We start from the raw sequence: 57,671 nt of genomic DNA on the forward strand, positions 1-57,671 counted from the left end.
GGAGCCGTACTCCTTGCCGCCGATGACGACGAGTGGGGTGCCCGCTTCCTGGTAGTTCCGTGACGCGTCGAAGATGAACGACTGCGGTCCACCCTCTTGCGTGAAGTCGCGGGTGTATCCGCCACTGACGTCGTCGAGCAGCTGATTCTTCAGACGGATGTTCGCGAAGGTTCCGCGGATCATCACCTCGTGGTTACCACGCCGCGACCCCAACGAGTTGTAGTCCTTGCGCTCGACACCGTGCTCGTCGAGATACTGGGCTGCGGGGGTGCCGGGCTTGATGGCGCCGGCGGGGGAGATGTGGTCGGTGGTGACCGAATCGCCCAGCGCGGCGAGCACACGAGCGCCGGTGATGTCGGTGACCGGCTCGGGATCCTTCGACATACCGTCGAAGTACGGCGCCTTGCGGACGTAGGTGGAGTTCTCGTCCCACTCGAAGATGTCACCCTCGGGTGTGGGCAGATTGCGCCAGCGCTCGTCACCCTTGAAGACGTCGGCGTAGGACTTGGTGAACATCTCCTGGCTGATCGCCTGGGCGATGGTGTCCTCGATCTCCTTGGTGGAGGGCCAGATGTCCTTGAGGAAGACGTCCTTGCCATCGGTGCTCGTGCCGAGGGAATCGTTCTCGAAGTCGAAGTCCATCGTGCCGGCGATGCCGTACGCGATCACCAGCGGCGGCGATGCGAGGTAGTTCATCTTCACGTCGGGGGAGATACGTCCCTCGAAGTTGCGGTTGCCCGACAGCACCGCGGTGGCGGTGAGGTCGTTGTCGTTGATCGCCTTGGACACCTCTTCCGGCAGCGGGCCGGTGTTGCCGATGCAGGTGGTGCAGCCGTAGCCGCCGAGGTAGTAACCGAGCTTCTCGAGATACGGCCACAGACCGGCCTTCTCGTAGTAGTCGGTGACGACCTGCGAACCCGGCGCCATGTTGGTCTTCACCCACGGCTTGGTGGTCAAGCCCAGGTCGACGGCCTTCTTGGCCAGCAGCGCAGCGCCGATCATGACGGTCGGGTTCGACGTATTCGTGCACGAGGTGATGCCTGCGACGACGACCGCGCCGTGATCGAGGACGAACTCGCCACGCTCGTCGGAGACACACTTGACGGGCTTGCTCGGACGACCCTCGGCTCCGTTGGCTGCCGACTGCACGTTGACCGCGCCGTCATCGGCGAACGAGAGTGTCGCCGGATCGCTGGCCGGGAACGACTCCTCGATGGCCTCGTCGAGCTGGGTGTGGTCGGTCGGGTGGTTCTCACCGACGTACTGGTGGATGTCCTTGCGGAAGGCGGTCTTCGCCTCCGACAGCAGGATTCGGTCCTGCGGGCGCTTGGGACCTGCGATGGACGGGACGACGGTGCCCAGGTCGAGTTCGAGGTACTCGGAGAACACCGGCTCCTTGGACGGGTCGTGCCACATGCCCTGCTCCTTGGCGTAGGCCTCGACGAGAGCGAGCTGCTCCTCGTTCCGACCCGTCAGGCGCAGGTAGTCGACGGTGACCTCGTCGATGGGGAACATCGCCGCGGTGGAGCCGAACTCGGGGCTCATGTTTCCGAGGGTCGCTCGGTTGGCGAGTGGGACCTCGGCGACACCGTCGCCGTAGAACTCCACGAATTTTCCGACCACTCCGTGATTACGCAGCATCTCGGTGACCGTCAGCACAACGTCGGTCGCTGTGACGCCCGGCTTGATCGCTCCGGAGAGCTTGAACCCGACGACGCGGGGGATCAGCATCGAGATCGGCTGTCCGAGCATGGCGGCCTCGGCCTCGATACCACCGACGCCCCAACCCAGAACGCCCAATCCGTTTTCCATGGTGGTGTGCGAGTCGGTGCCGACGCAGGTGTCCGGGTAGGCCTGACCATTACGCACCATGATCGACCGGGCGAGGTGCTCGATGTTGACCTGGTGGACGATGCCGGTGCCCGGGGGAACGACCTTGAAGTCGTCGAACGCGCCTTGGCCCCAGCGCAGGAACTGGTAACGCTCACCGTTGCGCTGGTATTCGAGGTCGACGTTGCGCTCGAAGGCGTCGGCGCGACCGAAGACGTCGATGATCACCGAGTGGTCGATCACCATCTCTGCGGGGGCCAGCGGGTTGACCTTGGTGGGATCTCCGCCCAGCGCTGTGACCGCCTCGCGCATGGTCGACAGGTCGACGATGCAGGGCACACCGGTGAAGTCCTGCATGAGGACGCGGGCGGGGGTGAACTGGATCTCGATGCTCGGATCTGCAGAGGGGTCCCACTGCGCGATCGCCTTGATGTGATCCTCGGTGATGTTCGCGCCGTCTTCGGTGCGCAGCAGGTTCTCTGCCAGCACCTTCAGGGAATAGGGGAGTTTTTCTGTTCCCTCGACCGCGTTGAGTCGGAAGATCTCATATGAGTTGTCTCCAACGGTCAACGTGCCGCGGGCGCCAAAAGAATCGATACTCATCGCTTGCGTCAGCTCCACTCTTCGTGTTGTCGGCCGGCGGGGCTGCGCCGGTCTGTGTTTGTCGGCGTTGTCATCGGTTGTGTCGCCGATGTCATCGCCTTGTCGCATCGACGGGCTGCCTCGATGCGTACTGCTCTCGATTCTAGCAGTACAAGCGTACTGGTAGAAACTCAGGCGTCCCCGGCATGTCCCGGTTGGGTGGACAGGCGAGGCGGTACGTCGAGCCATCTCGATTCTGTCGTATTGTGCTGCCATAGGTTGGCTACGCGATCAAAAAGTTCGAACGGAGATCTGACGGACCCATGGCACCGACGCCTCTCATGACGATCATTCCGCCGGACGTCAACATCGCCGACCTACAGGCCGGCCTCGCGGACGACGGCGTGGTGGCACCGCCGGAGATGACGCCGCAAATTCTGCAGGTCGTTGCCGAGGGTCGCGACAAAGGCTATGACCTGCACTTCGTGGTGACCGACAAGGTTTATCCGCGCATCACGTACTACCGGGATATCGCCACAGAGCTGCAGCAGGAAACGGGCGGCACCGTCATTGTCCTGGGTGGCAATTACATCGGGTCTGCGAGCGACGAGTTCAGTCGTGTCCAATTGGAACAGACGACCGACAACCTGGCCATCTCCAATCCGCCTCTGGCGGCGCACCAGATGCTCGACCGGATGACGGAGCAGACCCAGGTCCCGTGGACCGTGGTGACCCTCGTTCTCATCCTCGTGGTTGCAGTGGGAGCGGCCATCGCTCGCAAGCTGCAGCTGCGCAAGGGAACTGCCGCACGCCGAGCAGGTTCACCCGCTGCCGGCACTGCCGCGGAGGCCGCCGTACCGGAGCGCACAGAAGTCGATTCCTCGCAGGGCGACAATCGCGGTTGAATTACAAATGTGTAGTTCTTCTATAACCAATTTGTGACCTTCGCCATTTGTCGAGTTCACAGCGTTTCCGCAGGTAATGACCTCAATGTAATTTGTGACTCATGTTTCTTTCGGGGTTGCAGTGACGTACGGTTCGTATGTCATCGATGGTGCCAATGGGGAAGTTGATCACTGTCGTGGCGATGGCCGTAGGAGCGACCGGAAGGTTACCGTCGGCGCAATGCCAGATCTGCGAGGGAGTCATTTGTGAGTCGAGGAATGGCATTCATGCCGCGTCGACGTGGCGTTCGGTTGTCCTCCGCTGTTGCTCTGCTCGCCGCCCTTGCGGTGGCCGGCGCGCAACTCTCGGCGGGTATGGCAGTCGCCGAACCTCCGAGCAGTGCTGACAAGATCGCCACACTGATCAATCAGATCGCCGATACCAACCAGAACATGGCCAATCTCGACGGCGACGTGGCCGTGAAGCGCGAGGCCGTCAACCGCGCCCTCGTCGATCTCCAGAACGCCAGGGAATCGGAGCGGCTCGCCGCTGTCGCCGTCCGGGGCGCTCAGGAGTCGCTCAAGCTGGCGACCGGCGCGATTGCGCTTGCCGAGAAAGATTTCGACGCGTTCATCCGCAGTCTGTACACGCAGGGCAACAGCCAGGACTCGATGGGAAGCTATCTCTCGGGTGAGCCCGGGGCGGTACTGGACCGGGCTTCGGTCATCGATCAGCTCAGCAAAGATCAGCAGGCGACCATCACCCGTCTGCAGCAGGCCCGCAATGAGGAGGCCAACCGCGCCTCGACCACGCAGGCCACACAGCAGCAGGCCGCCTTCGCAACCGCGACCGCGGAAACGCGGCAGGCCGACGCGCAGACGGCCATAGCCGAGGCGACAGCGGCAGTCAAAGCGGAGCAGTCCCGCCGGGCGATGCTCGAAAAGGACCGCGCCGCCGCGCAAGAGGAGCTGAACAAGCTGCGTGGCCAGCCGGCCCCCGCGCCAGCCCCCGAAGCGGGTGGTCAGGTACCGATACTGCCGGAACAACAAGCTGCCATCGAACAGCAGGCGCACGAAGACGCGCTGCGCGCCGCCGGTGACGCGGCCGGAAAGCTCGCACTGAACACCGCGCAGCAGACTCTCGCAGCCATCGTCGGTTCACTGACTGCGCCGCATACCGACATCGACGGCAACACACCTCCGCCGACCACGACACCGACCGATCCGGCCACGCCGTCCGGCCCGACCGTTCCCGCCGAGCCGTTCGACCCCACCCTGCCCACCGAGCCCACCACGCCGGCGCCGGGGACCGTCGATCCAGGGCTCTCCGGGTCGGCTGCGGTGGAGGTCGTGGTCAATCGCGCACTCTCTCAACTCGGGGTCACCTATTCGTGGGGCGGTGGCGACGCCAACGGCCCGACGCTGGGTATCAGGGACGGCGGCGTCGCGGACTCGTACGGTGACTACAACAAGGTCGGTTTCGACTGCTCCGGCCTGATGATCTACGCCTTCGCCGGTATCGGTGTCTCGCTGCCGCACTACACCGGATATCAGTACACGTCCGGACCGCAGGTTCCGCTGTCCCAGATGCAGCGCGGCGACATGATCTTCTACGGCCCGAACGCCAGCGAGCACGTTGCGCTGTACCTCGGTGACAACACGATGGTGGAGGCACCGCAGTCCGGCGACGTCGTCAAGATCTCCCCGTTGCGTACCAGCGGTGCGATGCCGTACGTGGTTCGACTGACCTGACGTCGGGCCGGTACGACGCCGCGGAGATGTCGATCGATCGGCGGTTCACCGACGCGGCCGTCGCCGTCTCCCTCCAGGGGCCAGTACCCTCGGTGCAGTCAGTACAACGATCGAACAGACCCCGGAGGGTATCGGTGACCTCAGCGACCGACGACAGCAAGGCCTCAGCAGAGGAATTCAAGCTCACCCAGGCCGATGTCGCCTTGCTCGAGAAGGCAATGTTCGAGGTCAAGCGAGTGATCGTCGGACAGGATCGGCTCGTAGAGCGGATCCTGGTCGGCCTCCTCGCCCGGGGACACATACTCCTGGAGGGCGTGCCCGGTGTTGCGAAGACCCTCGCGGTGGAGACCTACGCGACCGTGATCGGCGGTAGCTTCTCGCGCGTCCAGTTCACACCGGACCTCGTGCCGACAGATCTCATCGGCACCCGGATCTACCGTCAGGGCCAAGAGGCATTCGACACCGAGCTCGGTCCTGTGGTCGCCAACTTCCTGCTCGCGGACGAGATCAACCGTGCGCCCGCGAAGGTGCAGTCGGCGCTGCTGGAGGTGATGGCCGAGCGGCAGGTGTCGATCGGCGGTACCACGTATCCGATGCCGGATCCGTTTCTGGTCATGGCCACGCAGAACCCCATCGAGAACGAGGGCGTCTATCCGCTGCCGGAAGCGCAGCGCGACCGCTTCCTGTTCAAGGTCCTCGTCGACTACCCCGCGGTCGAAGAGGAGCGGGAGATCGTTTACCGCATGGGCAACAAGCCGCCCAAGGCGTCGCCGATCCTCGACCCGGTGACGATGGTCCGTCTGCAGAACACCGCCGCGAACGTCTTCGTACATCACGCACTCGTCGACTACGTCGTCCGCGTGATCAACGCGACACGTCGTCCCGCCGAACTCGGTATGCACGACGTCGCGGGCTGGCTGTCCTACGGTGCATCGCCGCGTGCGACCCTCGGCATCATCGCGGCCTCGCGCGCGCTCGCCCTGGTCCGCGGCCGTGATTACGTGATCCCGCAGGACGTGGTGGAGATCATCCCCGACGTCCTGCGCCATCGTCTGGTCCTGAGTTATGACGCGTTGGCAGACGAGGTCGACGCCGACGCCGTCATCACCCGGGTCCTGCAGACGGTCGGACTGCCGCAGGTCAGCGCACAGCCGTTGCCGACCCCTCCTGCTCCGCAGTCGCAGGGCGGATATCCGCAGCAGCCGAACGGTTTGACCAAACCTCCTGCGCCGCAGCAGAACCCGGCTCAGCCGCAGGGGTATCAGGCTGCTTCGCAGGCCAATCCGGCGCAGGGCAACCAGTCGCACTATGGCGGATAACGGCGCACTGCCGTCGTTCGGCGCGGGCACCCTGGAAGACCCCAAGCTGACCGCGGCCCTCAAGACGCTCGAGATCGTGGTGCGGCGCAAGCTCGACGGTGTCCTGCAGGGTGATCACCTCGGTCTGATCCCCGGCCCCGGCAGCGAACCGGGGGAGGCCCGCGAGTATCAGCCGGGCGACGATGTACGGCGGATGGACTGGTCGGTGACCGCGCGGACCACGCATCCCCACGTGCGCCAGATGGTCGCCGATCGCGAACTGGAGACCTGGCTGGTCGTCGACATGTCCGCGAGTCTGGATTTCGGCACGGTCAACACGACCAAACGCGATCTCGCGGTCGCCGCCTGTGCCGCCATCGCGCATCTGACGCTCGGTGGCGGCAACCGGATGGGCGCCGTGGTCTGTACGGGAGATCAGGTGGTCCGCATACCCGCCCGCAGCGGGCGTGCGCATGCACTCAACACGCTGAAGACGATCGCCACCACCACCCGCGCCACCGACGGTGTCCGCGGCGATCTCTTCGCAGGGATCGACGCATTGCGCAGGCCGGAGCGTCGCCGCGGTCTTGCGGTCGTGGTCAGCGATTTCCTGGGTCCGATCGATTGGGACCGACCCTTGCGTGCGGTCGGGGGTCATCACGATGTGCTCGGTGTCGAGGTGCTCGACCCCCGCGACATGGAGTTGCCCGATGTCGGCGAGGTCATGCTGCGGGATGCGGAATCGGGCCAGGTTCGGGAGCTGACCATCACCGACAAGGTCCGGGCCGACTTCGCGCGCGCCGCGGAGGCTCACCGGATGGAGGTGCAGCGGACCCTGCGTAAGTGCGGCGCTCCGACCCTTGCATTGCGCACGGATCGAGACTGGATTGCCGACGTGGTCCGGTTCATCGCCCAGCGCCGTCGCGGCATGAATGCGGGGGCCACTCGATGAGCTTCTTCGACCTGGCCTCCCCGTGGTGGCTGCTGGTGCTGCTCGGCGTCGCCGGGCTGGTCGGCGGCTACATATACATGCAGCGTCGGCGCAAGGAGCGGGCGCTCAAGTTCGCCAATCTCGATCTGCTCAACACTGTCGCGCCCCAGACCCGGAATCGCAGCCAGCACGTTCCGATCGCGCTGATGATCATCGCGTTGATCGTGTTGACGGTGGCGATGGCGGGACCGCAGGCCGATCGCAAGGTGCCGCGCAACAAGGCAACGGTGATGCTGGTGATCGATGTGTCCCGATCGATGGATGCCACCGATGTGGCGCCCTCGCGCCTCAAAGCCGCGCAGGAAGCCGGCAAGAAGTTCGCCGATGAGTTGACCGAGGGAATCAACCTCGGGCTGATCTCGTACGCGGGCACCGCGACGACACTGGTCTCGCCCACCCCCGACCGGGCGGCCACCAAGGCGGCGATCGACAAACTCCAACTCGACGACAAGACCGCCACCGGCGAGGGGATCCTGGCGGCGGTGTCGCAGATCAAGACGCTCAATGCCGTGCTGGGTGGGGATGCCGGTGCCCCGCCCGCACAGGTAGTACTGCTCTCGGACGGCAAGGAAACGGTTCCCGACGACCCGGACGATCCACGTGGTGCGTTCACGTCCGCCCGTAAGGCGAAGGAAGAGCAGATCCCGGTCAACACGATCTCTTTCGGAACCCGCGGCGGCACCGTGGACCTGGAGGGCGATCGCATCCCGGTCCCGGTCGATGACGACTCCTTGCGCCGGATCGCGCAGTTGTCCGGGGGTAAGTTCTTCACGGCGTCGAGTCTGGACGAACTCAACCAGGTCTACGAGAACCTGCAGAATCAGATCGGCTACGAGACCAGGCGGGGGGACGCGTCTCGGCCCTGGTTGATCGCCGGAACCCTGCTGGTGCTGCTCGCCGTCGTCAGTGCCGTGGCCATCAACAGGCGCCTGCCCTGATGGGACCGGGTACACGTCCGCCGACCGGAAAGCGATAGGTTGTCCGTCATGGCTGACAGCATCCCTAAGGCATCTCGCTCGGTCCTGGTCACCGGTGGCAACCGCGGAATCGGGCTCGCAATCGCGCAGCGACTCGCCGCCGACGGACACAAGGTGGCCGTCACACACCGTGGGTCGGGAGTTCCTGAGGGGCTGTTCGGCGTCGTGTGCGACGTGACGGACAACGACTCGATCGTCCGGGCTTTCAAGGAGATCGAAGAGCACCAGGGTCCGGTCGAGGTGTTGGTCTCCAACGCGGGTATCACCGACGACACGCTGCTCATGCGGATGACCGAGGAGCAGTTCGAAAAGGTCATCGACGCCAACCTCACGGGGTCGTTCCGGGTGGCGAAAGCAGCGTGCCGGTCGATGCTGCGGAAGCGATTCGGGCGTTTCATCTTCCTGGGCTCGGCGGTGGCGATGATGGGCACCCCGGGCCAGATCAACTATGCGTCGTCGAAGGCCGGCGTGATCGGCATGGCCCGGTCGCTCACCCGCGAACTCGGTTCGCGCTCGATCACCGCGAACGTGGTCGCGCCCGGTCTCATCGAGACCGACATGACCGCCGAATTGCCCGAAGAGTACCGAGACCAAGCTGTCAAACTGATCCCCGCAGCCCGGGTCGGCAGGCCCGATGAGGTTGCCGCTGTGGTCAGTTGGCTTGCCTCTGACGATTCGTCCTACGTCTCGGGGGCCGTGATCCCCGTCGACGGCGGGCTCGGAATGGGGCACTGACATCGGCGTTCTCGCCGGCAATGCACGCACAACGATTCGATCGACTGCTAGGAGCAGACATTGAGCGGGATTCTCGACGGTAAGACGGTTCTGGTCACCGGGATCATCACCGATTCGTCCATCGCTTTCCACGCCGCCGCCATGGCGCAGGAGCAGGGCGCCCGGGTGATCATCACCGGCTTCGATCGGTTGCGGCTGATCGACCGGATCGCCCAGCGGCTGCCCAAGGAGGTGCCACCCGCGCTGGAACTCGACATCACCAACGAGGACCACCTGGGCACTCTCGCCGACCGCCTCAAAGAGGTTGCGCCCGAAGGCATCGACGGCGTCCTTCATTCCATCGCCTTCGCGCCCCGCACCCTGATGGGCCCCGACGCCAAGCCGTTCCTGGAAGGCCCGGGTCCGGATGCGGCGCAGTCGTTCCAGGTGTCGGCGTGGAGCTACGCCGCGCTCGCGCGCGCAGTGCTCCCCGCGATGAACGAGGGCGGATCGATAGTCGGTATGGACTTCGATCCCCGTACCTCCATGCCGTTCTACAACTGGATGGGTGTGGCAAAGGCCGCACTCGAATCCGTCAACCGTTACGTGGCCCGTGAGGTCGGCGCGGCGAAGGGTATTCGGTCGAACCTCGTTGCGGCAGGGCCGATCAAGACGCTGGCGGCCAAAGCGATCGCGGGGACCGCAACCGGTGACGCGCACAAGCTGAATCAGCTCAACGAATACTGGGATGGTGCCTCGCCGATCGGCTGGAACGTCGACGATCCCACCGTGGTCGCCAAGTCGATCTGCGCGTTGCTCTCAGACTGGCTGCCGGGCACCACGGGTTCGATCGTCTACGTCGACGGCGGCGCGAGCCACAACACCTGGTTCCCGGAAGAGTTCTGACCGCCGTGACGCCGGTGGTAGGCGGATTCGATGCCGTCATGGTGTTGTCCTTCGGAGGGCCGGACAAGCCCGCTGACGTCCGTCCATTCCTGGAAAACGTGACGCGTGGGCGCGGGGTGCCGGCCGAGCGTCTGGACGAGGTGGCCGAGCATTATCACCACTTCGGCGGAGTATCGCCCATCAATGCGCTCAACAAGCAGATGATCGCTTCCGTCGAGGCGGAGCTCGAACGGACCGGAATCGACTTGCCGGTCTACTTCGGCAACCGGAACTGGCACCCGATGATCGAGGAGACGTTGGAGCAGATCCACGCCGACGGTCACAGGCGAGTTCTGGTGTTCCCGACCTCGGCGTGGGGTGGTTACTCGGGGTGCAGACAGTACGACGAAGACATCCGCCGTGGGCTGCAAGCCATCGGCGACAAGGCTGATTCGATGGTGCTGCGCAAACTGCCCCAGTACTGGGAGCATCCGGCGATGACCGCGTCGTGGGCGGATTCGATCAAGGTGGCGCGGGCGGAACTTCCGCCGCAGCTACGCGACGATGCCCGACTGATCTTCACGGCACACTCGATCCCGGATTCTGCCGACAGGGCCGCCGGACCGCCGGACGAGGGTGGACGGCTCTACAGCCGTCAGGTGGCGGAAGCGTCCCGTCTGGCCGCGGAGGCGGCCGGCTTCTCGTCCTTCGATCAGGTGTGGCAGTCCCGCTCGGGGCCCGCCCGCATCCCCTGGCTCGACCCCGACATCTGCGATCACCTCGATGCGGTTGCAGCACAAGGTGTTCGGGCGGTGATCGTGTGCCCGATCGGGTTCGTCTCCGACCATCTCGAGGTGGTCTGGGATCTCGACAACGAAGGTCTGGAGAAGGCTCAGGAGCTGGGGCTGGGTTACGCACGGGCCAAGACCGTGGGGACCGACCCGCGGTTCATCGAGATGATCCGGGAGTTGATCGCCGAGCAGCTCGAGGGAGGCGTCCCGTTCCGGCAGGGCATGACCGACAACGGCGCACCCTGCGCGCTCGGATGCTGCGAACCGGTGCGCAGACCGGCCTGAGGGTTCACCGGCGGCCGTGTTCAGACCTTGTTGCCGTGCAACAGTTCTGAGATCACCGCGTTCGTTGCACTCATCCGCGCCACCCGCACGGTTCTGCCGAGTTCGCGTAACGCCCCGTCGCCGGTGTGTTGTCCGGCCGCGTTGATCCCGAAGTCCGGTGCGGCGGCGGCCGCAACCGCAAGGATGGCCGCGACGTGGGCCGCCTGTTCGAGGATGCGTTCGGCACGTGTGTTGACATTCGGGGGCAATTGCGTGGCGGCCAGGCCGGTGAGTTCGGCAACTTTCGCCCGGGGGTCAGGAAGAGGCGTCGACCGCGGCAGTCGGAGATCGGCGAGAATCTCTGCTGCCGAGCGAATACTTTCGCGCAGTTCGTATTCGACCTCCCCGAGGGGCAGTGTGATGGGGGCTGTGGGCGCTTCCATGGTGTGGGCACTCCACCCCACCGTGTACCGATCCAGTCGGCGGGGGACCAGTGCGTGATGGCCCGGTACGACGAGGAGCTCGCCGGCATCGAGCGCTGCGGTGGTCACGGGACTTCGCGGTGGGAGACCGAGCATGTCGCCCGGAGCCACGAGCAGGGTCGCCAGGCCACGAGGTGATCCCTCACGGATCAGCCGCAGCAGTGCGTCGCTCTCTTCGCCGTTCGCCTCGAGCGAGAGCTCCTGTGCAGCAGCTCTGTCCGCAGGAATCACGCGGTGCCTCGGACTCCACCGACTCAGTACGTCGAGGACGTCGTCCGGTGAGCAACGGCCCGACTGCCAGGCGGCACCCCACGCACCCAGGGCGCCACTGAGGCCCTGGGCGTCGCTCGGATACTCGAAGTCCGTGTCAGTCATCCGTTCCCTTTGTTCCGTTTCTCGGGCCACTCTAGCGCCGAAAACCGATCCACGGCGTGGCAAGTACCGGGCCGGGCGGCAGAGCCCTACCGTGGTTGCGGTGAACAGCAATGGCTCCGATCGCTATGGCCGAGACGTGCTTTCCGGTCCTCGTCGCAGCACCCGACCGGCGACGCCCGAGGTCGTCGCCGAACGAGACCTGGTCGTCGAGGACGCAGCCTCAGGTTTCTGCGGCGCGGTGGTCGGCTTCGAGCGCAGCTACGACGGTGAGTTCGTCCGTCTGGAAGACCGCCGCGGTCTGACCAGGATCTTCGCGCTACGCCCCGCGGCGTTCCTGATCGACGGTGCGCCGGTGACCCTGACCAAGCCGGTCTCGAGGCCCCCTGCAGCGCCCGCCCGAACCGCATCCGGATCGCGGGCCGTGGCAGGACAGCGCGCCCGCGTCGCGCGGGCCAGTCGGCTCTTCGTGGAGGGCGTGCACGACGCCTCGCTCATGGAGCGGATCTGGGGCGACGACCTTCGGGTCGAGGGCGTGGTGGTCGCCAGTCTCGACGGACTCGACAATCTCGATGAGGCCCTCGCCGAGTTCGAGCCGGGCCCCACCCGTCGCGCCGGGGTTCTGGTCGATCACCTGGTTGCCGGATCCAAGGAGTCCCGGCTCACCGAACGGGTCGGGGAGCACGTGCTCGTCTGCGGGCATCCGTACATCGATGTCTGGGAAGCGGTGAAGCCTGCCGCGGTGGGGATCAAGGCCTGGCCGAAGATCCCTCGTGGCACCGACTGGAAGACGGGCGTGTGTGCGGAGTTGGGCTGGGGGACACCGCGGGAGGGTTGGCGCAGGGTCAACAATTCGGTCTCCAGCTTCCGCGACATCGAGGTCCCACTGATCAGGGCAGTGGAAGAGCTCATCGACTTCGTCGCAGCTGTCGATTGAGCAGACGTGGCAGACTCGAAGTATGGGAGCACTGTTATGGCTCGTAGCCGGGTTGGTCCTGATCGGCGCTGAAGCACTCAGCGGCGATCTGATTCTTCTCATGCTGGCCGGTGGCGCCCTGTCGGCAGCCGGCGTCAGTGCCGTATTCGATCCACCACTGTGGGTCGATGGTGTCGTGTTCGCCGTCGTGTCGCTGCTGTTGTTGTTCACGGTTCGACCGGTCGCGAAACGCCACATGTTCAGTCGCCCGCGTCTTGCGACCAACACCGAGGCCCTGGTGGGTCAGCACGGAGTGGTGGTCTCGGCGATCACCGAAGACGGTGGGCAGGTGAAGTTCAGCGGTGGGATCTGGTCGGCCCGAGCCGCGCATCCCGGTGATCGATTCGACGAAGGTGAAGCAGTGACCGTATTGGAGATCGACGGCGCCACCGCCGTCGTGTGGAAAGGATGAGCAACGCAATGTTGGTCGGTCTGATTGTCATCATCGTGCTGGTTCTGCTGGTGGCGGTGATCCTGGCGAAGTCAGTGGCTCTGATCCCGCAGGCCGAGGCGGCGGTGATCGAAAGGCTCGGCCGGTACACCAAGACCGTGTCGGGTCAACTGACGTTGCTCGTTCCGTTCGTCGATCGCATCCGGGCGCGCATCGACCTACGAGAGCGGGTTGTCTCGTTCGCTCCGCAACCGGTGATCACCGAGGACAATCTCACCGTGCTCATCGACACCGTTGTGTACTTCCAGGTGACCACGCCACACTTCGCGGTGTATGAGATCAACGATTACATCGTCGGTGTCGAGCAGCTGGCCACGACCACACTGCGTAACGTCGTCGGCGGTATGACCCTCGAAGAGACGCTGACCTCGCGCGATTCGATCAACGCCCAGCTTCGCGGGGTGCTCGACGAGGCGACTGGTCGCTGGGGTCTGCGCGTTGCGCGGGTCGAGTTGAAGAGCATCCTGCCACCACCGTCGATCCAGGAATCGATGGAAAAGCAGATGAAGGCCGACCGAGAGAAGCGGGCCACCATCCTGACTGCGGAAGGGCAGCGCGAGTCCGCGATCAAGACCGCGGAGGGCAACAAGCAGAGCCAGATCCTCTACGCCGAAGGCGCCAAGCAAGCTGCCATCCTCAACGCAGAGGGCGATCGGCAGTCGCGCATCCTGCAGGCGCAGGGTGACCGCGCAGCACAGTACCTGCGAGCGCAGGGTGAGGCGAAGTCGATCCAGAAGGTCTTCGCTGCGATCAAGTCGGCCAAACCGACCCCGGAACTCCTTGCCTATCAGTACCTCCAGCAGTTGCCGGAGATGGCAAAGGGCGAGGCCAGCAAAGTGTGGGTCGTTCCGAGTGACTTCGGTTCGGCGCTGCAGGGTTTCGCGAAGTCGTTCGGCGTCCAGTCCGACGACGGTGTCTTCAGATATGAGGCCCCTGCCGACGACGGTACCACCGAGGTCGACGAATCCGACATCGCGGACTGGTTCGAGACAGCAGCGGATCCGAAGGTGGCCCAGGCGGTGGCGGATGCGGAAGCCGTTGCCCGGACGCCGGTGTCGGATCAACCTCCGTTGTCGTCACGGCGGGCCGATGCCGCATTGGAGAGCGAACCGTACAACTCGCCGGCGACCCCCGGCTGGCAGGCCCCGACCTCGGGCTAGTGCACCAGCCCGGTGGTGGCCTCAGTGCAGTAGTAGGTGGCCCACTCCGGCGACCGCTGCGGCCCAGACCACGGACGCCAGGGTGCCGATGATGAACTGTTCGGCCGCCCCCGGCTCTCTCAGCTCCGGGTATCGCCCGAGGCCTTTGACCGCCAACACGATTGCGATCGCCTCGGGCCAGTGCAGGCCGAGAGCTGCGACCACCACGAGTCGCTCGAGATAGCCGATGACCCGGCCGCCCCGCAGCGGGGTGGGGACCGGTTGTCCGGCTGCCGGGTCGGCAGGATCAGGTGCAGGCGCAGGGGTATCGAGCTGCCAGGGCTCGATACCTCCGATGAGGAGCGAGCCCCGGACCATGGCGGTGCCGCCGGTGATCGCCGCAGCGGCCACCAGCAGGTGGGTGAACACGACCGCGGTGCCTCTTGCCGGGGTGCTGAGCAGCGCCAATATGGCCACGACGCCGAGCAGTGTCAACACCACTCCCGCGGCCACGTATGTTCTCCATGCCTGATGGCCGTGCACGAATCGGGCCAGTGGTACCGGCGCTGCGGCGGCCGCGCCGAGCACTATGAGCGAGGCGACGATCATCGCGCCGCCGCCAGCAGTCGGGTGGCGAGCATCCGGGTGTCCTCCTCGAGATACCAGTTGGCTGCGCGAAGTCGTTGCGACATCGCCTGGGGTGTGACGCCGAGTGTGGCAGCCGCCTCCGACTGTGTTCGGTGTCGTCGCATCTCGCGCACCGCGGCGTGGCCTGCCTCGGAGCGTTCCCCGACCACGAGCGCGAGCAGCCGCTGTGCGGTCTGGGCCGCTGACACTGTGTCCGGGTCCGTTCCGACCACGGCGACAGGGTGGGGGATCCGTTTGGCTTCGGTGACCGCGGTACGGGCTCGCTCGAAGGCGGTGCCCCGCCCGGCCCGGGTCTGATCGGGCAGCGGTCGTTCGACATCGCCGATTCCTATCCCGATGCTCCAGTGGCCGAGTTCGGCAAGGATGATCACTGCGGCGGTGACCGCTTCTGCGGAGTCGAGGACGGCCTGGAACTCGTCGCCGGCGGTGCGGTCGAACGAGCGGATCGTCGGAACGTGGCTCAGGGCGTCGAAGGCCTCGGGCAGCCGGTCGATGTTTCGTCTGCTCTGTTGCTGATCGGTGGTCATCACGTACATCAGAACCCCCCTGGACGCTCAAGTTTTAAACCTTGATAAGAAGATATCAAGTCATAGGGCTTGAATTCAAGATATCTAGCTCATGGACTTGATGGAGATGACCAATCACAGTGCTTCCATCCCTGTTCGGCCTTCCCCGACGCACCTACGCTTGCACGGGCGGCAGTCGTACCTTCTCGTCGGTCACCGCCGGATGGCGACCTCTCCTCGGCCGCCGGGAAGGGACACGTGACAGACGACATCGGGATCAGGCGGTGGGGATCGGGCAATCGCGACGCGGTGCTGATCCACGGACTCGGCAACTCATCGGAGTCATGGTGGGAGGTCGGGCCGGCGCTGGCCGAGCGTGGTTACGCTGTGCACGCCGTCGACCTGCCAGGTCACGGCGACAGCATCGCGCTGCCGAGTTACTCGGTAGAGGAGATGGTCTCTGCCGTGGTGGCTGCCGTACCGGAGGCTCCCGCATGGACCCTGTCACTCGATCCTCGAGTGTTCGACTCCTTCCGGGCCCAGAAGCAGTGGGCGATCTCTGATCTCGAGCGCAACCATCCACGATGGAGCGACGGGAGCCGCGCTCGCAAGCTCGCAGCTCTGGCCCGGTGGGATACCGCGATCCTCGACGACCTGCCCGACTTCACACCCGCGCCGATCGGTGCCCCCGAAGTACCTTCGGCGGTGATCCTTGCCGATCCGAGCGCGCTGGTACCGGTTGAACGTGCGAAGCAGTTGCGCGAACTCGGATACACCGTGCAATCGGTGGAAGGCGCGGGTCACGTCGTACATTTCGACGACTTCTCCGGCTACCTCCGAGCCCTCGACGAGGTGATCGATCGATGACCTCCCGATGATCGGGTATCAGGTGGCGTGCGGAGAGAATTCATCAGTCGGTTCGTCGGTGTCGACCGCACCGTCATCGGCAGTTTTCGGAACACCCAGCCGGGCATCGAGGATCAGACCGATCACCCCGAGGCTGAACAGCGACGCCGACAGCGCGAGCGCCCCCACACTGCCCTCTCCGGCGAGGGCGTTTCCGAGGATGACGATCGCCGCGGTCCCGGGCATGACACCGATGACGGTGGCCAGCGCGTAGGGAACGAACTTGATCGACGACAGGGCGGCGACATAGTTGGTCACCGAGAACGGGAACGCCGCGATCAGACGCAGGGAGCCGACCGCGAGCCAGCCCCGGTGCTCCATGCGCAACTCGACCGCCCGCGCCGCCGGGTGCTTCAGATAGGGCCGTGCGATCTTCCTCCCGTAGCGGCGGACCAGCAGGAACGCCATCACGGCCGCGAAGGTGGTCGCCAGCATCGCGCCGATGAATCCGACAACGGGACCGAAGAGCACGCCGGAGGCGACCGTGAACGCGGACCGGGGGACCGGGAAGATCGCGATGACGGCGTAACCGATGAAGAAGACCCACACGAAGCCCGGCCCGAACGAGTCCGCCCAGTCCCTGAGCCGCGCAACTGACGGGACCGGGATCAGATAGGCGCACAACAGGACGGCCAGCACCACCACGAGTCCGACCAACGCCCGGATCACCGCCGTACGCCGGGTGAGTCGGCCGCCTCTTTTCACGGTCCCAACCTTACGGGCGATCAGGTCGTCCAGCGTGTGCCCGAGGTGTGCCCGATCCCACTCCGCGAACCACCGGCCTCCCCGTTTGGCCCGAGCGATTGATCGGCTACTGTCGATCCACGTCCAGATGCGACAGACATCACGACGTCACCAGCTGATCGAAGGGCTCACGACGAATGCCGGATACCGGACCAGACTTCCAAGACCTGGAGGCGAACTACGAACAGTGGTCCGCCGCCGCTGCGCAGGTACTCGCGAAGTCCAAGCGGGTCGACGTCGCGGATCTTCGCGACACCCCTGAGGCGTTGCTCTCGACGATCACGCCCGACGAGCTCGTCATCAAACCGCTGTACACGCGCCGAGACGAAATAGACGAGCCGGGACTGCCGGGTACGTATCCGTTCGTCCGCGGAAGCGATCCCACTCGCGATGTGAACATGGGTTGGCGGGTCACCGAGCGTTTCGGTGACCCGGGAGACGTAGCGAAGCGGAGCTCGACCAGTAGTCCAGGAGACGTGGCGAAGCGGAGCTCGACCGATGAGCCACTGAGCGAGCCGCAGGATCCGGCGGCGTTGAATGCGGCCATTCTGGACGCGTTGAACAACGGTGCCAGTGGCCTGTGGCTGACCGTCGGACCGGACGCGATCGGCGTCGATCAGCTGGCGGCAGTTCTCGACGGTGTCCTGTTGGACCTGATCCCGGTGACGATCGATGCGGGTGCTGCGGGCATCGAAGCCGCACGAGTCCTCGCGCCGCTGCTACCTGATACCGCGAGCGTCGGTACTGCCTCGTCCTTTGGATTGGCCCCGCTGACCGCTGCGTATTCCGGCCGTCCCGCCGTGGACCTCGACGCCGCTGTGCGCGTTGCCGCAGAAGCCGGTCCCGGGGTTCGTGCCATCCGCGTCGACGGCACCGACTTCGCACTGGGGGGCGCCACCGATGTGCAGGAACTGGCCTTGGTCACCGCAGCGGGTGTCGATTACCTGCGTGCCCTGACCGCAGCGGGTGTGGCTGTGGACAGCGCGCTGTCGCAGTTGACGTTTGCGCTGTCCGCCACCGACGACCAGTTCGGCACGATGGCGAAGTTCCGCGCCATTCGGCGGTTGTGGGGCCGCGTCGCCGAGGCCTCCGGGGCGCCCGAGGCGGGCGCGGCGGTGACCCATGGGGTCACGGCGCTGGGAATGATGAGCCAGCGCGATCCCTGGGTGAACATGCTGCGGGTCACCACGGCGACGTTCGGTGCCGGGGTGGGCGGTGCCGATCAGATCACCGTGCTGCCCTTCGATGCCGCATTGGCCCCCGCCGATCGCACGACCAACCCGAGCTTCTCGCGGCGCATGGCGCGCAACACACAGTTGCTGCTCCTCGAGGAGTCCAACGTCGCGAAGGTCGTCGATCCGGCAGGCGGCGCGTGGTTCGTCGAATCCCTCACCGACAACCTGGCGTCGGCCGCGTGGGCATTGTTCCAGGACATCGAATCGAAGGGCGGCTACCGGCAGGCGCTGGCCGACGGCTGGATCGGCGAACAGATCGCCACCGCGCTGACCGCCAGGGAGAAGGCCGTCGCGCACCGCACCACCGCGCTCACCGGGATCAACGAGTTCCCGAACCTCGGCGAGAAGCCGTTGCGCACACCGGAGTCGGCGGATTTTGCCGATCTGCCGTCGGCGGCGCCCGTCCTCGCTCGCATTGCTCGGCCATTCGAACGACTGCGGGATCGCTCCGATGCCCATCTGGCCGCGCACGGCCATCGGCCGACCGCGATCATGTTGCCGTTGGGTTCGGTCGCCGAGCACAACGGCCGGACCACGTTTGTCGCGAACCTACTGGCGGCCGGCGGAATCGAAACCGTCAACCCCGGTCCACTGGACGGTGCTTCTGTGGCCGGGGCCATCGAAGCCGCCGGGACCCCGACGGTCGCAGTGCTGTGCGCTGCCAACCCGCGGTATGCATCGGACGGCCCTCCGGCGCTCGCCGCAGCGCGGGCCGCAGGTGTGTCGACTGTGTTGCTCGCCGGACCACCCAAGGCATGGACCGATGAGTCGGACAAGCCGGATGGTTATCTGCAGATCGGGATCGATGCGATCTCGGTGTTGACCGAATTACTCGACACGATCGAGGCGAAGAGCTGATATGACCAGTACCCAGAACAAGTCCATTCCGGCGAGTTTCTCTGATGTTCCCCTCGAGAGCCCCGCGGTCGTCCCGGCGGCAGGGGAGAGCGACAAGCTGATCTCGGACATGGCCGGTGCGCACGGCTATTCGACCGAGCAGGTCACCTGGAACACCCCCGAACAGATCGACGTCAAGCCGCTGTACACCCGGGCCGATCGGGACGCGGTGACCACCGGCGGTGAGCATCCTTACCCGCTCGACACAATCCCCGGGTCGGTGCCGTATCTGCGTGGGCCGTATCCGACGATGTACGTGAATCAGCCGTGGACGATTCGTCAGTACGCCGGGTTCTCCACCGCGGCGGAGTCGAACGCCTTCTACCGCCGCAACCTCGCCGCCGGTCAGAAAGGGCTGTCGGTGGCGTTCGATCTCGCGACCCACCGCGGCTACGACTCCGATCACCCGCGTGTGGCGGGCGACGTCGGCATGGCCGGGGTGGCCATCGACTCGATCCTCGACATGCGTCAGCTGTTCGACGGCATCGATCTCGGGTCGGTATCGGTGTCGATGACGATGAACGGTGCCGTGCTCCCGATCCTCGCGTTGTACGTGGTGGCGGCTGAGGAGCAAGGGGTGCCGCCGGAGAAGCTTGCCGGGACCATTCAGAACGACATCCTCAAGGAGTTCATGGTCCGCAACACCTACATCTATCCGCCGAAGCCGTCGATGCGGATCATCTCGAACATCTTCGAGTACACCAGTCTCAAGATGCCCAAGTTCAACTCGATCTCGATTTCGGGCTACCACATCCAAGAGGCCGGGGCCACAGCCGATTTGGAGCTGGCTTACACCCTCGCCGACGGGATCGAATATCTGCGGGCAGGCGTGGACGTCGGCTTGGATGTCGACAAGTTCGCGCCGCGGTTGTCTTTCTTCTGGGCGATCGGGATGAACTTCTTCATGGAGGTCGCGAAATTGCGTGCGGCGCGGTTGATCTGGAGTGATCTCGTCGCCAAGTTCGAACCGAAGAACGTGAAATCCTTGTCGCTGCGGACCCACTCGCAGACGTCGGGGTGGTCGTTGACCGCGCAGGATCCGTTCAACAACGTCGCGCGCACGTGTATCGAGGCGATGGCCGCAACGCAGGGTCATACCCAGTCGTTGCACACCAACGCGCTCGACGAGGCGCTGGCGTTGCCGACGGACTTCTCTGCGCGTATCGCCCGCAACACTCAGTTGCTGCTGCAGCAGGAGTCGGGGACCACCCGCCCGATCGATCCGTGGGCGGGCTCGAACTACGTCGAATGGCTGACCCACGAGCTGGCCACCAAGGCGCGCGCACACATCGCCGAGGTCGAAGAGGCCGGCGGCATGGCTCAGGCCATCAACGAGGGCATTCCGAAGCTGCGCATCGAGGAGGCTGCAGCGCGGACACAGGCCCGCATCGACTCGGGGCAGCAGCCGGTCATCGGCATCAACAAGTATCAGGTCGACGAGGACCAGGAGATCGAGGTCCTCAAGGTCGAGAACTCCAAGGTGCGCGTCGAGCAGCTCGAAAAGCTCGAACGTTTGCGTGCCAACCGGGACACCGAAGCCGTCGAGGCGGCGCTGGCGAATCTGACCCGGGCGGCCGCGGCCACCGAGGGCGGACTGGAGAACAACCTGATGGCACTGGCGATCGAAGCGGCCCGTCACCAGGCCACCGTCGGTGAGATCTCTGAGGCCCTGGAGAAGGTCTACGGTCGCCATCAGGCAGAGATCCGCACGATCAGCGGGGTGTATCGACATGAGGCGGGTCAGGTGAAGAACATCGACGCAGCGATCGACATCGTGAACAAGTTCGCCGACGCCGAGGGTCGTCGGCCCCGCGTGTTGGTCGCCAAGATGGGCCAGGACGGGCACGACCGCGGCCAGAAGGTGATCGCGACCGCGTTCGCCGACCTCGGCTTCGACGTCGATGTGGGCCCGCTGTTCCAGACCCCTGACGAGGTGGCGTTGCAGGCGGCGGACAACGACGTACACGTGGTCGGTGTCTCCTCGCTGGCGGCAGGTCACCTCACCCTGGTCCCCGCGTTGCGAGACGCACTGGCCAAGGTCGGTCGTGGGGACATCATGATCGTGGTCGGCGGCGTGATCCCACCCGGCGACTTCGACGAACTGTACGAGGCCGGAGCCGCTGCGATCTTCCCGCCCGGCACCGTCATCGCTGATTCGGCCGTGGAGCTGATCAACAAGTTGGCAGCCGAACTGGGGCACGAGCTCGCGTCGTGACCGACTACGCACATGCCTAGGCCCCCACTGGATCTGGCGGCGATGGCCGATGCCGTCCGGGCCGACAAACGCGCTGATCTGGCGCGTGCGATCACCCTGGTCGAGTCGACGCGGGCCGATCATCGCGACCAGGCCCAGGAACTGCTCCTGTCGCTCGGTACCGACACCGGCAACTCATACCGGGTAGGGATCACCGGTGTCCCCGGGGTGGGCAAGTCGACGACCATCGAGGCCCTCGGCATGTACCTCATCGAACAGGGTCACAAGGTGGCCGTGCTGGCCGTCGACCCGTCCTCGACTCGCACCGGCGGCTCGATCCTCGGCGACAAGACCAGGATGGGGCAGCTCTCCGTACATCCTCGGGCCTACATCCGGCCCTCACCCACCTCGGGCACGCTGGGCGGGGTGGCCAAGGCCACCCGCGAGACCATGGTGCTGCTCGAGGCAGCCGGGTTCGACGTGGTCCTGGTGGAGACCGTCGGTGTGGGTCAGTCCGAGGTGACTGTCGCGAACATGGTCGACGTCTTCTGTTTCCTCACCCTTGCCCGCACCGGAGACTCGTTGCAGGGCATCAAGAAAGGCGTCCTCGAACTGGCCGACATCGTCGTGGTCAACAAGGCCGACGGTAAGTACCAGCGCGAAGCCCAGAACGCGGCTCGGGAACTCCAGGGAGCGCTCAAGCTGCTCACGCCACACGAAGCGATCTGGCGCCCGCCGGTGCTGACCATGAGCGCCCTGGAGAACACCGGCGTCGCGGAGTTCTGGCAGACAGTCCTCAAACACAAAGAGGTCTTGCGCGAGGCGGGCGAGTTCGAGGCCCGTCGCAACCGCCAACAGGTCAACTGGACCTGGGCCATGGTCACCGACCAACTGCTACGTCGTCTCGACGCGAATCCGGAAGTGCGCGCGATCAGAGACCGTGTCGAGGACGAGGTGCGCGCTGGCACCCTCACACCCGCCTTGGCCGCCGCCGAAATAGTCGAGGCATTCGACTCGTAACATTTGTTCGCTCCGTCGTGGGTGTTCTACAACTGAGGCCCACCCACCCGTTTTCGCCTCGCCCACCGGCAGTTGTGGGTGGGTGGCGCGATTTTGGGTGGGTGGTGGTGTGGGGGTGGCTCGCTCGCCCACCCGTTTTTGCGTCGCCCACCGGTAGTTGTGGGTGGGTGGCGCGATTTTGGGTGGGTGGTGGTGTGGGGGTGGCTCGCTCGCCCACCCGTTTTTGCGTCGCCCACCGGTAGTTGTGGGTGGGTGGCGCGAATTCAGGTGGGGGAGGGCGCGGCGACAACCATCGCGAAGGCGGCGACACGTTCGATCAGGTCGTCGAAGAACAGATCGGCGTCGGTCGTGGTCGCTATCTCGGCGTTGACCGGGCGCCCCCAGAATGCCCGCTCGTCGGCGACCGTCGTTCCGCGCGTGAGCGATCCGGTCGTCTCCACATCCACGCACGCTGAGCGTGTCTGCGTGATCGACGGGTCCAGCGCGACCGCGGCGGCAAAGGGATCATGCATGTGCGCGATGTAGCCCTCGGATTGCGCCTCGTGGAACTCGAAGTAGAAACGGACGGCGTCGACCAGATGCCGGATGAGCACATTGTCCGCGACCGAACGGGTTCCGGGTTCGTCGTCCGGACCGGGTTGCTCCACCGGACTCGATTCGGCGAGGGCCGCGAGCCGGCCCAGATGATCCGGGGTCATCCGGATGGTCTCCGTGAGATCGAGCGGACAGATGATGGGCCGCGGTGCGCCGTCGACGCCGAAGGCGGCGAACACCTCTTTGGCCGCTTCTGGATCCACCGCGATGTTCCATTCGCTCGTGGGGGTGGTGTTGCCACCGTGGTGGAACACTCCGCCCATGATGACGAGTCTGCGTAGCCGCGTCGGCAGCAATGGGTCCCTGCGGATGGCCAGCGCCAGATTGGTGAGCGGACCGGTCACCAAGCCCACCATCTCGCCCGGGTGGTCCGCGGTCAGGTCGATCCAGGCGTCCGCTGCGTCGCGGGACGATGTCGTCGAGGTGGGCACCGGCAGTTGGGCGTATCCGATACCGAGCGGGCCGTGGGTGTCCTCGGTGGTGATCAGCGGCGTCTCGAGTGGCGCCTCGGCACCCAGGCACACCTCGACGTCGTCGCGTCCGCACAGTTCCAGCCAGGCGAGGTTGTTGCCGCACACGACATCGGTCGGGACGTTGCCGCCGGTGGACAGGACCGCGCGCAGATCCGCAGCCGGATGGGCCAGCAGATAAACCAGCGCGAGAGAGTCGTCGATACCGGTGTCGCAATCGAAGATCAGGGGAACGGAAACCACCTGATGACCGTAGTTGAATCCGGGATCGAGGAGAACTCCACCCGAAACCCTGTCGTGGTGCGACGTCGACTGCTAATCTGAACACAACCGTTTCCTGATGAGAGGATCCACCATGACGATCACGGAACCGACACCCCGTCAGCGCACGTCCGCCCCGGGTGAGGGCGAAGATCGACTGATCAACAACAGCGACAGTGACATCGAGCTCGTACCGCCGGGTTCGATCACGGCCGAGCACACCGGTCGCTTCACATTTCTGCCCGTCAACGGGGCCGCGTTCGTCATGCAGGTGATGCACCCGGTGATCGGCGACGTCGTCGGCAAGTACTCGGTCTTCCGGACCGACCCGGGTGGGCGTGCGATCCGGTCGATCGACTCGGTGCTGCGCTGGGTGTACGGGGGCGAAGAGGCGCTGGCAGAGGGTAAGCGACTCCGGAAGATGCATCAGCCGTTGCAGATGAAGAACGCCCAGGGCAAGCACATCAGCGCGCTCAATCCCGAGGCCTACCAGTGGGTGATCGCGACGGCGTTCCCGACCACGCTGTCGGCGGGGCCGCTGCTCATCGGACGTGAGTTCAGCGACACGGAGAAACAAGAGATCTTCCGCGACAATCGACGCATCGCAAAGATCGTCCAGGTGCCGATGAAGGGGTACCCAGAGTCCATCGGGGAGTTCGATGAATACTTCGACGACTTCATCGAGAACAAACTGGTGGCTCACGAGGTCGCGCTGGAGCTGATCGCTCAGATGCGGCAGGCGCCGCCTCTTCCCGAGTCGGTGCCTGCGGCGCTTCGGCCCGCCGCGATCAAGGCGGCGAAGATCGCCACCTCACCGATCCAGAATCTGAACTACTTGACCACGGTGGGGGTGATGGATCCCCGGGTGCGTGAGATCCTCGGCCTGAGCTGGAGCGACCGTGAGCAGCGTGACCTCGAGCGGATGCACCGCGTCATCCGACGTTCCTACAAAGTGTTGCCGGATCGATTGACCTACTTCCCGCTGGCCTACCACGCCCGCCGCCACCATGCGGCGATCCTTGCGATGAAGAAGCGGGAGAACGCCGGCGCCGCCTACCACGTGCGCGAACGTCAGGCCTGAGTCAGGACATCCCGCGTCAGCTCCAGTTGGCCCAGGTGTTGGGCCAACTCGCGCTGGATGTGGAGCAGCACCCACTCCGGCGTCGCGGTCGCGGCGTTGCCGCGGGTGGACCCCTGTGCGGATCGGTCGCGGATCCCTTCGGACACAGCGATATCCACCCAGCTGGGCAGGCGCGACCGGACCTCGCCGACCCGGTGGATGAGCTCATCCACCGGTCCGGTGGCAATGAACTCCGCATCTCGGTCGCGTGGTATCCGCTCCCCACCGATCACTGATCCAGCCCAGTGCTCCAACATCCCCACACAGTGGAACACGATGGCGTACGGGCTGTTCGCGCCGTCGAGAGAAGGCCGGCGATTGGCCAGGTCGTCGCCGAGGTCGGCCAGGATCGACGTCATCGCCTCGAGCGATTCGCCGCCGATCTCGAGCATGGCCTCGGCCAGCGGCGACGAGACCTGATCCTTACCGTTCACCACGGGTAGGGCTCGAAGTCCTTGAGGAACACCCCGTACAGATCGACACCCGACTCGCCCTGGACGACGGGGTCGTATACGCGCGCCGCGCCATCGACGAGATCGAGAGGCGCCCGGAAGCCTTCCTCGGCCAGCCGCACCTTGCTGGTGTGCGGGCGCTCGTCGGTGATCCAGCCGGTATCCACCGCGGTGACCAGGATGCCGTCGTCGAAGAGGTCACCCGCGCTGGTACGCGTCAGCATGTTCAACGCGGCCTTGGCCATGTTCGTGTGCGGATGACCCGGCCCTTTGTACCCCCGAGAAAAGATGCCTTCCATCGCGGAGACGTTGACCACGTACTTCCGCCGTGCGGGTGATGCACGCAGCGCAGGGGTCAGCCTGGACAGCAGGATGAACGGGGCCACGCTGTTGCACAGCTGCACCTCGAGCAGTTCGAGCGGGTCGACCTGATCGACGGTCTCGACCCAGCTGTTGCTGTCGACGAGGTCCGGCAACAGTCCTCCGGCGTCGATGGCGGTGCCGTCTGCGATCCGTTCGACGGTCGCCGAACCCGCTGTCATGGCAAGGGCAGCGAGCGCCTTGGCAGCAGAATCGGAATCGCCGCCGGAAGCCAGGGCCTGTGGGTGTAACTCACTGCTGTCGCCCATCGTCAGCACCGGGACCGTCGCCGCGGCCCCGGTCAGTGGGGCGCGCTCGGCATCCGCGAGCGAACTGTACGCACCGGGGGACCGTCGCACCGTCTGCGCGGCGTTGTTGATGAGGATCTCCAACGGTCCCTTCGCCGCGATCGAATCGGCGAGATCGGTCACCTGGGCGGGATCGCGAAGATCGATACCGACGATGTGCAGCCGATGCAACCACTGGTCCGAGTCGGGCTGCCTGGCGAACCGGCGTGCGGCATCGCGTGGGAACCGGGTCGTGATGGTCAACTCGGCGCCATCACGCAGGAGCATCAAGGCGATGTACATCCCGATCTTCGCGCGGCCGCCGGTCAGCAGAGCGCGTCGTCCCGTGAGGTCGGCGTGCTGGGTTCGCTTCTCCCGGTTCTCGGCAGCGCACGCAGGGCAGAGTTGATGGTGGAATGCGTCGACCCGCGTGTACTCCTGCTTGCAGATGTAGCAGTTCTGCGGACGGATGAGGGTCCCGGCACTGGATCCGGGCGCGCCGGTCAGCGGCAACCCGGCTGTCTCGTCGTCGATGCGGTCGGGTGAACCGGTTGCCGTCGCGGCCAGCACTTTTCGGTCCGCGTCCAGGCGCACCTGGTGCTTTTGCTTCTTGCGGCGACGCTTGGCCTGTTTGAACATGTGCGCGACCGCGCGCTGGACCTGGATCGAATCCGGATGTCCGGCGTCGAGTTCCGCCGCCTGATCCAGGACCCGGCGGAACACCGCCATGTCGGCGACGTCGATGGAATCAGTGGGGGCTTCGTGCACGCATCGCATTGTAGTGACCGTTCGCGATCGTCAGATCCGCCTGCCCGGCGTTCACGTCGCGGGGGCCGGGGGCGGAACCGGTTGGGTTGCCTCGACAGCGCGGCGCGGCGTCATGGCCACGAACCACGCCTCCTGGACGCCGAGGATCACGATGATCGTCAGCAGCAGGCCCTCGACCTCTATGGGGGCCAGCGTGATATTCAGGGCGTCGACGAGAGCGGGCGAGAGTGCGACGACGAAAACCAGCACATACAGCGGTACTCCGAGACCGGCCAGGATCCACGGCATGACCTTGCTGTCGGTGTTGGCGCGGAACTGGATCGCCAGCATCACCACGCCGATGGCCCCGACGACACCTGCGAAGGCGAATCCGGTCCGCCAGATGGCGCCGATCTGCGGAGCGACTTGTGCGAAGAGGGAGACCGCTGCGGCGACGACGAACTGTAGGGAGACGAGGTAGGCCATCTGGCCGCCGTGGCCGTCCTTGCCGGTGAGATCGTCGCGATCCTTGATGGCCACCCACCACAGACCGAGCAAGGTGAAGTTCGTGGCTGCTACGACTCCGTAGAAAGCGGACTGGTCCATAGCGGAACCATAATCGCAGGTGAGAACACGCGGGTGGTGCTTACGCCGGGTAAAGAAAAACCGTGATCCGCATCTCTGCGAACCACGGTCTCCTTGGGTGTCCGAGGGGGGACTTGAACCCCCACGTCCGTTAATAGGACACTAGCACCTCAAGCTAGCGCGTCTGCCATTCCGCCACTCGGACCCGAGTCGCTGTCAGGACGTACCTGCCAGCGCCGGATAACATTAGCCGACTGGCCGCCTTCAACCCAAATCGCCAGCACAGCCCCGATATCGACGCCGTTTTGCTACCAATGATCCATGGATCGGTCGACGATGATCTGCCGCACGTGCGCGGTGGAACACAGCAAGGATCTGCCGGCGCGGTGCCGGATCTGCGAGGACGAGCGTCAGTACATGCCGCCGGAGGGTCAGCTGTGGGTGTCGCTGGCGCAGCTGGGCGCGGAGGGGCAGCGGATCGTCGTGGAGGAACTCGAACCGGGGCTTGTCGACATCCACACAATCCCGGGCGTCGGGATCGGCCAGCACAGCAAGTTGGTGTGCACGCCCTCCGGGAACCTGCTGTGGGACCCGCCCGGGTTCATCGATGACGCCGGCGTCGAGGCGGTGCGATCGTACGGCGCGGTGGTCGCGATCGTCGCCAGTCATCCGCATATGTTCGGCGTACAGGTGGAATGGAGTCGTGCGCTGGATGATGCACCCGTGCTGGTCGCCGAGCCGGATCTGGAGTGGGTGGCTCGCCGGGACCCGATCATCGAGACGTGGTCCGAAGATGTGGACGTGTTGCCGGGAGTGACCCTGACACAACCGGGCGGGCATTTCCCAGGGAGCGGGGTCGCCTTGTGGAGGGCGGGCGCGGGTGGGCGGGGAGTGCTCCTCACCGGCGACACCGTCCTTCCCAACCCGGATCGGTCCAGCCTCAGTTTCATGCGCAGCTATCCCAACCGGATACCGCTGTCAGCGGCAGTCGTCGAGCGGATTGCAACCCACCTCGACAGGTTCGACTACGACCGGATCTACGGAAACTTCGCCGACGTCATCGATTCGGATGCGCGGCGGATTCTCAGACGCTCGGCCGATCGCCACATGGGTTGGGTGCGGGGTGATTTCGACCACCTGACCTGACCGGACGCGCACGCTGCGAGCAGGATGCCCACCGCATTACCTGCCGTGGTGATAGGAATGTGCAGGTGAACGACAAAGCAAAGCGTGCCACCGACGAAGTCGTCGAGTTGGTCAGCAGGCTGATCCAATTCGACACCAGCAATACGGGCGAGCTCGCGACCACCAAAGGCGAGGCAGAGTGCGCCCGGTGGGTGCAACAGCGGCTCGACGAGGTCGGGTTCGAGACCGAGTACGTGGAGTCGGGTCAGCCCGGGCGCGGCAACGTGTTCGCTACGCTGCCCGGAGCCGATCGCGGTCGCGGCAAACTGCTGCTCCACACCCACCTCGACGTGGTTCCCGCGGAGCCCGCCGACTGGAGCGTGCACCCGTTCTCCGGCTCGGTGAAAGACGGATATATCTGGGGCCGTGGGGCCATCGACATGAAGGACATGGTCGGGATGGCGCTTGCGCTCGCCCGTCAATTCAAGCAACAGGGCACCGTGCCACCTCGCGACATCGTGTTCGCGTTCCTGGCGGACGAAGAGGCCGGCGGCAAGTGGGGCTCGCACTGGCTGGTCGCCAACCGCCCCGATCTCTTCGAGGGGGTCACCGAAGCCGTCGGAGAGGTGGGCGGGTTCTCGCTGACGGTCGACCGCCCCGACGGCACCCAGAAGCGGCTCTATCTCGTCGAGACGGCCGAGAAGGGCATCGCGTGGATGAAGCTGACCGCGACGGCCACCGCGGGCCACGGTTCGTTCCTGCACGAGGACAACGCCGTCACGATCCTCTCCGAAGCGGTTGCGAAGCTCGGCAGGCACCGTTTTCCGCTCGTGATGACCGAATCGGTGTCTCAGTTCCTTGCTGCGGTGTCCGAGGAAACCGGCCTGGACCTCGACCTTGACACCCCGGACCTGGAGACCGTGCTGTTCAAGATCGGCAGCATCGCGCGCATCATCGGGGCGACCTTGCGCGACACTGCCAACCCGACAATGCTGCAGGCCGGGTACAAGGCCAATGTCATCCCGCAGACCGCCACGGCTGTCGTCGACTGCCGAGTGCTGCCGGGCAGGCAGGCGGCGTTCGAAGCCGAGGTCGATGAACTCATCGGACCGGCTGTCACCCGGGAATGGGTGACAAAGCTGGACTCGTACGAGACGACGTTCGACGGCGACCTCGTCGACGCGATGAACAATGCAATTCTGGCCCACGATCCGCAAGGCCGGACCGTGCCGTACATGCTGTCGGGCGGCACCGACGCGAAAGCCTTTGCCCGACTGGGTATTCGATGCTTCGGTTTTGCGCCCCTGAAGTTGCCGACCGATCTCGACTTCGCCGCACTGTTTCACGGCGTCGACGAACGGGTACCGGTGGAATCGCTGCTGTTCGGGACCGAGGTGCTCGAACATTTCTTGTTGCACAGCTGAAACTGCGCACCTGTGTCGCCGCCTCACGCATGATGGAATGGCCACCTACGGAAAGGACGCGAACAACGATGTCGAGGTACAACCCGTACGACGCACTACCGAACTTGCCGGCTTTCACCCTGACCTCTGAGAGCATCACCGACGGATCGCCTCTGAGCACCCCTCAGGTATCGGGGATCATGGGCGCAGGCGGTGAGGACATCTCTCCTCAGCTGAGCTGGTCGGGATTTCCCTCGGACACCAAGAGCTTTGCGGTGACGGTCTACGACCCCGAGGCACCGACGGCATCAGGTTTCTGGCACTGGGCAGTCGCCGACATCCCCGCAGCCATCACCTCGTTGACCGCAGGCGCCGGTGATGGAGAGCCCGGGTCGTTGCCCGCAGGTGCGGTGGCCCTCAACAACGACGCATCCGTACCGCGTTTCATCGGGGCGGCGCCGCCTCCGGGTCATGGCGTGCACTACTACTACACGGTCGTCCACGCGGTCGACGTCGACAGCCTCGGTCTCCCGGACGGTGCGACACCGGCGTACCTGGGGTTCAACCTGTTCTCCCACGCGATCGCCCGGGCGATCATCACCAACACCTACGAGCGGCCTGACGGCGACTAGTAAAGACTGAACCCAAACCCCAGTCTGTTCCGGCATATCCACGTGTTGCAACACCTGGAAAGGCTTGGACAGGCTGGGTTTGTTCAAGCTGGGTGTGTGACTACCGTTTCGCTGCTGCGCTGCCCACGGCGTCGGCGATCGAACCGTAACCGGCTTCGCGTACCCGTTGGGCGAGCCCTCGATGAATCTGCTTGGTCCACAACGGACCTCCGTAGATGAAACCGGTGTAGCCCTGGATCAGCGAAGCGCCTGCGCAGATCCGCTCCCAGGCCTGCTCGGGTGTTTCGATGCCGCCGACGCTGACCAATGTCATGCGGGTACCGACGCGGGAGTACAAACGACGCAGCACCTCGAGTGAGCGATCGGCCAGTGGCGCACCGGACAATCCGCCTGCTCCGTATCGTTCGACGTCCGAGGGCGCCGTCGAGAGCCCGTCACGGCTGATGGTCGTGTTCGTGCAGACGATGCCGGCCAGACCCAACTCGACTGCGAGGTCGGCAATTTCGTCGATGTCCTCGTCAACGAGGTCCGGCGCGATCTTGACCAGTACAGGGATGTCGACGGCTTCCTGTACTGCTGCGAGCAACGGTCTCAACGATTCGACCGCCTGCAGGTCGCGAAGACCCGGGGTGTTGGGTGAGCTGACGTTCACCACGAGAAACTCGGCGAGGGGCGCCAGTAGACGTGCACTCACAAGGTAGTCGGCGACCGCGTCGCCCGCCGGGACGGCTTTTGTCTTTCCGATGTTGGCGCCGATCGGCACCATCGTGGTGGTCGCCTTGCGCTGCTTGAGCAGATTCGCCGCGGCGCCGGCGCCGTGGTTGTTGAACCCCATCCGGTTGATGAGAGCCCTGTCGTGCGGCAGTCGGAACAGACGCGGCGCCGGGTTCCCTGGCTGCGCCTCGCCCGTGACAGTGCCCACCTCGGCAAAACCGAAGCCAAGTGCGCCCCATGCGTCGACGGCCTCTGCGTTCTTGTCGAACCCGGCCGCGAGCCCGAGCGGGGCGGGGAAGTCGACACCGAAGACGCGGGTGCGCAGCACCGGATCGTCGACGACGAGCACGCGAGCCACGAGTGCTCGCAGCGGGTTGATGCGGCCCACCCAGGTGATCAGCCGCGCCATCGCCCGATGAATTCGTTCGGGTGGAATACGGAACATCAGCGCGAGTAGCGCGCCGTAGAGCCGCCGGTACAGCGGATCCATCATGCGCTCATCTCGGTATTCGGCTGGTCGGTCGACGCCAATCGCGGACGTCGCCGTCGGAGCAGTACTTTTCGGCTGCCATCGGCGTACAGGCGTACGCGGGACAGCTCCCAGCCGCCGAACTCCGCCTGGATCGAAAGCCGCATCGATGCCGAGACGCGGGTCACGTCCGGGGGTAGGCGCAGCGGGATGTACTCGTAGTCATCCGCTGACATATCCCATTCCCGTGGAAAACCCCGGGTTCGCTTATTCGTCACCATGACCACCCTTCACTGCCGCGACTGCCGCCTCACTGCTGATCAGGGGAGATGGCCTGCAGGCCCTCACCCCGGGCCGAGAGCAGATACACCGTCCCCTTGTCGGGATCCACCACCATGGAGTCGGCTTGACCGACCGTCGTGAACTGCCGCGTCTGGACCGGGGTCCCTGAGGCCAGCTCGTAGGCTGTCACCCTGTTGTCGCCGGTGGTCGCGACCCACGCCAGGTTGTGGGTGTCGTCATAGCCTACGGCGTAGGGGCCGAACGCCACCGGGTAGCGGAACTTGTTGACGAGCGGGTCGCCGCTGAACCCGAGGAACTCGCCGCCCTTGGTGTCCGTGCTCAGGAAACGCCCGTAGTGGTCGACTGTGAGGTTTGTCGCACCGTCGCCGGAACGCAGGGCGACACCCAGGTCGCCGTCGGCGACGTCGACCTGTGTCACCGACGACTGGGCCCGGTCGAGCGCGACGACCTGGCCGTCGTGTTCGGCGAGGGCGTCGACGCGAACGAGACCGGAGATGGTTCGCTGAACGCGCCCTTCCGCGTCGATGACGGCTATCTGGCCGAGGTCGTTGCCCACCAGGGTCTGCCCTTGGGAGGTGAGCACCGCCGACAGCGGTGTTCCCGGCAAATCGGTTCTGGCCACGTCGCCGGTGGCCGAGTCCACCGTGAGCAGCGCGTTGGGGATGAGAACCTGCAGCACGCCGTTCGCGAAGGTTCCGAACCCGGATGCCTTGTCGCTCAACCCGACAGAGCGGGTCGGCGTCGACAGTGCCGAGGTCTGGCGAAACTCCACCGACCGGCGGTCGGACGACAGGACGGCCAACTGCTCGGTACTGGGACAGTAGGCGAGCGCGGCGCCGGCCTCCGGCATGGGGACGACCTGTCCCGCGGGTACACCGGCCGCGACGGCAGGTGCTGCGATCGGTGTCTGCGGCGCGATCGTCGGGACGTCGGGAGTGTCTGCGGAATCGGAACATCCCGCCAGCAGAGTCACCACCGCAGCTGCCGCCGCCATCACCACGCCAGCTCTTCCGCGCACATTCATGGGACCCATCTTGCTGGTTCCCGTGCGCTGCGCCGAAATCCGGTGCGTCAGATGCGTCCGGCGGGGAGTGGACGGCCGACTCCAGTAGCATCTGCGCGGTGACCGACACGATGAGTTGGGCCCAGTCGATCGTCTTGGGGGCCGTTCAGGGACTGACCGAATTCTTGCCCGTATCGTCGTCCGGACATCTGCGGATCGTTTCCGAGATCTGGTTCGGGGAAGACGCCGGTGCATCGTTCACGGCGGTCACCCAGCTCGGAACCGAAGCAGCAGTCCTGGTGTTCTTCGCGAAAGACATCATCCGGATCGTCGCGGCGTGGTTCCGCGGCCTGTTCGACGCCTCCAGACGCGACCTCGATTATCGGATGGGGTGGTACGTGATCATCGCCACCATTCCGATCGGCGTCCTCGGATTCCTGTTCAAAGATCAGATCCGCACCGGTGCCAGGAATCTGTGGCTGGTCGCGGCCATGCTCATCTTCTTCTCGATTGTCATCGCCGCGGCCGAGCACTTCGGGCGCAAGAACCGGCCGATCGAGAAGCTGACCACACGGGACGGTCTTGTGATGGGCTTCGCGCAATGCCTGGCGCTGATCCCTGGTGTTTCTCGCTCGGGCGCCACTGCCAGCGCGGGTCTGTTCCTCGGCCTCGAACGCGAAGCAGCGGTCCGGTTCTCGTTCCTCCTGGCGATCCCAGCGGTGACCGCGTCCGGCTTGTTCAGCCTGCCCGATGCGTTCGATCCCAGCGGCGACGGCATGGAAGCGCCGGGACCTCAACTGCTCGTCGCCACGGCGATCGCGTTCGTGGTCGGTTATGCGGCCATCGCCTGGCTGCTGAAGTTCGTCGCAAACCACTCCCTGTACTGGTTTGTGGGGTATCGCGTGATTCTCGGCATCGTGGTCATGGGTCTGCTCGCGGGCGGAGTCATCAGCGCGACCTGACCGCACCGGCCGTCTGGCTCCCAGGGGCTGCCGGCGCCCTTCTGACCTGCGTCACCCCAGGCGGGTGCGCACTTCCGCATAAGGTGAAATACGTGACGGTCATATTGCTACGCCACGGTCGGTCGACAGCGAACACCTCGGGTGTGCTGGCCGGCCGGACTCCAGGGGTCGACCTCGACGAGCACGGTCGTGCCCAAGCAGCCGCGATCGTCGAGCGGATTGCCGCTGCGGGCACCCTGGCAGCCGTCGTCAGGTCGCCGCTACAACGCTGCGAGCAGACGGTGCTGCCGCTGGTCCAACACCTGGGTGTCGAGGAGATCGTCGAGGAGCGGCTCCTCGAGGTCGACTACGGGCAGTGGTCCGGCCGCCCCATCAAGGAATTGCTGTCCGAACCGCTCTGGCGGGTGGTGCAGCAGCAACCGTCCGCCGCGATCTTCCCCGGCGGTGAAGGCCTCGCGCAGGTGCAGGCACGAGCGGTTTCCGCGGTCCGTGAGCTCGACGCCCGGTTCTCGGGCGAAGACGGTGCAGGAGTCTGGGTGGCGTGCACGCATGGCGATGTCATCAAGGCGGTCCTCGCCGACGCGATGGGGATGCACCTCGACTCGTTCCAGCGGATCGTCGTGGAGCCCGCATCCATGAGTGTGGTCCGCTACAGCGTCGCGCGGCCCTATGTGCACGCGGTGAACTGCACGTCGACATTGCAGAAGTTGGGGTCGGCGCCGAAACACGAGGCCAAGACCGACGAGAAGCACGCCGACGAAGCCGTTGTCGGCGGTTCGACCGGGACCTGAACGACGATCAGGACCTGCGACGGCGCGCCGGTCGCCGAACGTCCATGGTGTGGGCGAACCCGCCCCGAATGGGGATAATCGATTTCGAAGAACGGAGGTGCCATGGCCAGAGCGATACACGTCTTCCGCAGTCCGGACCGTTTCATCGCCGGAACGGTCGGCCAGCCCGGTGACCGGACCTTCTACCTGCAGGCCGTCCACGAGACCCGCGTGATCAGCGTGATGCTCGAGAAGCAGCAGGTACAGATACTCGCCGATCGGATCGGAGCGCTGCTGGAGGAGGTGCACCGCCGGTTCGGTACGCCGCTGCCCGCGGAGCTGACGCGGGTGGAAGATCTCAACCCGCTGGTGATGCCCGTGGACGCCGAGTTCCGGGTCGGGACGATGGGCCTCGGGTGGGATTCGGAGTCCGAGGCCGTGGTGGTCGAACTGCTCGCCATCACCGAGGGCGAGTTCGACGAGAGCGTCGTCCTCGACGACACCGAGGACGGGCCAGATGCGGTCCGGGTGTTCTTGAGCACGGGTGCGGCTCGCGAGTTCGCGACGAGATCGTCCAGTGTCATCTCCGCCGGTCGTGAACCGTGCCCGCTGTGCGGTGACCCGCTTGATTCGGCCGGCCACATCTGCGTCCGCACGAACGGCTACCGGCGCGATGCCGAGTTCGGGCCGTCGCTCGAGTTCGTCGATCCCGACCTGTTCGATGACCCGGGCCTCGAAGGGGACGACGACACCGACGAGGGTCCGACCGCAGGGCCGGACAGGTAGCGACCACGTGAGTGCAACAGCGCCGGAGCGTGAACCGCTCGACGTGGCGCAGATTCTCGCCGAAGGCGACCTCGATCTGATCGGACAGATCCGTTCGGCCAGCAATGCCACCCTGGTGTGCGACGCCGTCCTCGGAGACGATCGAGTCAGATGCGTGTACAAACCCGTGCGGGGAGAGCAACCGTTGTGGGACTTCCCCGACGGAACCCTGGCCGGTCGTGAGGTTGCCTCTTTCCTGATTTCCGACGCACTCGGATGGTCGGTGGTGCCGGTGACGCTGCTGCGTGACGGGCAGTTCGGGCCCGGCATGGTGCAGCGGTGGATCGACACGCCCGAACCCACCGACGCGTTGCCTGCGCGACTGGATCTGGTCGACCTGTGTTCGCCGGACCTGATCCCCGAAGGATGGAAGCTGATCTTGTCCGCGATAGACGGTCGGGGTGAAGACGTGGCGCTGGTTCACGCGGACGATCCGCGGCTGCAGAGGATGGCGGTCCTGGACGTTCTCATCAACAATGCGGACCGCAAAGGCGGCCACGTCCTCGAGGGTCTCGACGGTCAGGTCTACGGCGTCGACCACGGCATCTGCCTGCATACCGAGGACAAGTTGCGAACCGTGCTGTGGGGCTGGGCGAACCAACCGATACCGGCACACCTCATCGACGATGTCGAAGGTTTGGTGCGCTCGCTGGAGCAGGCGTCGTCGCCGCTTCGCGAGCGATTGACGGACCTCATCACGCCCGCCGAGATCGACGCCCTGAGCGAGCGGGCGATGGTGATGGTGGCTGATCCGGTGATGCCCGACGCGAACCGGTCCCGGCCCATTCCCTGGCCCGCATTCTGATGGGTCCGAGATTCGGGCAGCCCTGACAGCGGTCGCTGCCGGCGTCGCCTTAAGGTGGTGTTCATGCAGTCGTGGTCTGACACCGTCGTTCCGCCCGTGCCCGGTCGGGGCCCGGCATTGAGGCTTTTCGACACCTCTGACAAGCAGGTCCGCCCCGTCGTTCCCGGCCCTACCGCAACCATGTATGTGTGCGGCATCACTCCCTACGACGCAACACATCTCGGCCACGCTGCGACGTATCTCGCGTTCGATCTCGTGAATCGGGTCTGGCGTGACCTGGGTCACGATGTCCATTACGTCCAGAACATCACCGACGTCGACGACCCGCTGTTCGAGCGTGCTGAACGGGACGGAATCGATTGGGTCGACCTGGGGCAGCGTGAGATACAACTGTTCCGCGAGGACATGGCCGCGTTGCGGGTGCTACCGCCACGCGACTACATCGGCGCGGTCGAATCGGTAGACGAGGTCGTGGAGGTGGTCGGGAAACTGGTTGCGTCCGGTGCCGCCTATATCGTCGACGACGCAGAGCACCCCGACATCTACTTCCGGACCGACGCAACCGAACAATTCGGCTACGAGTCGGGATATGACCTGCCGGAGATGCAGAAGTTCTTCGCCGAACGCGGCGGCGACCCGGACCGGCCGGGTAAGCGGGACCCGCTCGACGCCCTGGTCTGGCGAGCAGCTCGCGATGGTGAACCATCGTGGGACTCTCCGCATGGCCCCGGCCGGCCGGGCTGGCACATCGAATGCGCGGCAATAGCTTTGAATCGGATAGGTTCCGGTTTCGACGTGCAGGGCGGGGGCAGCGACCTGATCTTCCCGCACCACGAGTTCTCTGCAGCCCACGCCGAGGCGCTGACGGGTGACCGGCGGTTCGCCAAGCACTACGTGCACACGGGAATGATCGGACTCGATGGCGAGAAGATGTCGAAGTCTCGGGGAAATCTGGTGTTCGTCTCCGCACTGCGTGCGGCACAGGTCGACCCGGCCGCGATCCGGCTCGGGCTGTTCGCCGGGCACTACCGGCAGGACAGAGCGTGGACAGATGACGTCCTCGACGACGCCGTCAGCCGCCTCGACCGGTGGCGTCGTGCCGCGGCCCGGGACTCCGGACCTGCGTCCGCGGCGACGATCGAGCGTCTGCGTCAGCACCTGGCAGACGATCTCGACACTCCCAAAGCGATTGCCGCCATTGATGCCTGGGCCGGTGACGCGCTCGACGGATTGGGTTCGGACACCGATGCCCCCGGCGAGATCGCCGCGGCGGTCGACGCGTTGCTGGGCGTCCCGTTGACCGGGTCCCGGTAAGGTTTCCCAACGTGGCGAACGTTGAGGAGATCGACCCCGGTACGGCACAGGGCGTATGGACCGTGTTGACCCGCACGTCGACCTACCTGCTCGACTTCGGTGAGATGACGCTGCTGCGAGCCCCCGGAGTCGGTGGTACAGACGACGAGTCCTGGTCGGTGAGTCGACTCCGCCGAGACTCCGAGGACATCCCGCTGCTCGGCGTGAAGTCGTGCCGCGTAGGAGAGTCCGCCCAGTTCTGGGTGCGTGCCGCCGACGACCCTGATGTCCGGACGTGGCGAATCACCACCCCGGTGGTTTCGATCGAACGGATCTCCTGACCGTCGATCGGTTCGCATCAGGCCCAGACGTGGATCTCGCCATCGTGTACCTCGGCCTTGAAGACCGGTAACGGCTCGATGTCGCCGTTGGTACAGGCACCATCGGTGAACGAGAAGGTGTACTGGTGCAGCGGACACATCACCTTCGTCGCGTCGGTCTGTCCATCTGCGATGGGACCGCCCCGATGCGGGCACCGGGCACCGAGGGCTCGCAACGTCCCATCACCCAACAAGAAGACCGCGACCTGCTGACCGTCCACCACGTAGGTACGGCCCTCGCCCACCGTGAGGTCGGTGATCGACCCCACGACACTCGACGCCGGCGCGCTCATCGGACCGGCACCAATGGCAGCTTGATGAGGGGCAGAGACGGGCTGAACTGTGCCGGAGATTTCGGTTCGAGCCGTTCTTTCCAGGGGTCGGTGTAGGCGGCAGCCGAAGCGTTGATGCGCTCGGTCAAGCCGTCCACCAACCCGTCACGGTCGTCGATCAGAATCGCCTTCAGCTCGTCGATACCCACACGCGGAACCCACGCATAGGTGCGTTCGAGCCACTTCGCCTGCTCGCGGTAGTACTGGATGAACACGCCGCAGATCCGGATCACCTCCTCGGCGCCCTGGGCGGTTGCAAGCAGGTCGCCTTTGCGGATGTGGGCCCCGGCCGCGCCGCCGACGTAGATCTCCCACTTGCCATCGCCCACCGCGACCACCCCGAAGTCCTTGCACAGCGCTTCGGCGCAATTACGTGGACACCCGGTCACCGCGAGCTTCAGCTTCGCAGGCGACTCCAGGCCCTGGTATTTCTCCTCGATGGCGATACCGAGAGCAGTCGAGTCATCGAGGCCGAAACGGCAGAAGTCGAGTCCGACACAGGTCTTGACCGTGCGGAAGCTCTTCCCGTACGCATATCCCGACGGCATGTCGAGGTCGGCCCACACCTTCGGCAGATCTTCCTTCTTGATCCCGAGCAGGTCGATCCGCTGGCCGCCGGTGACCTTCACCATCGGAATGTCGTACTTCTCCGCGACATCGGCGATTCGTCGCAATTGGGCCGGGTTCGTCACGCCGCCCTTCATCTGCGGGACGACCGAGAACGTGCCGTCCCGCTGGATGTTCGCGTGTACCCGGTCGTTGATGAACAGAGCGCCGCGTTCGTCCTCCCAATCGGCGCCCCAGATGATGCGGAGCAGCGAGGCGATCGGCATCTTGGCCGTCACGTCGTCGCCCTCGGGCGCGAGTTCACCCAAGACCGCCGACACCGACCGCAGATTGCGGTCTCTGATCTGGGCCATCAGTTCCGGCTTGTCCATCGGGATCGCCGGGACATACCAGTCGGCCGAAGGATCGGCGGCGAGGTCGCCCCCGGCCGCGCACGCCACGATGTCACCGACGAGCCCTTTGCACGAGCCGCATCCCTTGCCGGCCCTGGTCGTGGCGACCACATCGCCGACCGTCTTCGCACCCGCGTGCACGCAGGCCACGATGTCGCCTTTCGTGACGCCGTTGCAGTTGCAAACCTGCACGTCGTCGGCCAGCTCTGCGGCGCCGGTTTCCGCGCTGGGCGTACCCATGTCGAACAACATGCTGATGCGTTCATCAGGGAGCGGCACCTTGTCATCGAATGCCTGGGTCAGGAAGTTGACCTTGCTGATGTCGCCGAGCAACATCGCACCGATCAGCTTGTTGTCGCGCACCACGACTGACTTGTATGTACCGCTGCGGGGCTCGTAGAACTGGACGAACTCATCGGTGTCGCGTTCTGGTCCCTTGACGCCCATCGCCGCGACGTCGACCCCGGCGACCTTCAGTTTCGTCGTCAAACGCGAACCGTGATACGCGGCGGTGGGATCGGCGCCGGTGAGCACGTCGGCGAGTACGACAGCCTGCTCCCACAACGGGGCGACGAGTCCGTAGACCTCGCCGCGATGCTGGCAGCATTCGCCGACCGCGTAGATGGAACCCTCGTCTTCGCAACGCATCTGGTCGTCGACGACGATGCCGCGTTCGATCACGAGTCCGCCGGCCCTGGCCAGTTCGACGTTGGGTCGGATTCCGGCGGTGACCACGATCATGTCCGCGGGCAGCGAGGTGTCGTCGTTGAAGCCGACACCGGCGACCTTGCCGTCGCTGTTCCGTAGCACCGTGGTGGTGCGTTTGGACGTGTACACCCCGACACCGAGTTCTTCGATCTTGTTACGCAACACCCGTCCGCCGCGTTCGTCGAGTTGCTGGTTCATCAGGTGTCCAGGGGAGTGGACCACGTCGACGTCGATGCCCTGGGTGCGCAGTCCGTAGGCCGCCTCCAGACCCAGCAGACCGCCGCCGATGACGACCGCGCGCATGTCGTCCCGCGACAACGCCATCTGGAGCATGCCGTTGGTGTCTTCGATGGTCCGGAAACCGAACACCCCGCGGGCCAATCGCCCGTCGGGCTCTCGGAGCCCGTCCATGTTGGGGAAGAACGTGTTGCTGCCGGTGGCGATGATCAAGGTGTCGTAGTCGATGACGCGGCCGCTCTCGCAGGTGACCGATTTTGCGAATCGGTCGATCTGCATCGCCCGATCACCCGAGAACAGCTTCACGTTGTTCTCGCGGTACCAGGCCATCGGATTGAGCATGAGGTCGTCGTCGTCGATCGAGTTCTCGCCCGCCAGGACGTGCGAGAGCATGATGCGGTTGTAGTTGCCGTATGGTTCGTCGCCGATCATCGTGATCTCGAACCGGGAGCCGCCGCCGCGCGACAGGATCTCTTCGACCGTGCGGGCACCGGCCATGCCGTTGCCGATCACGACGAGGCGGTCGAGTGGGGCCTGGTCCGCCATCAGAACTCCGTGAATCCGAAGTCGACGACTATTTCGCCGGTGCATCCCTCGGGCGCGGCGAAAACCAATTCGAGCAGGGTGTCGGGGTCGACGTCCTCGACGACGCGCAGCGGGACGTTCACCGAGGACTTCGCTCCCATGGGGAACCAGCGCATCGGCTGTTGATCGCGGAGCAGCGTCACGTACACCAACTCGTCGCTGCTGTTGCCGCCACGGAAGTACAGAGGCTGAACGGTCATGCCGGCCGGGACCTGGTAGGCCAGCGAGGGATCCAAGGGGGCCGCCTTGGTCAATCCGGTGCCGGTGAAGGAGAAGACACCCTGCAAGAACTTCGGGGTACTGGACATGGAAGTCAGTGAACGGCAGCCGGATGAACCGCTACTTGCAGCCGCGTTACGAACCGATTGTCAGGTACTCACTGCCGACTCGAACCCGGGGTGATCACGCCCCGAAGCTGCCTCCGGGGCCGCGTCGGCGCAGATAGCGTTCGAACTCTGCCGCCAAGGCGTCGCCGTCGATCTTCGACAGGGTCTCGTCCACGCTCACCTCGGCGTCGCCGCGTTCTTCGAGGCCACGAACGTAATCCGCGATTTCTTCGTCGTCTTCCGTCATCTCGGTCACGGCCCGTTCCCATTCCTCGGCCTGCTCCGGCAGTTCTCCGAGCGGCACCTCGACGTCAAGGACCTCTTCGAGATGACTGAGCAGCGCGGCAGACGCCTTGGGGTTCGGTGGGGTGGACACGTAGTGGGGGACCGCGGCCCAGAACGAGATCGCCGGGATCCCGGCTCTGACGCACTCGTCCTGCAGGACCCCGGTTATTCCGGTGGGGCCCTCGTACCGGCTCTCCTCTAATTTGAACTGTCTGGCCGAGTCGCCGCTGTAGGCGGCGCCGGTGACCGGGACCGGTCGGGTGTGCGGGGTGTCGGCCAGCAGCGCGGCGAGGATGACAACGGTCTCAACCTGCAGCTCACGGGCGATCTCGAGAATTTCGTTGCAAAATCCTCGCCACCGCATGTTGGGTTCGATTCCCCGGAGGAGGACGATGTCTCGGTCCGCACCGGGCGGCGTACAGTACGAGATCGAGGTGGTCGGCCAATCGATCCTTCGGGTGACGCCATCGATCTGCTTGATCATGGGCCTGTTCACCTGGAAGTCGTAGTAGTCGTCGGAATCGATTTCGGCAAGAGGTACTGCGTCCCAGACGAGCTCGAGATGTTCCACAGCTCCGCTGGCCGCATCGCCGGCATCGTTCCACCCCTCGAAGGCAGCAACAAGCGTGGGGCGGCGCAAGCGTGGAAGGTTTGCGCTCTGCTCAGCGTTCACTGATCCAGCCTACGACCGAACACCGAGTGAGAGCGAACTACCCTGATAACCATGTCGTCAGCCACTTCACCAGAATTCGATTCGGGATTGCTCACCGCCATGAGTAAACGCGTCTTGATCGGTGACGGGGCCATGGGCACCATGTTGCAGGCGGCAGACCTCACCCTTGATGATTTCATCGGGCTGGAGGGCTGCAACGAGATCCTCAACGACACCCGGCCAGATGTGCTCAAGGAGATCCACCGCGCCTACTTCGCGGCGGGTGCCGACGCGGTCGAGACCAATACGTTCGGCTGCAACCTGTCGAACCTCGGCGATTACGACATCGCCGATCGCATCCGGGAACTGGCGTACAAAGGCACCCACCTGGCGCGTGAGGTCGCCGACGAGTTCGGTCCCAGTGCAGACGGCACCCCACGATTCGTCCTCGGTTCGATCGGCCCGGGCACCAAACTCCCGACACTGGGGCATACGACATTCCGCGTGATCCGGGATGCGTACAAAGAATGCGCACTCGGAATGGTGGATGGCGGTGCCGACGCGATCCTGATCGAGACGTCGCAGGATCTGCTGCAGGTGAAGGCTGCGATCCTGGGCTCACAGCAGGCGTTCGAGGAATTGGGTCGCCGCATCCCGATCATCGCTCATGTGACGGTGGAGACCACCGGCACCATGCTCCTCGGCTCGGAGATCGGAGCCGCCCTGGCGGCGCTGGAGCCGCTCGGTATCGACATGATCGGCCTGAACTGCGCCACGGGCCCCGCGGAGATGAGCGAGCATCTGCGCTACCTCACCAAGCACGCCCGGATCCCGGTCTCGGTGATGCCGAACGCCGGCCTGCCGCAATTGGGGCCGAATGGTGCCGAGTACCCGCTGACACCGGAGGAACTGGCCACCGCCCTGAGCGGTTTCGTCTCCGAGTTCGGCCTGTCGTTCGTCGGAGGCTGCTGCGGCACGACCCCAGAGCACATCCGGCAGGTCGCCGAGGCGGTGCGTGATGCCACCAAGGCCGAGCGCACGCCGGAGCACGAAGCCGAGGTGTCGTCGCTATACAGTTCCGTCCCGTTCGCGCAGGACGCCAGCATCTTGATGATCGGTGAGCGCACCAACTCAAACGGTTCCAAGGCTTTCCGCGATGCCATGCTCGCCGAGGACTATCAGAAGTGCCTCGACATCGCGAAGGATCAGACTCGCGACGGCGCGCACATGCTCGACCTCAACATCGACTACGTGGGACGCGACGGTGCCGCGGACATGTCCGCACTGGCCAGCCGCCTCGCGACGTCGTCGACGTTGCCGATCATGCTCGACTCCACCGAACCCGAGGTCATCGAAGCCGGTCTCGAGCACCTCGGTGGTCGCTGCGCGGTGAACTCGGTGAACTACGAAGACGGTGACGGGCCCGATTCCCGCTTCACAAGAATCATGAAGCTGGCGAAGAAGCACGGCGCAGCTGTGGTGGCCCTGACCATCGACGAAGAAGGCCAGGCCCGGACTGCGGAATGGAAAGTCCGTGTCGCCGAGCGGCTCATCACCGACATCGTCGACAACTGGGGCATGGAAGAAGAGGACATCATCATCGATGCCCTCACCTTCCCGATCTCGACCGGTCAGGAAGAGGTCCGCCGGGACGCGATCGAGACGATCGAGGCGATCCGCACCCTCAAGGAACGGCACCCGAAACTGCACTTCACGCTGGGTATCTCCAACGTCTCCTTCGGACTGAACCCGGCCGCACGGCAGGTACTGAACTCGGTGTTCCTCAACGAGTGTGTGCAGGCCGGTCTCGACACCGCGATCGTGCACGCGTCCAAGATCTTGCCGATGGCCCGGATCCCTGACGAGCACCGCGAGATCGCGCTCGACCTCGTTTATGACCGCAGGCGTGAGGGTTACGATCCACTGCAGAAGCTGATGCAGCTGTTCGAGGGTGTCTCCGCCGCATCGGCGCGCGAGTCGCGCGCCCAAGAACTGGCCAAGCTGCCGCTGTTCGACCGGCTGGAACGGCGCATCGTCGACGGCGAGCGGGCGGGACTCGAGGACGACCTCGACGAAGCCATGACCGAGGTGCCACCGTTGGACATCATCAACAAGACATTGCTGTCCGGGATGAAGACCGTCGGTGAGTTGTTCGGGTCCGGTCAGATGCAGCTTCCCTTCGTGCTCCAGTCGGCCGAGGTCATGAAAACCGCAGTCGCACATCTCGAACCGCACATGGAGGCCACCGGCGAAGACGGCAAGGGCCGTATCGTGCTGGCGACCGTCAAGGGCGACGTCCACGACATCGGCAAGAACCTCGTCGACATCATCCTGTCGAACAACGGCTATGAGGTCGTCAACATCGGTATCAAGCAACCGATCGCGACCATCATCGAGGTGGCGCAGGACAAGAACGCTGACGTGATCGGCATGTCCGGGTTGCTCGTGAAGTCGACCGTGGTGATGAAGGACAACCTCAAAGAGCTCAACACGCGTGGACTCGCCGAGAACTTCCCGGTCCTACTCGGTGGTGCGGCACTGACCCGGTCGTACGTCGAGAACGACCTGAGCGAGACCTACGAGGGTGACGTGCACTACGCGCGCGACGCCTTCGAAGGTCTGCGCCTGATGGACGACATCATGCTGACCAAGCGGGGCGGCGGTCCGGATCCCGACAGCCCGGAGGCCATCGCAGCCGCCGAGAAGACCGCCGAGCGCAAGAAGCGTCACGAGCGGTCGAAGCGGATCGCGGAGAAGCGCAAGGCCGAAGCCGAACCGGTTGTGGTGCCGGAGCGTTCGGATGTCGCAGCGGGACTACCGGTTCCGACGCCCCCGTTCTGGGGCTCGCGGATCATCAAGGGTGTCCCGATCGCGGAGTACCTCACCCTGCTCGACGAACGCGCCTTGTTCCTGGGCCAGTGGGGACTTCGCGGAGCCCGGGCCGGCGAGGGACCGAGCTATGAAGACCTCGTGGAAACCGATGGCAAACCGCGGTTGCGGTATTGGATCGACCGGCTCACCTCCGAGAACATCCTGCAACACGCTGCTGTCGTCTACGGCTACTACCCGGCGGTCAGCGAAGGTGACACGGTCCACGTGCTCACCGAGCCGCGCCCGGACGCACCGATCAGGCACAGCTTCGAGTTCCCGCGGCAGCAGCGGAGCCGATTCCTGTGTATCGCTGACTTCATCAGACCGCGATCAGAGGCAATCGAGACCGGGACGGTCGACGTCCTGCCGTTCCAGCTGGTCACGATGGGGCAACCGATCGCCGACTTCGCGAACGTACTCTTCGCCGAAGACGCCTACCGCGATTACCTCGAGGTGCACGGCATCGGGGTTCAGCTCACCGAAGCGCTCGCCGAGTTCTGGCATCAGCGGGTTCGCGAGGAGCTGCGGTTCGGCGATACGGCGATGGCTGCCGAAGACCCCGACAACGCTCAGGACTTCTTCGACCTCAAGTATCGCGGCGCGCGGTTCTCGTTCGGCTACGGCGCCTGCCCGAATCTCGAGGACCGGGCCAAGATGATGGACCTGCTCGAGCCCGAGCGGATCGGCGTGGAGTTGTCGGAGGAGTTGCAGCTTCATCCGGAGCAGTCGACGGATGCCTTTGTGCTGCACCATCCCGAAGCCAAGTACTTCAACACCTGAAATCATCCATCCCTACCGGCTTTCCGCCGGTAGGGATGGATGTCAGCGCGGTTCGATTCACCGTGAACGGAACTGGTGCCTTCGACGTCAGCGTGGCCAACACTCATGCCATGACAATCTCAACTGCCTCCATCGGTTCGATCACTGACGCCGAACTCGATGCACGCTTCCGTCCGGTCTTCGACGCCATCGCCGGCGGTGCCACCGAACGGGAAGTCGACCGTCGGCTCGCTCACGACGAGGTACACAAACTCCGGGAAGCCGGCCTGGGAGCACTGCGGGTACCCGTGGAGTTCGGTGGGCTGGGAGCCTCGGTGCGTCAACAGTTCCGGTTGCTGATCGACCTCGCCGCCGCCGAATCGAACCTGCCGCAGGCCCTGCGCGTGCATTTCAGCTTCGCCGAGGACCAGCGGCTCGCCGAGCCGAGCGACGAGCGCGACACCTGGCTGCGAGCGGTGGCCGGGGGCGTTCTCGTCGGCAACGCCATCACCGAGCCCGGGGTCGGAGCCGTCGATCGCTACCGGACGCGTCTGACCCCGAAGGGCGACGGTTGGGTGCTGAGCGGGACCAAGTACTACAGCACCGGATCGCTGTACTCGAACTACATACTGGTCGCCGCAGACAAGGACGGGGAGCGGGTGTCCGTCCTCGTCGACGCAGACGCCGACGGCATCACGCAGCACGATGACTGGGATGGGTTCGGGCAACGGCTCACGGCCAGTGGCACAACAGAATTCAACGACGTCGCCGTCACCGCCGATCGGATCCTCGGCCCGGGGTACGGGGGAGCAGGCAAAACCTATGCCACCTCGTATCTCCAACTCGTCCAACTGGCCGTGCTCGCGGGTATCGCCCAGCGGGCGACCGACGACACGGCACAGTGGGTGCGCGACCGCACCCGCTCCTACACCCATGCGGCGGCCGACCTGCCCCGCGAGGACCCGCTGGTCCAGCAGGTGATTGGCAAACTGTCGGCCGCAGCGTTCACCGCGCGAACCGCTGTTCTGGCCGTCGCCGACGTCCTCGATGAGGTGCTGGTCGATGCGACCACCGCCGCCGACCCCGTGTTGCTCGACCGCGCGGAACTGGCCGCTGCCCAGGCCCAGCTCACCGTGATCGACCTGGTACTCCGTGCCACGAACGATCTCTTCGAGGTCGGTGGTGCATCGATCACCTCGGAGAGCCTGCGGCTCGACCGTCACTGGCGCAACGCGCGGACGATCTCTGTGCACAATCCGACGATATTCAAGAGTCAGGCCATCGGAGCCAATGTGCTCAACGGCACCGAGCTCCCGTTCGCCTGGAGCGCCGGCAACCGGTAGCGCGACGTCGGTGGACGACCGATTTCGGTTGGCGGTCCCCGGTCGGCAAGTATGTGGGGGTGACTGATTTACCGAAAGCCGCGCTGTTCGACATGGACGGAACCCTGCTGGACTCCGAAAAGCTCTGGGACATCGCAATGGGCGATCTCGCCGCCGACCTGGGCATCGAGATGACCCACGAACTCCGGGAATCCACACTCGGCAACTCGATGAACGACGCGCTGACGAAGGTGTTCATCGCGGCAGCGGTGCCTGCCGGCGACAGGGACTACCCGGGACGCGGGGCGTGGCTGCGCGAGCGGGTCTCGGTGTTGTTCGCAGCCGGGATCCCGTGGATGCCGGGTGCTCGAGATGCACTGGACATGATTGCCGCAAAGGGCATCCCACTCGCACTCGTGACCAATACCGAACGTGTGTTGACGGAGCAGGCGCTCGACACCATCGGACGAGACCGGTTCACCGCGACGGTCTGCGGCGACGAGGTGCCGGTGGGCAAACCCGCGCCGGATCCGTATCTGCGGGCAGCGGGTCTGCTGGGCGTCGATGCGGCCGACTGCTTGGCGTTCGAGGATTCACCGACGGGCACCCAGTCCGCGACCACAGCCGGCTGTGCCGCGATCGTCGTGCCCTCTGCGGCTCCGGTGCCGGCCGGCCCGCGACGCACGATTCGTCGGAGTCTCGTCGGGTTGACCCTCGCTGAGGTCGCGGCTGCCTTCAATGGGAGAATTGGGCACCGTGAAGACCTTCGATGAGCTGTTCGCCGAACTGACCGACAAGGCCGCTACCCGACCCGAGGGCAGTGGCACGGTCGCAGCCCTGGACAAGGGCGTGCACACCCTCGGCAAGAAGATCATCGAGGAAGCCGGCGAAGTGTGGCTGGCGGCCGAGCACGAGTCGTCCGAGGCGCTGGGTGAAGAGATATCTCAGTTGCTCTATTGGCTCCAGGTGATGATGATCAAACGCGGTCTGACGACCGACGATGTCTACAAGCATCTGTGACCACGATCCACCCCAGCATCTGACTCACCTCTGCCGATAGGACCCACACATGCTTCGCGTTGCCGTTCCCAACAAGGGGGCGCTCTCCGAGTCGGCCGCCGAAATCCTCAGCGAGGCCGGCTATCGTCGCCGCTCGGACTCCAAGGATCTGACCGTTCTGGATCCGGCCAACGAGGTCGAGTTCTTTTTCCTCCGCCCGAAAGACATTGCGATCTATGTCGGTTCCGGTGAGCTCGACCTCGGTTTGACCGGTCGCGACCTCGCCCTCGATTCCGGCGCCGACGTCGAGGAGTGCCTCGCCCTCGGAATCGGGACCTCGACGTTCCGGTACGCCGGACCGAACGAGCAGGAATGGACGGTCGCAGACCTCGCGGGCAAGCGCATCGCCACCTCCTACCCGAATTTGGTCCGTGCCGATCTCGCCGGACGCGGCATCGAGGCGACGATCATCCGGTTGGACGGCGCCGTGGAGATCTCCATCCAGCTCGGCGTCGCAGATGCCATCGCCGACGTCGTGGGTTCGGGCCGGACCCTGAAACAGCACCAGCTGACGGCCTTCGGTGAATCGCTCTGCGATTCGGAAGGCGTTCTGGTGCAGCGCGCCGGCGCTGATCGCACCAAGGCCGCCCAGCGCTTCATCGCGCGCGTCCAGGGTGTCGTCTACGGCCAGCGCTACGTCATGCTCGACTACGACTGCCCCAAGACTCTGCTCGAATCGGCGATGAAGATCACTCCCGGTCTCGAATCGCCCACCGTCGCGCCGATGGCGGACGACAACTGGGTCGCTGTGCGGTCGCTGGTACCGCGCAAGCAACACCAGAACCTGATGGACGAGCTGTCCGAGCTCGGCGCCAAGGCGATCCTGGCCTCCGACATCCGCTCCTGCCGCTTCTGACCCGGAGTTGGTGGGTTCCGGCGGACCTCTCCAGGGGAAACGGACACCACAACCCACCACAACCGGTCAGATCGGACGGATGAGCAAGGTCTGCGCCGAGCGCGCGACAGCACCCGACTCGTCGAACAGCTCGGCGCCGGTCATCCCGTAGCCGCCGGGTCCCACGGTCATGCGGGCATCGATGCCGGTCCACTCGCCCACGGGCTGCCGGTACAGGTGAACAGTGGTGTCGGTGTTCATGAACGACCACTTGCCGAACTCGAGCCGCGACCCCACCCCGTTGGCGACGTCGAGCACGGTGAAGAACTTCTCGGCGTCAGTGATCGGCTCACCTGCGACCAGCGGTAACAGTGGACGGACCCACACCTGGCGCCCGTCACCGCCATCGTCGGGCAGCATTCGGCTCTCGAGCGTCCCGACAAACCCCTTCGTGCCCCAGTCGCCGGTCAGCGGCCCGAGACCGGAAAAGCCGACGGTGCCCTCGAGATCCTGCGGACCCGGGGCCAGAGAACCACTCGGGTTGTGCGCGACCACCGAGGTGTCGTCCGTGGCCAGCCGCCAGCCCTGCGCCCGCGCCACCGGCCGGAACGATCCGTCGGACTGACGTACGGACAGCTCACTCTGCACCAAGCTGATCTGGCGGCCGGGCCGGAGCACAGTCGTCTCGACCCGGTTCTCTCCGAGACCGATCGCGCCCAGGATGTCGACGGTGATCCTCGAGAACTCATGGGCGCGGTCCGGGTTGTGCCGAAACAGGGCTCGGGCCAGCAACCCGATCGGGGGGCCACCGTGCTGTAGTTCGTCACCCCACACACTGACGGTGTTCTCGGTCGGTGTGAAGTGTTCGTGAACCCCCTCGCGGCCCAGCGGAAGGTAATAGGCGCGTTCGTCAGACATTCGCCCGACTCTAACGACCTACTCTGCGACCGCTTCCGCGTGGCTCGTCTCGCCGGGTGTGGTGGGCCAACCCGGATAGGGGAGCAGGGTGCCTCCGAACTCGGGGCAGTGGGCCTTGTGATCACACCACTGGCACATCCGGCTCTTCTTGGGCGGGAACTCGCCTGTGGCCCCGGCCTTCTGGATTGCCTTCCAGATCGCTTTCAGTGTTTTCGCGAAACGATTCAGTTCGGCCTCGTCCGGGGTGTAGACGAGTGACTGACCGTCGGCGAGGTACAGCAGTTGCAGCCGCGCCGGGACGACACCGCGTAGGCGGTAGATCGCCAGGGCGTAGAACTTCATCTGGAACAGGGCTCGGGACTCGAAGCTCTCGCCGGGTGAGCGACCGGTCTTGTAGTCGACCACGCGAACCCTGCCGTCGGGAGCCACATCGATGCGGTCGACGAACCCGCGGAGCAGGACCCCGTTGTCCGATTCGTCGTCCGCGAGGAGATCCACCTCGACCCGCAGTTCGCACGATTCCGGGGTGAACGCGGTGGGGTTCTCCAGCGTGTAATACGTCGAGATCAGCTTGTTGGCGTCGGACAAGAACTTGTCGACCTGATCATCGGGCACGAGATCACGTAGTTCCGGCGACTCCTCACACAAGGCACCCCAGGCTCCGTCGACCAGGAACTCCGCGGACTCGGGCACCCGCAGGCCCGCAGGCATGTCGAAGAGGTTCTCGAGGGCGGCGTGCACCACGGTGCCCTTCACCTGAGCCTGTGTGGGTACCTCGGGCAACCGGTCGATCGCCCGGTACCGGTAGAGCAGCGGACACTGCTTGTAGTCGCCTGCGCGGCTGGGTGACAGGGCGGGCACCCGCCGCGGGGAGTGCGCGGACGGGCGCGCAGGCGGGTCTGCGTCGGGGCGGGGTTCGGTACTCACACTCACACCTGGCAGGGTATGCCTGACCAAGGACATCACAGCTCATTTGCCGGCAATGTCAGATGACCCGGATGTTCGACCGTGAACCAGGAGAGGCCCGCCGCCGCAATGTCTACAACAGGTCCGTTTGCCGTCGGCGACCGTGTCCAGCTCTCCGATGCCAAGGGCCGCAAGTTCACCGTGCGGCTCGAGGCGGGCAAGAGTTTTCACACCCACAAGGGCGGGATCGCCCATGACGACCTCATCGGCGCCGACGAGGGAATCGTGGTGACGTCGACATCGAACACCCCCTACCTGGCGTTGCGGCCGTTGCTCATCGACTACGTCCTGTCCATGCCGCGTGGAGCGCAGGTCATCTATCCCAAGGACGCTGCCCAGATCGTGATGGAGGGCGACATCCATCCGGGTTGCACGGTGCTCGAGGCAGGCGCCGGCTCCGGCGCCCTCACCTGTTCGCTTCTGCGCGCGGTCGGGGATCACGGCAAAGTGCTCTCGTACGAGGTTCGTGACGACCACGCCGAGCACGCTGTCCGCAATGTCGAGGAGTTCTTCGGCGGTCCTCCGCCCAACTGGGATCTGACCGTCGCCGATCTCGCCGACTATCCCGGCACGGGGGACGTGGACAGGGTGGTCCTCGACATGCTGGCGCCCTGGGAACCGTTGGACACGATCAAGCGGGCACTGAAACCCGGCGGTGTCCTGACCATTTATGTGGCCACTGTCACCCAGTTGTCCCGGGTCGTCGAGGCGATCCGGGAGCAGCAGTGCTGGACGGAGCCGAGAGCCTGGGAATCGCTGGTCCGTGACTGGCACGTCGTCGGTCTTGCGGTGCGACCTGGCCACAAAATGCAAGGTCACACCGCCTTTTTGATCACCACCCGCAGGCTTGCGGAAGGTACGGCCCCGCCGCGCCCACACCGCCGACCCAGCAAGGGCGGACCCGCCGTGGTGTAGCGTCGGAAAACCTTGTGGCGACGCACAATTAACATGGCTACAACAACGTGGTCCGCGAGGTGCAGGGCGAGGCTGCCGATTCGCCGGTAACCTCGGGAGACGGGTTCGATCGTACGAACACCACAAGGTGGTGGCGACGAGTCGACTCGGGGAGAGGAGTCAGAAATGACGGAATCCAGCAGTGACGAGCCTCGGAACAGCGGCGGTCAAAAAGACACCGCAGCGGTATCCGAATGGGGCTCGGCCTCGACCCGGTCTGCCAAGGCGGGCCCCACCTCTGACACCGGCTCGCTCGGCAAGTCAGGGGACCCCGACCTCCAGGCCCGCCTGGACACATTGACCACGCGTAACGCGAAGTTGCTCGAGACGCTCAAAGAGGCTCGCCAGCAACTCATCGCTCTTCGCGAAGAGGTCGACCGTCTCGGTCAGCCGCCTAGTGGTTACGGAGTGTTGCTCGCGGTCTTCGAAGACCTCACGGTCGACGTGTTCACGTCCGGCCGCAAGATGCGGCTCACCGTGTCGCCGAACATCGATGTCGACACCCTCAAGAGAGGTCAGTCGGTCCGCCTCAACGAGGCCCTGACGATCGTCGAAGCCGGCGATTTCGACTCCGTAGGGGAGATCAGCACGCTCCGCGAGGTGCTCGATGACGGACATCGTGCGCTGGTGGTGGGGCATGCCGACGAAGAACGCGTCGTCTGGCTGGCCGAACCGCTGAGTGAGGCGTTTCTCGCCGAGATCGAGGGCAACCGCAAGCTTCGTCCCGGTGATTCGCTCCTCATCGACACCAAGGCAGGATTCGCCTTCGAGCGCGTGCCCAAGGCCGAGGTCGAGGATCTCGTGCTCGAAGAGGTCCCCGATGTCAACTACGAGGACATCGGTGGTCTCGGTCGCCAGATCGAGCAGATTCGCGACGCCGTGGAGTTGCCGTTCTTGCACAAGGATCTGTTCCGGGAGTACGACCTGCGGCCCCCCAAGGGTGTGCTGCTGTACGGCCCTCCCGGTTGCGGTAAGACACTGATCGCCAAGGCGGTGGCCAACTCGCTGGCCAAGAAGATCGCCGAGGTTCGCGGCGACGATGCCCGCGAGGCCAAGTCTTTCTTCTTGAACATCAAGGGGCCGGAGCTGCTCAACAAGTTCGTCGGTGAGACCGAGCGGCATATCCGATTGATCTTTCAGCGTGCCCGTGAAAAGGCCTCTGAAGGTACGCCGGTGATCGTCTTCTTCGACGAGATGGACTCGATCTTCCGTACGCGTGGGTCAGGTGTGTCCTCCGACGTGGAAACCACGGTGGTGCCACAGCTGCTCAGCGAGATCGATGGTGTCGAGGGTCTCGAGAACGTGATCGTGATCGGTGCCTCCAACCGCGAGGACATGATCGATCCGGCCATCCTCAGGCCGGGCCGTCTCGACGTCAAGATCAAGATCGAGCGACCGGATGCCGAGTCGGCGATGGACATCTTCTCCAAGTACCTCGTCCCGACGCTTCCGATCCATCCCGACGACATCGATGAGTTCGGCGGTGACCGTGGTGCGTGTGTCAAGGCGATGATCGAGCGCGTGGTGGAACGGATGTACGACGAGACCGACGACAACCGCTTCCTGGAGGTGACCTACGCCAACGGCGACAAAGAAATCATGTACTTCAAGGATTTCAACTCCGGTGCGATGATCCAGAACGTCGTCGACCGGTCCAAGAAGTACGCGATCAAGTCGCAGTTGGAAACCGGCCAGTCCGGCCTGCGGATTCAGCATCTCTTCGATTCGATCCTCGACGAGTTCGCGGAGAACGAGGATCTGCCGAACACCACCAACCCCGACGACTGGGCTCGCATCTCGGGCAAGAAGGGCGAGCGGATCGTGTACATCCGCACGCTCGTCACGGGCAAGAGCGCGGGCGCAAGCCGCGCAATCGACACCGAGACGAACACCGGCCAGTACCTGTAAGACGCATCGTCGGCGGCGGCGCCGGAGCACATCGCTCCGCCGCCGCCGCCGTCTGTGTCTTCCCGCCTGTGTCCTCCCCGTCCGATGCCCGGTTCCCGATGTCGTCCGACCGGTGGATCATGGCGCCTGCAATGGGGGTCGTCCGATCATGGGCAGACTAAAGTGATGCGTTAATGAATGCATCCCCAACGCCGCTGCGGATCTGGGTGGACGGCACCGAGCAGAGGTTGCGTCCGGCCGGACGGTTCACCATCGGCCGCACGCCGGACAACAACATCGTCATCGTCCATCCACTGGTGTCCCGACAGCATCTGGCGATCGAATGGCACGGATCGTTCTGGAGCGCTGTCGATCTGGGCAGCACAAACGGCTTCTATCTGGACGGCGCGCGTATGCGGGCTCTGGAGCTCCGCAGTAACCAGCGCATCCGGCTGGGAGACGCCGCCACCGGCCCGCTGATCGATATCGCGGTCACCGCACCGGTCGTGCACGGTGGTCGGCCGATGACCCCTGTCCCGTCGGCCCCGATGAACTTCTCGGGTCCGATGAGCGGACCCGCGCCGTCACCTCCGCCTTCCGCGCGGCAGCCGTATGCGGCGTTCAGTGGCGCAGCGGGGGCACCTCATCTCCAGGCGCTGCACCAGAACATGTCGGCGGTGTACCAGGTCAGCCCCGACGGGCAGATCCACCCGCAGGCCGTACCGCATCGGCAGGCGATCGAGATGGGTGGCGCGGCTCGTCTGAGTATCGGACGCACACCCGACAACGACATCGTCGTCAACGACGTGCTGGCGTCCCGGCGCCACGCCCGGTTGCTCTCCACCCCACAGGGTCTCGCGATCGAAGATCTGCAATCGGTGAACGGCACCTACGTCAACGGGCAGCGGATCAGCAGGCAAATGCTGGCCGAGGGCGCCGTGGTCACCATCGGCAACAGCGACTTCGTGGTCTCGGGAGGCACCCTCGTCCGCGGTCAGCCGAAGGCAGCGGTCGCCGACGGACTCCACGTCCACACGATCGGGCTGAACATCGACGGTAAGCAGCTGCTCCATGAGGTGGAGTTCGCGGCAGGCCCCGGAACACTGACGGCTGTGATCGGGCCGTCCGGAGCGGGGAAGTCGACCGTCTCGAAAATCGTGGCGGGCGCGGCCAATCCGTCGACCGGCAGCGTCACCTTCGAGGGTCGCAGCGTGCACGCCGAGTACGAGGCCTTGCGCACCCGCATCGGCATGGTGCCTCAGGACGACGTCTTGCACCGCCGGCTGACCCTGAGACAGGCACTGCGGTACGCGGCGGAACTGCGTCTGCCGCCGGATATGAGCAAGTCCGACCGCGACGATGTCATCACCGGGGTGCTGGCCGAACTCCAGCTCACCGAACACCTCGACACTCGCGTCGACAAACTCTCGGGCGGTCAACGCAAGCGTGCGTCGGTTGCCATGGAACTTCTGACCGGGCCGTCGTTGCTCATCCTCGACGAGCCCACCTCCGGTCTCGACCCCGCGTTGGACCGTCAGGTCATGTCGACGCTACGTCGCCTCGCCGATGCCGGTCGGGTGGTCATAGTGGTGACCCATTCGCTGACCTACCTCTCGATGTGCGACCAGGTGCTGTTGCTCGCGCCGGGCGGCAAGACAGCGTTCTGCGGACCACCGGCAGCGGTCGGTGCCGCGATGGGGACTGAGGACTGGGCGGAGATCTTTGCCTTCGTCGCCGACCAGCCCGATGCTGCGCACCACCGTTACCGCACGCTCAACCATCGTCCGCCGACCCGGCCGCCCAGCTTGCGCACCGGTTCACCCGTGCGGACGCCCCAGACGAGCTTCGGACGGCAGACCTCCACGGTGTCCCGGCGGCAGGTTCGGCTGATCCTCGCCGATACCGGCTATCTCGCGTTCCTGGTGCTGCTGCCGATCGTCCTGGGCGCCCTGTCGCTGGTGATCCCGGGCAAGGCCGGGTTCGGTCTCAACAATGCCGACAGCCTCGGCGAGACCGTCCAGATCCTTGTCGTGCTGGTGGTCGGGGCAAGTTTCATGGGCGCCGCGCTCACCGTGCGAGACCTGGTGGGCGAGCGGGCGATCTTTGTGCGTGAACGTGCCGTCGGCCTGCGCCCCGGGGCGTACCTGTGGGCGAAAATGGTCGTGTTCTTCGTCGTATCGATCCTGCAATGTGCGGTGATGATCGCCATCACCTACGCCGGTAAGGGGACACCGGGTCCCGGACTGGTGACCTCGGGCGCGATCGAACTGTTCGTTGCTGTGGCCTTCCTGGCCTGCGTCAGCACGTTGATCGGTCTGGCGATCTCAGCGGCGGTCAATTCGAGCGAACAGACGATGCCGCCCCTCGTGGTGGTGGTGATGGTGCAGCTCGTCTTCTGCGGAGGCCTGTTCCCGTTGGCGGGACGGCCCGGACTCGAACAGTTGTCCTGGATCTTCCCGGCTCGCTGGGGATACTCAGCGGCCGCGGCGGCAGTCGATCTACGCCAGGTGTCCCCGGGCTCACCGTCGACGCAGAAGGAAACCATCTGGGACCAGACCGCGGCAAACGTGGCCCTGGCCTATGGCGCGATGACCGTCATCGGTCTACTGCTGGTCTGGTTCACCTATCGCCGGTTGGTTCTCAAGAAGAAGACACTCTGAGCCCTGGCGCCGTTCGACGGGTCACTGATGGGCGAAGGCGACGACACCCAGTTCGGCGTTGCTGGTGAGGAATCGGTGTTGCGGCATGACCCGCACGGTGTATCCGATCGGTCCGGTCATCGGTAGCGGTATCGCGACCTCGAAGATGGGCTCGCCTGCCGGGCCGACCCGGCCGTCGACCAGAGGCATCGTCGTCGTTGCTATCTGCGTCAGATTTTCCTCGTCGTCGACCCGCCCGATCACGGCCTGTACCAGCACTTGGTCCGGCTGGAGCCCGGCCAGATCGACGTGTGCGGTGAGCGTCATCGTGGACCCGAGCAACGGGGTGTCCTCGAGGCCCGCACTGTCGACGTCGAGCACATTCACCCCGGGCCAGGATGTCTCTACTTGCCGGCGGAACTGCGCGAGTTCCCTTGCGCCGCCGTAGTTGTCGGCGGTGACCTGTCGTCCGGAGAACGCGGCAGGCGCGTAGTAATCCTCGGTGTAGTCACGCACCATCCGCGAGGCCAGCACTTGCGGCCCCAGGGTGTGCAAGGTGTGCCGCACCATCTCGACCCATCGGGTCGGGATGCCATCCGAATCGGCGTCATAGAACTTCGGCACCACGACGTTCTCGAGCAACTCGTACAGCGCAGCTGCCTCGAGGTCGTCGCGCCGGACATCGTCGGTCACACCGTCTGCGGTGGGAATCGCCCAGCCGTTCTCGCTGTCCGACATCTCATCCCACCAACCGTCGAGAATCGAGAGGTTCAGGCCGCCGTTGAGGGCCGATTTCATGCCGGACGTTCCGCAGGCTTCCATCGGCCGCAGGGGATTGTTCAGCCACACATCACAGCCGCCGTACAGGAAGCGCGCCATCGACATGTCGTAATCCGGCAGGAACACGATCCGGTGCCGGACGTCGTTGGCGTCGGCGAACCGGACGATCTTCTGGATGAGCGCCTTGCCGCCGTCGTCTGCCGGGTGCGCCTTGCCCGCGACGACGAGCTGCACAGGACGTTCTTTGTCGAGCAGTAGCGCCTTGAGTCGCTCCGTGTCGCGCAGCATCAAGGTCAGCCGTTTGTAGGTGGCCGCGCGGCGGGCGAACCCGATCGTCAGCACCCGTGAACTGAACACGCCGGCGGTCCACCCCAACTCGGCAGCCGAGAAACCGCGTTCGAGGCCGGACCGGCGCAGTCGGCGCCGGACCTCGGCGATCAACTCGGTACGAAGCAGATTGCGGGTGGCCCAGAGCTGCTGCGCTGGAACATTTTTCATC

The 57,671-nt window shown here is 65.1% G+C and carries 52 protein-coding genes and 1 tRNA gene (2 of these 53 cut by a window edge); 33 read left to right on the forward strand and 20 right to left on the reverse strand.

Annotation, left to right across the window (positions count from 1 at the left end; translation table 11 throughout):
* Positions 1–2,433, reverse strand: the 5' portion of a protein-coding gene (gene acnA, locus BH683_RS14100) for an aconitate hydratase AcnA (RefSeq protein ID WP_084836954.1). 366 nt of this gene lie to the left of the window's left edge; the window shows 2,433 of its 2,799 coding nt (coding positions 1–2,433); it begins with the start codon at positions 2,431–2,433; its stop codon lies beyond the left edge, outside the window.
* Between the two features lie 302 nt (positions 2,434–2,735).
* Here acnA and BH683_RS14105 point away from each other — a divergent pair, with 302 nt between their 5' ends.
* From BH683_RS14105 to BH683_RS14140, 8 genes are all read left to right on the forward strand, one after another.
* On the forward strand, positions 2,736–3,317 hold the full coding sequence (locus BH683_RS14105) for a DUF6676 family protein (protein WP_084836890.1): 582 nt from the start codon (positions 2,736–2,738) through the stop codon (positions 3,315–3,317).
* Between the two features lie 246 nt (positions 3,318–3,563).
* The gene (locus tag BH683_RS14110) at positions 3,564–5,048 is read left to right on the forward strand and encodes an NlpC/P60 family protein (RefSeq protein WP_246833373.1); all 1,485 of its coding nucleotides are present in this window, start codon (positions 3,564–3,566) and stop codon (positions 5,046–5,048) included.
* Positions 5,049–5,182: 134 nt separating this feature from the next.
* A complete protein-coding gene (locus BH683_RS14115) occupies positions 5,183–6,367 on the forward strand; it encodes a MoxR family ATPase (RefSeq protein ID WP_084836956.1) in 1,185 nt (394 codons plus the stop codon).
* Positions 6,357–7,298 (forward strand): DUF58 domain-containing protein, encoded by a 942-nt coding sequence (locus tag BH683_RS14120; protein WP_084836891.1) that lies wholly within the window; start codon positions 6,357–6,359, stop codon positions 7,296–7,298. Before BH683_RS14115 ends, BH683_RS14120 begins: the two co-directional genes overlap by 11 nt.
* The gene (locus tag BH683_RS14125; RefSeq protein ID WP_084836892.1) at positions 7,295–8,275 is read left to right on the forward strand and encodes a VWA domain-containing protein; all 981 of its coding nucleotides are present in this window, start codon (positions 7,295–7,297) and stop codon (positions 8,273–8,275) included. The genes BH683_RS14120 and BH683_RS14125 overlap by 4 nt, the downstream gene beginning before the upstream one ends.
* Positions 8,276–8,323: 48 nt before the next feature.
* Entirely contained in the window at positions 8,324–9,049 is a 726-nt protein-coding gene (fabG1, locus tag BH683_RS14130; RefSeq protein ID WP_084836893.1) for a 3-oxoacyl-ACP reductase FabG1, read from the forward strand.
* Positions 9,050–9,109: 60 nt separating this feature from the next.
* Complete coding sequence (gene inhA, locus BH683_RS14135; RefSeq protein ID WP_084836894.1) at positions 9,110–9,934, forward strand: NADH-dependent enoyl-ACP reductase InhA; 825 nt, start codon at positions 9,110–9,112, stop codon at positions 9,932–9,934.
* 38 nt (positions 9,935–9,972) lie between these two features.
* Complete coding sequence (locus BH683_RS14140) at positions 9,973–10,989, forward strand: ferrochelatase (protein ID WP_084836957.1); 1,017 nt, start codon at positions 9,973–9,975, stop codon at positions 10,987–10,989.
* Between the two features lie 20 nt (positions 10,990–11,009).
* Here the strand turns inward: BH683_RS14140 and BH683_RS14145 are convergent, their stop codons facing one another.
* Entirely contained in the window at positions 11,010–11,825 is an 816-nt protein-coding gene (locus BH683_RS14145) for a hypothetical protein (protein WP_084836895.1), read from the reverse strand.
* A gap of 100 nt (positions 11,826–11,925) precedes the next feature.
* Between BH683_RS14145 and BH683_RS14150 the strand changes: the two genes are divergently transcribed.
* From BH683_RS14150 to BH683_RS14160, 3 genes are read left to right on the forward strand one after another with little or no spacing between them, the layout of a single operon-like run.
* The gene (locus BH683_RS14150) at positions 11,926–12,759 is read left to right on the forward strand and encodes a DUF3097 domain-containing protein (protein WP_084836958.1); all 834 of its coding nucleotides are present in this window, start codon (positions 11,926–11,928) and stop codon (positions 12,757–12,759) included.
* Positions 12,760–12,781: 22 nt separating this feature from the next.
* Entirely contained in the window at positions 12,782–13,210 is a 429-nt protein-coding gene (locus BH683_RS14155) for an NfeD family protein (RefSeq protein WP_084836896.1), read from the forward strand.
* Entirely contained in the window at positions 13,207–14,409 is a 1,203-nt protein-coding gene (locus BH683_RS14160) for an SPFH domain-containing protein (protein WP_084836897.1), read from the forward strand. Before BH683_RS14155 ends, BH683_RS14160 begins: the two co-directional genes overlap by 4 nt.
* A gap of 21 nt (positions 14,410–14,430) precedes the next feature.
* Here BH683_RS14160 and BH683_RS14165 read toward each other — a convergent pair whose 3' ends face one another.
* Both BH683_RS14165 and BH683_RS14170 read right to left on the reverse strand, forming a co-directional pair.
* Entirely contained in the window at positions 14,431–14,997 is a 567-nt protein-coding gene (locus BH683_RS14165) for a hypothetical protein (protein ID WP_084836898.1), read from the reverse strand.
* Positions 14,994–15,563 (reverse strand): hypothetical protein, encoded by a 570-nt coding sequence (locus BH683_RS14170; protein ID WP_308203575.1) that lies wholly within the window; start codon positions 15,561–15,563, stop codon positions 14,994–14,996. The genes BH683_RS14165 and BH683_RS14170 overlap by 4 nt, the downstream gene beginning before the upstream one ends.
* Before the next feature lie 237 nt (positions 15,564–15,800).
* On the opposite strand from BH683_RS14170, the gene BH683_RS14175 reads away from it, so the two are divergent.
* Positions 15,801–16,409 (forward strand): alpha/beta hydrolase family protein, encoded by a 609-nt coding sequence (locus BH683_RS14175; protein ID WP_084836900.1) that lies wholly within the window; start codon positions 15,801–15,803, stop codon positions 16,407–16,409.
* Positions 16,410–16,427: 18 nt separating this feature from the next.
* On the opposite strand, the gene BH683_RS14180 is transcribed toward BH683_RS14175, so the two are convergent.
* Complete coding sequence (locus BH683_RS14180) at positions 16,428–17,153, reverse strand: TVP38/TMEM64 family protein (protein WP_084836901.1); 726 nt, start codon at positions 17,151–17,153, stop codon at positions 16,428–16,430.
* A gap of 176 nt (positions 17,154–17,329) precedes the next feature.
* Here BH683_RS14180 and BH683_RS14185 point away from each other — a divergent pair, with 176 nt between their 5' ends.
* From BH683_RS14185 to meaB, 3 genes are read left to right on the forward strand one after another with little or no spacing between them, the layout of a single operon-like run.
* Positions 17,330–19,285 (forward strand): methylmalonyl-CoA mutase family protein, encoded by a 1,956-nt coding sequence (locus tag BH683_RS14185; protein ID WP_084836902.1) that lies wholly within the window; start codon positions 17,330–17,332, stop codon positions 19,283–19,285.
* A gap of 1 nt (position 19,286) precedes the next feature.
* Entirely contained in the window at positions 19,287–21,539 is a 2,253-nt protein-coding gene (scpA, locus tag BH683_RS14190) for a methylmalonyl-CoA mutase (RefSeq protein ID WP_084836903.1), read from the forward strand.
* Between the two features lie 12 nt (positions 21,540–21,551).
* On the forward strand, positions 21,552–22,538 hold the full coding sequence (meaB, locus tag BH683_RS14195; protein ID WP_084836904.1) for a methylmalonyl Co-A mutase-associated GTPase MeaB: 987 nt from the start codon (positions 21,552–21,554) through the stop codon (positions 22,536–22,538).
* 263 nt (positions 22,539–22,801) lie between these two features.
* Here the strand turns inward: meaB and BH683_RS14200 are convergent, their stop codons facing one another.
* Positions 22,802–23,845, reverse strand: coding sequence for a nucleoside hydrolase (locus BH683_RS14200; protein WP_084836905.1), 1,044 nt, complete (start codon positions 23,843–23,845; stop codon positions 22,802–22,804).
* A gap of 112 nt (positions 23,846–23,957) precedes the next feature.
* Here BH683_RS14200 and BH683_RS14205 point away from each other — a divergent pair, with 112 nt between their 5' ends.
* On the forward strand, positions 23,958–24,944 hold the full coding sequence (locus BH683_RS14205; protein ID WP_084836959.1) for an oxygenase MpaB family protein: 987 nt from the start codon (positions 23,958–23,960) through the stop codon (positions 24,942–24,944).
* Here the strand turns inward: BH683_RS14205 and BH683_RS14210 are convergent.
* From BH683_RS14210 to BH683_RS14225, 4 genes are all read right to left on the reverse strand, one after another.
* Positions 24,935–25,420, reverse strand: a complete 486-nt coding sequence (locus tag BH683_RS14210) for a DinB family protein (protein WP_246833374.1) — start codon at positions 25,418–25,420, stop codon at positions 24,935–24,937. The two genes, BH683_RS14205 and BH683_RS14210, sit on opposite strands and share 10 nt — an antisense overlap.
* Positions 25,414–26,811 carry an SDR family NAD(P)-dependent oxidoreductase gene (locus tag BH683_RS14215; RefSeq protein ID WP_246833381.1) on the reverse strand — a complete coding sequence of 466 codons (1,398 nt, stop codon included), beginning with the start codon at positions 26,809–26,811 and terminating at the stop codon, positions 25,414–25,416. The genes BH683_RS14210 and BH683_RS14215 overlap by 7 nt, the downstream gene beginning before the upstream one ends.
* Positions 26,812–26,901: 90 nt before the next feature.
* On the reverse strand, positions 26,902–27,435 hold the full coding sequence (locus BH683_RS14220) for a hypothetical protein (RefSeq protein WP_084836907.1): 534 nt from the start codon (positions 27,433–27,435) through the stop codon (positions 26,902–26,904).
* 98 nt (positions 27,436–27,533) lie between these two features.
* A tRNA-Leu gene (locus BH683_RS14225) sits at positions 27,534–27,619 on the reverse strand.
* Positions 27,620–27,735: 116 nt separating this feature from the next.
* On the opposite strand from BH683_RS14225, the gene BH683_RS14230 reads away from it, so the two are divergent.
* The 3 genes from BH683_RS14230 (at position 27,736) to BH683_RS14240 (ending at position 30,574) form a co-directional block, all read left to right on the forward strand.
* On the forward strand, positions 27,736–28,560 hold the full coding sequence (locus BH683_RS14230; RefSeq protein ID WP_084836908.1) for an MBL fold metallo-hydrolase: 825 nt from the start codon (positions 27,736–27,738) through the stop codon (positions 28,558–28,560).
* 65 nt (positions 28,561–28,625) lie between these two features.
* Positions 28,626–29,963, forward strand: coding sequence for a M20/M25/M40 family metallo-hydrolase (locus BH683_RS14235; RefSeq protein ID WP_084836961.1), 1,338 nt, complete (start codon positions 28,626–28,628; stop codon positions 29,961–29,963).
* Between the two features lie 68 nt (positions 29,964–30,031).
* Positions 30,032–30,574: a YbhB/YbcL family Raf kinase inhibitor-like protein gene (locus tag BH683_RS14240; RefSeq protein WP_084836909.1), complete on the forward strand. Its 543-nt coding sequence runs from the start codon at positions 30,032–30,034 to the stop codon at positions 30,572–30,574.
* Positions 30,575–30,674: 100 nt separating this feature from the next.
* Here BH683_RS14240 and BH683_RS14245 read toward each other — a convergent pair whose 3' ends face one another.
* From BH683_RS14245 to BH683_RS14255, 3 genes are read right to left on the reverse strand one after another with little or no spacing between them, the layout of a single operon-like run.
* The gene (locus BH683_RS14245; RefSeq protein ID WP_084836910.1) at positions 30,675–31,781 is read right to left on the reverse strand and encodes a quinone-dependent dihydroorotate dehydrogenase; all 1,107 of its coding nucleotides are present in this window, start codon (positions 31,779–31,781) and stop codon (positions 30,675–30,677) included.
* Positions 31,778–32,038 (reverse strand): DUF5703 family protein, encoded by a 261-nt coding sequence (locus tag BH683_RS14250; RefSeq protein ID WP_084836962.1) that lies wholly within the window; start codon positions 32,036–32,038, stop codon positions 31,778–31,780. Before BH683_RS14250 ends, BH683_RS14245 begins: the two co-directional genes overlap by 4 nt.
* A gap of 29 nt (positions 32,039–32,067) precedes the next feature.
* A complete protein-coding gene (locus BH683_RS14255) occupies positions 32,068–33,084 on the reverse strand; it encodes a hypothetical protein (protein WP_143696054.1) in 1,017 nt (338 codons plus the stop codon).
* Between the two features lie 98 nt (positions 33,085–33,182).
* Here BH683_RS14255 and BH683_RS14260 point away from each other — a divergent pair, with 98 nt between their 5' ends.
* From BH683_RS14260 to BH683_RS14285, 6 genes are all read left to right on the forward strand, one after another.
* Positions 33,183–34,025 carry an undecaprenyl-diphosphate phosphatase gene (locus BH683_RS14260; RefSeq protein ID WP_210405211.1) on the forward strand — a complete coding sequence of 281 codons (843 nt, stop codon included), beginning with the start codon at positions 33,183–33,185 and terminating at the stop codon, positions 34,023–34,025.
* Between the two features lie 92 nt (positions 34,026–34,117).
* Complete coding sequence (locus BH683_RS14265; protein ID WP_084836912.1) at positions 34,118–34,816, forward strand: histidine phosphatase family protein; 699 nt, start codon at positions 34,118–34,120, stop codon at positions 34,814–34,816.
* 102 nt (positions 34,817–34,918) lie between these two features.
* Entirely contained in the window at positions 34,919–35,581 is a 663-nt protein-coding gene (locus tag BH683_RS14270; RefSeq protein WP_084836913.1) for a DUF3090 domain-containing protein, read from the forward strand.
* A 7-nt stretch (positions 35,582–35,588) separates the two neighbouring features.
* Entirely contained in the window at positions 35,589–36,425 is an 837-nt protein-coding gene (locus BH683_RS14275) for an SCO1664 family protein (protein WP_246833375.1), read from the forward strand.
* Between the two features lie 63 nt (positions 36,426–36,488).
* Positions 36,489–37,739 carry a cysteine--1-D-myo-inosityl 2-amino-2-deoxy-alpha-D-glucopyranoside ligase gene (mshC, locus tag BH683_RS14280; protein ID WP_084836964.1) on the forward strand — a complete coding sequence of 417 codons (1,251 nt, stop codon included), beginning with the start codon at positions 36,489–36,491 and terminating at the stop codon, positions 37,737–37,739.
* Between the two features lie 11 nt (positions 37,740–37,750).
* On the forward strand, positions 37,751–38,059 hold the full coding sequence (locus BH683_RS14285; RefSeq protein WP_084836915.1) for a hypothetical protein: 309 nt from the start codon (positions 37,751–37,753) through the stop codon (positions 38,057–38,059).
* 17 nt (positions 38,060–38,076) lie between these two features.
* Here the strand turns inward: BH683_RS14285 and BH683_RS14290 are convergent, their stop codons facing one another.
* From BH683_RS14290 to BH683_RS14305, 4 genes are all read right to left on the reverse strand, one after another.
* Complete coding sequence (locus BH683_RS14290; RefSeq protein WP_084836916.1) at positions 38,077–38,391, reverse strand: Rieske (2Fe-2S) protein; 315 nt, start codon at positions 38,389–38,391, stop codon at positions 38,077–38,079.
* Positions 38,388–40,880 carry a nitrite reductase large subunit NirB gene (nirB, locus tag BH683_RS14295; protein ID WP_084836917.1) on the reverse strand — a complete coding sequence of 831 codons (2,493 nt, stop codon included), beginning with the start codon at positions 40,878–40,880 and terminating at the stop codon, positions 38,388–38,390. Before nirB ends, BH683_RS14290 begins: the two co-directional genes overlap by 4 nt.
* Positions 40,880–41,227 carry a molybdopterin oxidoreductase gene (locus BH683_RS14300; RefSeq protein WP_084836918.1) on the reverse strand — a complete coding sequence of 116 codons (348 nt, stop codon included), beginning with the start codon at positions 41,225–41,227 and terminating at the stop codon, positions 40,880–40,882. Before BH683_RS14300 ends, nirB begins: the two co-directional genes overlap by 1 nt.
* Positions 41,228–41,321: 94 nt before the next feature.
* Positions 41,322–42,203 carry a PAC2 family protein gene (locus tag BH683_RS14305; protein WP_084836919.1) on the reverse strand — a complete coding sequence of 294 codons (882 nt, stop codon included), beginning with the start codon at positions 42,201–42,203 and terminating at the stop codon, positions 41,322–41,324.
* Positions 42,204–42,254: 51 nt separating this feature from the next.
* Here BH683_RS14305 and metH point away from each other — a divergent pair, with 51 nt between their 5' ends.
* From metH to hisG, 5 genes are all read left to right on the forward strand, one after another.
* Positions 42,255–45,833: a methionine synthase gene (metH, locus tag BH683_RS14310; protein ID WP_084836920.1), complete on the forward strand. Its 3,579-nt coding sequence runs from the start codon at positions 42,255–42,257 to the stop codon at positions 45,831–45,833.
* Between the two features lie 110 nt (positions 45,834–45,943).
* On the forward strand, positions 45,944–47,155 hold the full coding sequence (locus tag BH683_RS14315) for an acyl-CoA dehydrogenase family protein (protein WP_084836965.1): 1,212 nt from the start codon (positions 45,944–45,946) through the stop codon (positions 47,153–47,155).
* 59 nt (positions 47,156–47,214) lie between these two features.
* Positions 47,215–47,907 carry an HAD family phosphatase gene (locus BH683_RS14320; RefSeq protein ID WP_281492312.1) on the forward strand — a complete coding sequence of 231 codons (693 nt, stop codon included), beginning with the start codon at positions 47,215–47,217 and terminating at the stop codon, positions 47,905–47,907.
* A complete protein-coding gene (locus BH683_RS14325) occupies positions 47,873–48,154 on the forward strand; it encodes a phosphoribosyl-ATP diphosphatase (RefSeq protein ID WP_206186764.1) in 282 nt (93 codons plus the stop codon). Before BH683_RS14320 ends, BH683_RS14325 begins: the two co-directional genes overlap by 35 nt.
* Positions 48,155–48,203: 49 nt before the next feature.
* The gene (hisG, locus tag BH683_RS14330; protein ID WP_084836922.1) at positions 48,204–49,049 is read left to right on the forward strand and encodes an ATP phosphoribosyltransferase; all 846 of its coding nucleotides are present in this window, start codon (positions 48,204–48,206) and stop codon (positions 49,047–49,049) included.
* A gap of 66 nt (positions 49,050–49,115) precedes the next feature.
* Here hisG and BH683_RS14335 read toward each other — a convergent pair whose 3' ends face one another.
* Both BH683_RS14335 and BH683_RS14340 read right to left on the reverse strand, forming a co-directional pair.
* Complete coding sequence (locus BH683_RS14335; RefSeq protein ID WP_084836923.1) at positions 49,116–49,946, reverse strand: thioesterase family protein; 831 nt, start codon at positions 49,944–49,946, stop codon at positions 49,116–49,118.
* Positions 49,947–49,964: 18 nt separating this feature from the next.
* Positions 49,965–50,873: a RecB family exonuclease gene (locus BH683_RS14340; protein WP_246833376.1), complete on the reverse strand. Its 909-nt coding sequence runs from the start codon at positions 50,871–50,873 to the stop codon at positions 49,965–49,967.
* Positions 50,874–50,981: 108 nt separating this feature from the next.
* Here BH683_RS14340 and BH683_RS14345 point away from each other — a divergent pair, with 108 nt between their 5' ends.
* The 3 genes from BH683_RS14345 to BH683_RS14355 all read left to right on the forward strand — a co-directional run bounded on the left by BH683_RS14345 (position 50,982) and on the right by BH683_RS14355 (position 56,413).
* On the forward strand, positions 50,982–51,827 hold the full coding sequence (locus BH683_RS14345; RefSeq protein ID WP_084836924.1) for a tRNA (adenine-N1)-methyltransferase: 846 nt from the start codon (positions 50,982–50,984) through the stop codon (positions 51,825–51,827).
* A gap of 165 nt (positions 51,828–51,992) precedes the next feature.
* Positions 51,993–53,774 carry a proteasome ATPase gene (gene arc / locus BH683_RS14350; protein ID WP_084836925.1) on the forward strand — a complete coding sequence of 594 codons (1,782 nt, stop codon included), beginning with the start codon at positions 51,993–51,995 and terminating at the stop codon, positions 53,772–53,774.
* 173 nt (positions 53,775–53,947) lie between these two features.
* On the forward strand, positions 53,948–56,413 hold the full coding sequence (locus BH683_RS14355; protein ID WP_084836926.1) for an FHA domain-containing protein: 2,466 nt from the start codon (positions 53,948–53,950) through the stop codon (positions 56,411–56,413).
* A 21-nt stretch (positions 56,414–56,434) separates the two neighbouring features.
* Here the strand turns inward: BH683_RS14355 and glgP are convergent, their stop codons facing one another.
* On the reverse strand, positions 56,435–57,671 hold the final stretch of the coding sequence (glgP, locus tag BH683_RS14360) for an alpha-glucan family phosphorylase (protein ID WP_084836968.1). It continues 1,352 nt past the right edge of the window; 1,237 of the gene's 2,589 nt are visible here — the last part of the coding sequence; its start codon lies beyond the right edge, outside the window; its stop codon occupies positions 56,435–56,437.

Source organism: Williamsia sp. 1138, from assembly GCF_002095435.2.
Taxonomy (GTDB): domain Bacteria; phylum Actinomycetota; class Actinomycetes; order Mycobacteriales; family Mycobacteriaceae; genus Williamsia.

What these genes read in the sequence shown, in the direction of transcription:
- BH683_RS14335 (WP_084836923.1), bottom strand. Translation starts at nt 49,946, where the DNA reads ATGTCTGACGAACGCGCCTATTACCTTCCGCTGGGCCGCGAGGGGGTT.
- BH683_RS14205 (WP_084836959.1), top strand. Translation starts at nt 23,958, where the DNA reads ATGACGATCACGGAACCGACACCCCGTCAGCGCACGTCCGCCCCGGGT.
- BH683_RS14160 (WP_084836897.1), top strand. Translation starts at nt 13,207, where the DNA reads ATGAGCAACGCAATGTTGGTCGGTCTGATTGTCATCATCGTGCTGGTT.
- BH683_RS14120 (WP_084836891.1), top strand. Translation starts at nt 6,357, where the DNA reads ATGGCGGATAACGGCGCACTGCCGTCGTTCGGCGCGGGCACCCTGGAA.
- meaB (WP_084836904.1), top strand. Translation starts at nt 21,552, where the DNA reads ATGCCTAGGCCCCCACTGGATCTGGCGGCGATGGCCGATGCCGTCCGG.
- BH683_RS14215 (WP_246833381.1), bottom strand. Translation starts at nt 26,811, where the DNA reads ATGGCGGTGTTCCGCCGGGTCCTGGATCAGGCGGCGGAACTCGACGCC.
- BH683_RS14355 (WP_084836926.1), top strand. Translation starts at nt 53,948, where the DNA reads ATGAATGCATCCCCAACGCCGCTGCGGATCTGGGTGGACGGCACCGAG.
- BH683_RS14140 (WP_084836957.1), top strand. Translation starts at nt 9,973, where the DNA reads ATGGTGTTGTCCTTCGGAGGGCCGGACAAGCCCGCTGACGTCCGTCCA.
- BH683_RS14240 (WP_084836909.1), top strand. Translation starts at nt 30,032, where the DNA reads ATGTCGAGGTACAACCCGTACGACGCACTACCGAACTTGCCGGCTTTC.
- BH683_RS14245 (WP_084836910.1), bottom strand. Translation starts at nt 31,781, where the DNA reads ATGATGGATCCGCTGTACCGGCGGCTCTACGGCGCGCTACTCGCGCTG.
- BH683_RS14315 (WP_084836965.1), top strand. Translation starts at nt 45,944, where the DNA reads ATGACAATCTCAACTGCCTCCATCGGTTCGATCACTGACGCCGAACTC.
- BH683_RS14145 (WP_084836895.1), bottom strand. Translation starts at nt 11,825, where the DNA reads ATGACTGACACGGACTTCGAGTATCCGAGCGACGCCCAGGGCCTCAGT.
- hisG (WP_084836922.1), top strand. Translation starts at nt 48,204, where the DNA reads ATGCTTCGCGTTGCCGTTCCCAACAAGGGGGCGCTCTCCGAGTCGGCC.
- scpA (WP_084836903.1), top strand. Translation starts at nt 19,287, where the DNA reads ATGACCAGTACCCAGAACAAGTCCATTCCGGCGAGTTTCTCTGATGTT.
- BH683_RS14230 (WP_084836908.1), top strand. Translation starts at nt 27,736, where the DNA reads ATGGATCGGTCGACGATGATCTGCCGCACGTGCGCGGTGGAACACAGC.
- nirB (WP_084836917.1), bottom strand. Translation starts at nt 40,880, where the DNA reads ATGGCGGACCAGGCCCCACTCGACCGCCTCGTCGTGATCGGCAACGGC.
- BH683_RS14170 (WP_308203575.1), bottom strand. Translation starts at nt 15,563, where the DNA reads ATGACCACCGATCAGCAACAGAGCAGACGAAACATCGACCGGCTGCCC.
- BH683_RS14125 (WP_084836892.1), top strand. Translation starts at nt 7,295, where the DNA reads ATGAGCTTCTTCGACCTGGCCTCCCCGTGGTGGCTGCTGGTGCTGCTC.
- mshC (WP_084836964.1), top strand. Translation starts at nt 36,489, where the DNA reads ATGCAGTCGTGGTCTGACACCGTCGTTCCGCCCGTGCCCGGTCGGGGC.
- BH683_RS14325 (WP_206186764.1), top strand. Translation starts at nt 47,873, where the DNA reads ATGGGAGAATTGGGCACCGTGAAGACCTTCGATGAGCTGTTCGCCGAA.
- BH683_RS14345 (WP_084836924.1), top strand. Translation starts at nt 50,982, where the DNA reads ATGTCTACAACAGGTCCGTTTGCCGTCGGCGACCGTGTCCAGCTCTCC.
- BH683_RS14220 (WP_084836907.1), bottom strand. Translation starts at nt 27,435, where the DNA reads ATGGACCAGTCCGCTTTCTACGGAGTCGTAGCAGCCACGAACTTCACC.
- arc (WP_084836925.1), top strand. Translation starts at nt 51,993, where the DNA reads ATGACGGAATCCAGCAGTGACGAGCCTCGGAACAGCGGCGGTCAAAAA.
- BH683_RS14255 (WP_143696054.1), bottom strand. Translation starts at nt 33,084, where the DNA reads ATGAATGTGCGCGGAAGAGCTGGCGTGGTGATGGCGGCGGCAGCTGCG.
- metH (WP_084836920.1), top strand. Translation starts at nt 42,255, where the DNA reads ATGTCGTCAGCCACTTCACCAGAATTCGATTCGGGATTGCTCACCGCC.
- BH683_RS14270 (WP_084836913.1), top strand. Translation starts at nt 34,919, where the DNA reads ATGGCCAGAGCGATACACGTCTTCCGCAGTCCGGACCGTTTCATCGCC.
- BH683_RS14155 (WP_084836896.1), top strand. Translation starts at nt 12,782, where the DNA reads ATGGGAGCACTGTTATGGCTCGTAGCCGGGTTGGTCCTGATCGGCGCT.
- BH683_RS14250 (WP_084836962.1), bottom strand. Translation starts at nt 32,038, where the DNA reads ATGGTGACGAATAAGCGAACCCGGGGTTTTCCACGGGAATGGGATATG.
- BH683_RS14300 (WP_084836918.1), bottom strand. Translation starts at nt 41,227, where the DNA reads ATGTCCAGTACCCCGAAGTTCTTGCAGGGTGTCTTCTCCTTCACCGGC.
- BH683_RS14185 (WP_084836902.1), top strand. Translation starts at nt 17,330, where the DNA reads ATGCCGGATACCGGACCAGACTTCCAAGACCTGGAGGCGAACTACGAA.
- fabG1 (WP_084836893.1), top strand. Translation starts at nt 8,324, where the DNA reads ATGGCTGACAGCATCCCTAAGGCATCTCGCTCGGTCCTGGTCACCGGT.
- BH683_RS14165 (WP_084836898.1), bottom strand. Translation starts at nt 14,997, where the DNA reads ATGATCGTCGCCTCGCTCATAGTGCTCGGCGCGGCCGCCGCAGCGCCG.
- BH683_RS14290 (WP_084836916.1), bottom strand. Translation starts at nt 38,391, where the DNA reads ATGAGCGCGCCGGCGTCGAGTGTCGTGGGGTCGATCACCGACCTCACG.
- BH683_RS14105 (WP_084836890.1), top strand. Translation starts at nt 2,736, where the DNA reads ATGGCACCGACGCCTCTCATGACGATCATTCCGCCGGACGTCAACATC.